This is a genomic window from Rhodococcus sp. NPDC057014 (assembly GCF_042673295.1).
GTDB lineage: Bacteria > Actinomycetota > Actinomycetes > Mycobacteriales > Mycobacteriaceae > Rhodococcus_F.
This window is the reverse complement of record NZ_JBHUSF010000012.1, coordinates 5260-59622: the sequence shown is the minus strand read 5'-3', so window position 1 is coordinate 59622 and position 54363 is coordinate 5260. Positions and strand designations below refer to the sequence as shown.

General features: G+C 68.8%; 60 protein-coding genes, 1 tRNA gene, 1 pseudogene and 2 riboswitches (1 of these 64 only partly in view). Of the genes and pseudogenes, 43 read left to right on the top strand and 19 right to left on the bottom strand.

Going from position 1 to position 54363, the window contains the following annotated elements:
• Both ACFTZB_RS04455 and ACFTZB_RS04450 read right to left on the bottom strand, forming a co-directional pair.
• Window positions 1-457 carry the 5' portion of an energy-coupling factor ABC transporter permease gene (locus tag ACFTZB_RS04455; RefSeq protein WP_378430293.1) on the bottom strand. The gene continues 239 nt to the left of window position 1, outside the view, so 457 of the gene's 696 nt are visible here — the first part of the coding sequence; its start codon is at window positions 455-457; its stop codon lies off the left edge, out of view.
• 127 nt (window positions 458-584) lie between these two features.
• Entirely contained in the window at window positions 585-1511 is a 927-nt protein-coding gene (locus ACFTZB_RS04450; RefSeq protein ID WP_378430276.1) for a DNA-3-methyladenine glycosylase family protein, read from the bottom strand.
• 72 nt (window positions 1512-1583) lie between these two features.
• On the opposite strand from ACFTZB_RS04450, the gene ACFTZB_RS04445 reads away from it, so the two are divergent.
• Window positions 1584-2114, top strand: coding sequence for a ribonuclease H (locus tag ACFTZB_RS04445; RefSeq protein ID WP_378430275.1), 531 nt, complete (start codon window positions 1584-1586; stop codon window positions 2112-2114).
• Between the two features lie 61 nt (window positions 2115-2175).
• Window positions 2176-3051 (top strand): amidohydrolase family protein, encoded by an 876-nt coding sequence (locus ACFTZB_RS04440; RefSeq protein WP_378430292.1) that lies wholly within the window; start codon window positions 2176-2178, stop codon window positions 3049-3051.
• A gap of 15 nt (window positions 3052-3066) precedes the next feature.
• Here the strand turns inward: ACFTZB_RS04440 and ACFTZB_RS04435 are convergent, their stop codons facing one another.
• Window positions 3067-3510, bottom strand: coding sequence for a VOC family protein (locus ACFTZB_RS04435; protein ID WP_378430274.1), 444 nt, complete (start codon window positions 3508-3510; stop codon window positions 3067-3069).
• A gap of 114 nt (window positions 3511-3624) precedes the next feature.
• Between ACFTZB_RS04435 and ACFTZB_RS04430 the strand changes: the two genes are divergently transcribed.
• Complete coding sequence (locus tag ACFTZB_RS04430; RefSeq protein ID WP_378430273.1) at window positions 3625-3867, top strand: hypothetical protein; 243 nt, start codon at window positions 3625-3627, stop codon at window positions 3865-3867.
• Window positions 3868-3952: 85 nt separating this feature from the next.
• Here ACFTZB_RS04430 and ACFTZB_RS04425 read toward each other — a convergent pair.
• Window positions 3953-4025 (bottom strand) — tRNA-Arg (locus tag ACFTZB_RS04425).
• A gap of 71 nt (window positions 4026-4096) precedes the next feature.
• Between ACFTZB_RS04425 and ACFTZB_RS04420 the strand changes: the two genes are divergently transcribed.
• Window positions 4097-4867 (top strand): dienelactone hydrolase family protein, encoded by a 771-nt coding sequence (locus ACFTZB_RS04420; RefSeq protein WP_378430272.1) that lies wholly within the window; start codon window positions 4097-4099, stop codon window positions 4865-4867.
• Here the strand turns inward: ACFTZB_RS04420 and ACFTZB_RS04415 are convergent, their stop codons facing one another.
• On the bottom strand, window positions 4868-5125 hold the full coding sequence (locus tag ACFTZB_RS04415; RefSeq protein ID WP_378430271.1) for a hypothetical protein: 258 nt from the start codon (window positions 5123-5125) through the stop codon (window positions 4868-4870).
• 176 nt (window positions 5126-5301) lie between these two features.
• Between ACFTZB_RS04415 and cycA the strand changes: the two genes are divergently transcribed.
• Both cycA and ACFTZB_RS04405 read left to right on the top strand, forming a co-directional pair.
• Window positions 5302-6774, top strand: a complete 1473-nt coding sequence (gene cycA, locus ACFTZB_RS04410) for a D-serine/D-alanine/glycine transporter (protein ID WP_378430270.1) — start codon at window positions 5302-5304, stop codon at window positions 6772-6774.
• Window positions 6775-6887: 113 nt separating this feature from the next.
• A complete protein-coding gene (locus tag ACFTZB_RS04405) occupies window positions 6888-7676 on the top strand; it encodes a M23 family metallopeptidase (protein ID WP_378430269.1) in 789 nt (262 codons plus the stop codon).
• 4 nt (window positions 7677-7680) lie between these two features.
• Here the strand turns inward: ACFTZB_RS04405 and ACFTZB_RS04400 are convergent, their stop codons facing one another.
• On the bottom strand, window positions 7681-7941 hold the full coding sequence (locus ACFTZB_RS04400; RefSeq protein ID WP_005251602.1) for a hypothetical protein: 261 nt from the start codon (window positions 7939-7941) through the stop codon (window positions 7681-7683).
• Between the two features lie 118 nt (window positions 7942-8059).
• Between ACFTZB_RS04400 and ACFTZB_RS04395 the strand changes: the two genes are divergently transcribed.
• The gene (locus ACFTZB_RS04395) at window positions 8060-9568 is read left to right on the top strand and encodes a glutamate--cysteine ligase (RefSeq protein WP_378430268.1); all 1509 of its coding nucleotides are present in this window, start codon (window positions 8060-8062) and stop codon (window positions 9566-9568) included.
• 18 nt (window positions 9569-9586) lie between these two features.
• Here ACFTZB_RS04395 and ACFTZB_RS04390 read toward each other — a convergent pair whose 3' ends face one another.
• Both ACFTZB_RS04390 and ACFTZB_RS04385 read right to left on the bottom strand, forming a co-directional pair.
• Complete coding sequence (locus tag ACFTZB_RS04390) at window positions 9587-10768, bottom strand: globin domain-containing protein (RefSeq protein WP_378430267.1); 1182 nt, start codon at window positions 10766-10768, stop codon at window positions 9587-9589.
• A gap of 1 nt (window position 10769) precedes the next feature.
• Window positions 10770-11243 carry an RrF2 family transcriptional regulator gene (locus ACFTZB_RS04385; RefSeq protein WP_378430266.1) on the bottom strand — a complete coding sequence of 158 codons (474 nt, stop codon included), beginning with the start codon at window positions 11241-11243 and terminating at the stop codon, window positions 10770-10772.
• Between the two features lie 251 nt (window positions 11244-11494).
• Here ACFTZB_RS04385 and ACFTZB_RS04380 point away from each other — a divergent pair, with 251 nt between their 5' ends.
• From ACFTZB_RS04380 to ACFTZB_RS04365, 4 genes are all read left to right on the top strand, one after another.
• Window positions 11495-12379 carry a universal stress protein gene (locus tag ACFTZB_RS04380; RefSeq protein ID WP_378430265.1) on the top strand — a complete coding sequence of 295 codons (885 nt, stop codon included), beginning with the start codon at window positions 11495-11497 and terminating at the stop codon, window positions 12377-12379.
• A 73-nt stretch (window positions 12380-12452) separates the two neighbouring features.
• Window positions 12453-13493 (top strand): LLM class F420-dependent oxidoreductase, encoded by a 1041-nt coding sequence (locus tag ACFTZB_RS04375; protein WP_378430264.1) that lies wholly within the window; start codon window positions 12453-12455, stop codon window positions 13491-13493.
• A 49-nt stretch (window positions 13494-13542) separates the two neighbouring features.
• Window positions 13543-14433, top strand: coding sequence for a universal stress protein (locus tag ACFTZB_RS04370; RefSeq protein ID WP_276139143.1), 891 nt, complete (start codon window positions 13543-13545; stop codon window positions 14431-14433).
• Window positions 14434-14464: 31 nt separating this feature from the next.
• The gene (locus tag ACFTZB_RS04365) at window positions 14465-15100 is read left to right on the top strand and encodes a response regulator (RefSeq protein WP_378430263.1); all 636 of its coding nucleotides are present in this window, start codon (window positions 14465-14467) and stop codon (window positions 15098-15100) included.
• Window positions 15101-15108: 8 nt separating this feature from the next.
• On the opposite strand, the gene ACFTZB_RS04360 is transcribed toward ACFTZB_RS04365, so the two are convergent.
• Window positions 15109-16755, bottom strand: coding sequence for a GAF domain-containing sensor histidine kinase (locus ACFTZB_RS04360; RefSeq protein ID WP_378430262.1), 1647 nt, complete (start codon window positions 16753-16755; stop codon window positions 15109-15111).
• Between the two features lie 117 nt (window positions 16756-16872).
• On the opposite strand from ACFTZB_RS04360, the gene ACFTZB_RS04355 reads away from it, so the two are divergent.
• The gene (locus tag ACFTZB_RS04355) at window positions 16873-17496 is read left to right on the top strand and encodes a Tat pathway signal protein (protein ID WP_378430261.1); all 624 of its coding nucleotides are present in this window, start codon (window positions 16873-16875) and stop codon (window positions 17494-17496) included.
• Window positions 17497-17508: 12 nt separating this feature from the next.
• Here the strand turns inward: ACFTZB_RS04355 and ACFTZB_RS04350 are convergent, their stop codons facing one another.
• From ACFTZB_RS04350 to ACFTZB_RS04330, 5 genes are all read right to left on the bottom strand, one after another.
• Window positions 17509-18237, bottom strand: a complete 729-nt coding sequence (locus ACFTZB_RS04350) for an SRPBCC domain-containing protein (RefSeq protein ID WP_378430260.1) — start codon at window positions 18235-18237, stop codon at window positions 17509-17511.
• A complete protein-coding gene (locus ACFTZB_RS04345) occupies window positions 18234-19304 on the bottom strand; it encodes a tellurite resistance/C4-dicarboxylate transporter family protein (protein WP_378430259.1) in 1071 nt (356 codons plus the stop codon). The genes ACFTZB_RS04350 and ACFTZB_RS04345 overlap by 4 nt, the downstream gene beginning before the upstream one ends.
• Entirely contained in the window at window positions 19301-19627 is a 327-nt protein-coding gene (locus ACFTZB_RS04340) for a cupin domain-containing protein (protein ID WP_087559051.1), read from the bottom strand. Before ACFTZB_RS04340 ends, ACFTZB_RS04345 begins: the two co-directional genes overlap by 4 nt.
• Window positions 19628-19702: 75 nt before the next feature.
• Entirely contained in the window at window positions 19703-20194 is a 492-nt protein-coding gene (locus ACFTZB_RS04335) for a dihydrofolate reductase (RefSeq protein WP_378430258.1), read from the bottom strand.
• Complete coding sequence (locus ACFTZB_RS04330) at window positions 20194-20952, bottom strand: thymidylate synthase (RefSeq protein ID WP_276139191.1); 759 nt, start codon at window positions 20950-20952, stop codon at window positions 20194-20196. The genes ACFTZB_RS04335 and ACFTZB_RS04330 overlap by 1 nt, the downstream gene beginning before the upstream one ends.
• Before the next feature lie 131 nt (window positions 20953-21083).
• Between ACFTZB_RS04330 and cobF the strand changes: the two genes are divergently transcribed.
• The 5 genes from cobF (at window position 21084) to ACFTZB_RS04305 (ending at window position 25336) form a co-directional block, all read left to right on the top strand.
• Complete coding sequence (cobF, locus tag ACFTZB_RS04325; protein ID WP_378430257.1) at window positions 21084-21824, top strand: precorrin-6A synthase (deacetylating); 741 nt, start codon at window positions 21084-21086, stop codon at window positions 21822-21824.
• 55 nt (window positions 21825-21879) lie between these two features.
• The gene (locus ACFTZB_RS04320) at window positions 21880-22746 is read left to right on the top strand and encodes an Fpg/Nei family DNA glycosylase (protein WP_378430256.1); all 867 of its coding nucleotides are present in this window, start codon (window positions 21880-21882) and stop codon (window positions 22744-22746) included.
• A gap of 38 nt (window positions 22747-22784) precedes the next feature.
• Complete coding sequence (gene purT, locus ACFTZB_RS04315) at window positions 22785-23996, top strand: formate-dependent phosphoribosylglycinamide formyltransferase (protein WP_378430255.1); 1212 nt, start codon at window positions 22785-22787, stop codon at window positions 23994-23996.
• Window positions 23993-24475 carry a DUF456 domain-containing protein gene (locus tag ACFTZB_RS04310; protein WP_378430254.1) on the top strand — a complete coding sequence of 161 codons (483 nt, stop codon included), beginning with the start codon at window positions 23993-23995 and terminating at the stop codon, window positions 24473-24475. Before purT ends, ACFTZB_RS04310 begins: the two co-directional genes overlap by 4 nt.
• A gap of 96 nt (window positions 24476-24571) precedes the next feature.
• Window positions 24572-25336 (top strand): hypothetical protein, encoded by a 765-nt coding sequence (locus ACFTZB_RS04305; RefSeq protein ID WP_378430253.1) that lies wholly within the window; start codon window positions 24572-24574, stop codon window positions 25334-25336.
• A gap of 15 nt (window positions 25337-25351) precedes the next feature.
• Here ACFTZB_RS04305 and ACFTZB_RS04300 read toward each other — a convergent pair whose 3' ends face one another.
• Together ACFTZB_RS04300 and ACFTZB_RS04295 are read right to left on the bottom strand one after the other, a co-directional pair.
• Window positions 25352-26107, bottom strand: coding sequence for an amidohydrolase family protein (locus ACFTZB_RS04300; RefSeq protein WP_378430252.1), 756 nt, complete (start codon window positions 26105-26107; stop codon window positions 25352-25354).
• Window positions 26108-26250: 143 nt separating this feature from the next.
• Window positions 26251-27642: an FAD-dependent oxidoreductase gene (locus tag ACFTZB_RS04295; protein WP_072947150.1), complete on the bottom strand. Its 1392-nt coding sequence runs from the start codon at window positions 27640-27642 to the stop codon at window positions 26251-26253.
• Between the two features lie 213 nt (window positions 27643-27855).
• Here ACFTZB_RS04295 and ACFTZB_RS04290 point away from each other — a divergent pair, with 213 nt between their 5' ends.
• The 3 genes from ACFTZB_RS04290 to ACFTZB_RS04280 are packed head-to-tail and all read left to right on the top strand — an operon-like array spanning window position 27856 to window position 29996.
• Entirely contained in the window at window positions 27856-28308 is a 453-nt protein-coding gene (locus ACFTZB_RS04290; protein ID WP_378430251.1) for a hypothetical protein, read from the top strand.
• A gap of 48 nt (window positions 28309-28356) precedes the next feature.
• Window positions 28357-28776, top strand: a complete 420-nt coding sequence (locus ACFTZB_RS04285; RefSeq protein WP_378430250.1) for a rhodanese-like domain-containing protein — start codon at window positions 28357-28359, stop codon at window positions 28774-28776.
• Complete coding sequence (locus ACFTZB_RS04280) at window positions 28773-29996, top strand: O-succinylhomoserine sulfhydrylase (protein ID WP_378430249.1); 1224 nt, start codon at window positions 28773-28775, stop codon at window positions 29994-29996. The genes ACFTZB_RS04285 and ACFTZB_RS04280 overlap by 4 nt, the downstream gene beginning before the upstream one ends.
• Before the next feature lie 19 nt (window positions 29997-30015).
• Here the strand turns inward: ACFTZB_RS04280 and ACFTZB_RS04275 are convergent, their stop codons facing one another.
• Window positions 30016-30336, bottom strand: a complete 321-nt coding sequence (locus ACFTZB_RS04275) for a type VII secretion target (protein ID WP_378430248.1) — start codon at window positions 30334-30336, stop codon at window positions 30016-30018.
• Between the two features lie 93 nt (window positions 30337-30429).
• Between ACFTZB_RS04275 and ACFTZB_RS04270 the strand changes: the two genes are divergently transcribed.
• Window positions 30430-32100, top strand: coding sequence for an alpha/beta hydrolase (locus tag ACFTZB_RS04270; protein WP_378430247.1), 1671 nt, complete (start codon window positions 30430-30432; stop codon window positions 32098-32100).
• On the top strand, window positions 32097-32630 hold the full coding sequence (locus ACFTZB_RS04265) for an LppA family lipoprotein (RefSeq protein WP_378430246.1): 534 nt from the start codon (window positions 32097-32099) through the stop codon (window positions 32628-32630). The genes ACFTZB_RS04270 and ACFTZB_RS04265 overlap by 4 nt, the downstream gene beginning before the upstream one ends.
• A 21-nt stretch (window positions 32631-32651) precedes the next feature.
• Here the strand turns inward: ACFTZB_RS04265 and ACFTZB_RS04260 are convergent, their stop codons facing one another.
• Both ACFTZB_RS04260 and ACFTZB_RS04255 read right to left on the bottom strand, forming a co-directional pair.
• Entirely contained in the window at window positions 32652-33443 is a 792-nt protein-coding gene (locus ACFTZB_RS04260) for an HAD-IIA family hydrolase (protein ID WP_378430291.1), read from the bottom strand.
• A gap of 76 nt (window positions 33444-33519) precedes the next feature.
• Window positions 33520-34287, bottom strand: coding sequence for a sulfite exporter TauE/SafE family protein (locus ACFTZB_RS04255; RefSeq protein WP_378430245.1), 768 nt, complete (start codon window positions 34285-34287; stop codon window positions 33520-33522).
• A gap of 212 nt (window positions 34288-34499) precedes the next feature.
• A riboswitch (SAM riboswitch) is annotated at window positions 34500-34596 on the top strand.
• A gap of 7 nt (window positions 34597-34603) precedes the next feature.
• Here ACFTZB_RS04255 and ACFTZB_RS04250 point away from each other — a divergent pair.
• From ACFTZB_RS04250 to ACFTZB_RS04150, 21 genes and pseudogenes are all read left to right on the top strand, one after another.
• On the top strand, window positions 34604-34678 hold the full coding sequence (locus tag ACFTZB_RS04250) for a putative leader peptide (RefSeq protein ID WP_369426197.1): 75 nt from the start codon (window positions 34604-34606) through the stop codon (window positions 34676-34678).
• A 146-nt stretch (window positions 34679-34824) separates the two neighbouring features.
• Window positions 34825-35817, top strand: a complete 993-nt coding sequence (locus ACFTZB_RS04245) for an amino acid ABC transporter permease (protein ID WP_378430244.1) — start codon at window positions 34825-34827, stop codon at window positions 35815-35817.
• Window positions 35814-36596, top strand: a complete 783-nt coding sequence (locus ACFTZB_RS04240) for an amino acid ABC transporter ATP-binding protein (protein ID WP_206013192.1) — start codon at window positions 35814-35816, stop codon at window positions 36594-36596. The genes ACFTZB_RS04245 and ACFTZB_RS04240 overlap by 4 nt, the downstream gene beginning before the upstream one ends.
• 36 nt (window positions 36597-36632) lie before the next feature.
• Window positions 36633-37604: an ABC transporter substrate-binding protein gene (locus tag ACFTZB_RS04235; RefSeq protein WP_378430243.1), complete on the top strand. Its 972-nt coding sequence runs from the start codon at window positions 36633-36635 to the stop codon at window positions 37602-37604.
• Between the two features lie 11 nt (window positions 37605-37615).
• Complete coding sequence (locus ACFTZB_RS04230; RefSeq protein ID WP_378430242.1) at window positions 37616-38152, top strand: GNAT family N-acetyltransferase; 537 nt, start codon at window positions 37616-37618, stop codon at window positions 38150-38152.
• A complete protein-coding gene (locus ACFTZB_RS04225) occupies window positions 38149-39210 on the top strand; it encodes an LLM class flavin-dependent oxidoreductase (protein ID WP_378430241.1) in 1062 nt (353 codons plus the stop codon). Before ACFTZB_RS04230 ends, ACFTZB_RS04225 begins: the two co-directional genes overlap by 4 nt.
• On the top strand, window positions 39207-40265 hold the full coding sequence (locus ACFTZB_RS04220; RefSeq protein WP_378430240.1) for an LLM class flavin-dependent oxidoreductase: 1059 nt from the start codon (window positions 39207-39209) through the stop codon (window positions 40263-40265). Before ACFTZB_RS04225 ends, ACFTZB_RS04220 begins: the two co-directional genes overlap by 4 nt.
• 15 nt (window positions 40266-40280) lie before the next feature.
• Window positions 40281-41675, top strand: a complete 1395-nt coding sequence (locus ACFTZB_RS04215) for an NtaA/DmoA family FMN-dependent monooxygenase (RefSeq protein ID WP_378430239.1) — start codon at window positions 40281-40283, stop codon at window positions 41673-41675.
• A 45-nt stretch (window positions 41676-41720) separates the two neighbouring features.
• A riboswitch (SAM riboswitch) is annotated at window positions 41721-41814 on the top strand.
• Window positions 41815-41818: 4 nt separating this feature from the next.
• Entirely contained in the window at window positions 41819-41902 is an 84-nt protein-coding gene (locus ACFTZB_RS04210; RefSeq protein ID WP_310794466.1) for a putative leader peptide, read from the top strand.
• Between the two features lie 155 nt (window positions 41903-42057).
• Window positions 42058-43689 carry an ABC transporter substrate-binding protein gene (locus ACFTZB_RS04205; RefSeq protein ID WP_378430290.1) on the top strand — a complete coding sequence of 544 codons (1632 nt, stop codon included), beginning with the start codon at window positions 42058-42060 and terminating at the stop codon, window positions 43687-43689.
• A 3-nt stretch (window positions 43690-43692) separates the two neighbouring features.
• The gene (locus tag ACFTZB_RS04200; protein ID WP_378430238.1) at window positions 43693-44685 is read left to right on the top strand and encodes an ABC transporter permease; all 993 of its coding nucleotides are present in this window, start codon (window positions 43693-43695) and stop codon (window positions 44683-44685) included.
• On the top strand, window positions 44678-45598 hold the full coding sequence (locus tag ACFTZB_RS04195; RefSeq protein WP_378430237.1) for an ABC transporter permease: 921 nt from the start codon (window positions 44678-44680) through the stop codon (window positions 45596-45598). The genes ACFTZB_RS04200 and ACFTZB_RS04195 overlap by 8 nt, the downstream gene beginning before the upstream one ends.
• Complete coding sequence (locus ACFTZB_RS04190; protein WP_378430236.1) at window positions 45595-47253, top strand: dipeptide ABC transporter ATP-binding protein; 1659 nt, start codon at window positions 45595-45597, stop codon at window positions 47251-47253. The genes ACFTZB_RS04195 and ACFTZB_RS04190 overlap by 4 nt, the downstream gene beginning before the upstream one ends.
• Entirely contained in the window at window positions 47246-48382 is a 1137-nt protein-coding gene (locus ACFTZB_RS04185) for an LLM class flavin-dependent oxidoreductase (RefSeq protein WP_378430235.1), read from the top strand. Before ACFTZB_RS04190 ends, ACFTZB_RS04185 begins: the two co-directional genes overlap by 8 nt.
• 4 nt (window positions 48383-48386) lie before the next feature.
• Window positions 48387-49751 carry an NtaA/DmoA family FMN-dependent monooxygenase gene (locus ACFTZB_RS04180; protein ID WP_378430234.1) on the top strand — a complete coding sequence of 455 codons (1365 nt, stop codon included), beginning with the start codon at window positions 48387-48389 and terminating at the stop codon, window positions 49749-49751.
• Window positions 49748-50545, top strand: a complete 798-nt coding sequence (locus ACFTZB_RS04175) for a DUF1684 domain-containing protein (RefSeq protein WP_378430233.1) — start codon at window positions 49748-49750, stop codon at window positions 50543-50545. Before ACFTZB_RS04180 ends, ACFTZB_RS04175 begins: the two co-directional genes overlap by 4 nt.
• Window positions 50546-50547: 2 nt before the next feature.
• A complete protein-coding gene (locus tag ACFTZB_RS04170; RefSeq protein WP_378430232.1) occupies window positions 50548-51462 on the top strand; it encodes an LLM class flavin-dependent oxidoreductase in 915 nt (304 codons plus the stop codon).
• Window positions 51459-52601 (top strand): LLM class flavin-dependent oxidoreductase, encoded by a 1143-nt coding sequence (locus ACFTZB_RS04165; protein WP_378430231.1) that lies wholly within the window; start codon window positions 51459-51461, stop codon window positions 52599-52601. Before ACFTZB_RS04170 ends, ACFTZB_RS04165 begins: the two co-directional genes overlap by 4 nt.
• Before the next feature lie 45 nt (window positions 52602-52646).
• Complete coding sequence (locus ACFTZB_RS04160; protein ID WP_378430230.1) at window positions 52647-52946, top strand: acyl carrier protein; 300 nt, start codon at window positions 52647-52649, stop codon at window positions 52944-52946.
• Window positions 52943-54040, top strand: a complete 1098-nt coding sequence (locus ACFTZB_RS04155) for an acyl-CoA dehydrogenase family protein (protein WP_378430229.1) — start codon at window positions 52943-52945, stop codon at window positions 54038-54040. The genes ACFTZB_RS04160 and ACFTZB_RS04155 overlap by 4 nt, the downstream gene beginning before the upstream one ends.
• Window positions 54037-54363: pseudogene (locus tag ACFTZB_RS04150) on the top strand (3-oxoacyl-ACP synthase); the annotation flags it as partial. The gene ACFTZB_RS04155 and the pseudogene ACFTZB_RS04150, both read left to right, overlap by 4 nt.

Sequence of the window (54363 nt, the reverse complement as noted above, 5' to 3'; positions counted from 1 at the left end):
ACAGGGCCGCGGCGAACGACAGTCCGCCGAGAACACGGAAGCGCAGTCGCTCCTGCCGCACGACGAGCGGACGCAACGCGACCGCGACGCCGTAGCCGACGACGACCCCGATGATCGCCATGTTGGTGATGTTCGCTCCCAGCGCTGTCAGCCCACCGTCGGCGAACAGCAGGGCCTGCACGATCAGCACGATCGAGACGCAGAGCATGCCGGTGTACGGGCCGACCAGGATCGCGGCGAGTGCGCCGCCGAGGAGGTGGCCGCTCACACCGGGAAGGATCGGGAAGTTGACCATCTGGACCGCGAAGATGAAGGCCGCCACGAGACCGGCCATCGGCGCGGTGCGTTCGTCGAGTTCCGAGCGCGCACGCCAGGCGGCGATCGACAGTCCCGCCACGGCGACGACGACGAACAGCAGGGACGTCGGTGCGTTGATCAGGCCGTCGCTCATGTGCATTGCCACGGATTCCACGGCGTCTCCTCCGGCCGGCAGCTGATCCTTCGAAGTCTAGTTGTTCGTATGAACACTTGAACAGGTGTTCACAGGTAACGGAATGCGGGTACGTGCCGTGCGTGAATGACGTTCAGTGCCAGCTGTGATCGACGACCGTCGTGCGGGGGCCGAACTTGGGTTTGACGGCCTGCCCGCTCACCTCCAGCAGTCGCACGGCGCGTTGGCGGTGCGGCTGCAGCGGGGCCAGATAGTCCACCATCCCGGCGTCGTCGAGGGGCTTCCCGAGCAGCGACCACCCGACCATCGCGGCCAGGTGATAGTCGCCGACCGACAGGGCATCGGGATCGCCGAGCGCGCGCTGCGACACCTCGGCGGCCGTCCAGACCCCGACACCCGGGACGGACATCAGCCTGCGGTTCGCCTCCTCGCGGGGGAGGTCGACGATCTTCTCCAGCCGGTCGGCGACCTGCGCGCAGCGCACGATCGTCCTCGACCGGTTGGGATCGACGTTGGCCCGGTGGAATTCCCACGACGGCACCCGCCGCCACACGTCCGCGGTCGGGGGCAGGCGCATGCCGTCCGGGGCCGGACCGGGGGCCGGCGCGCCGAACTTCCACACGAGACGCCGCCACGACGCGAACGCGGCGATGCCGTGCACCCGCTGCTCGAGGATCGCGGGCACGAGGGCCTCCAGCACCCGGTCCGTGCGGCCGAGCCGCAGGTGCGGGAAACGCCGGTGGGCCTCGACGAGGATCGGATGGTCGGGGGCGAAGTCCGCGCACTCGTCGTGCTCGCCGACGAGGCGGCCCAGCCCCGCAGCCAGTTCGGGAGCACCCGCTCCCCACGCCTGGCACCGCACCGAATGACGGTCGATCTGGGTCAGGCGATAGGTGACCGGGCCTGACTTCTGCACCGACGTCCGCCAGATCGCGCCGTCGGCCGTCCGGCGGTGGCAGGGGTCGCCCTTCCCGCGCTGCAGCGGCTGCAACGACATGGCGACGTCCAGGGGACGCCGCCCGGTCACGGTGGTCTCGACCACCTCGAGCGAAACCGTCATCGAATGCAGCGTATCCACTGTGAAGGCGACCGCTACCGGCGGCTGTCGGAGCGCGCACGTAAAGTCCCAGCCATGATCATCGTGAGTACCGACGGATCCTGCCTCCGCAACCCCGGTGGGGCGATCGGCTGGGCATGGGTCAATCACGAGGGTCCCAGCCAATCGGGTGGCGAACCCTCCGGGACCAACCAGATCGCCGAGCTGCGGGCGCTGCTCGAAGCGATCACCGCGCATCCCGGGGCCGATCCGCTGCTGATCGAATCCGACTCCCAGTACGCCATCAAGTGCGCGTCGGAATGGCTGCCCGGGTGGAAACGCAAGGGTTGGAAGACGGCGGGCGGCGCCCCCGTCAAGAACCTCGCGCTGGTGCAGTCCATCGACCGGGCCATCGCCGAACGCCCCGGGCCGGTCCGGTTCCGATGGGTTCGCGGCCACGTCGGCAACCACTACAACGAGATGGCCGACGTCCTCGCCGGCGAGGCGGCTCGTGCCGTCGCATCCGGTGCGGTCGCACCGGCACCGGTCGCGGCCCCTGCCCCTGCCGTTGCATCGGCGCCTGTCGCGCCGGCACCCGAGGCCGAGGACGCGTTCACACTGTTCTGAGTCGGCCCCCGTTCCGATCCGCCGGGGTTCGTGGTCCGGCACTGCGTCGAGGAGAAGAGTGTTGTCCGAGGATCTGCGGGTGCAGGAGTTCTGGCGTGCGCTGGGGCTGCCCGGCATCATCGACGTCCACACCCACTTCATGCCCACGAACGTGATGGAGAAGGTGTGGGGCTACTTCGACGCCGTCGGTCCCCTCACCGGCCGTGAGTGGCCCATCCACTACCGGCACGAAGAGGACGTCCGCGTCGAGCACCTCCGCGGGTTCGGTGTCCGCCGGTTCACGTCGATGATCTACCCACACAAGCCGGACATGGCCGCGTGGCTCAACCAGTGGTCGGCCGAATTCGCCGCGCAGACCCCCGACTGCCTGCGGACGTCCACGTTCTACCCGGAGGAGTCCGCGGCCACGTACGTCGCGGAGGCGATCGAGGCGGGGGCGCGCGTGTTCAAGTCCCACATCCAGGTGGGCGACTACTCGCCGAACGATCCCCTCCTCGACCCCGTGTGGGGCGTGCTGCAGGAGGCGGGTGTGCCCGTGGTCACCCACTGCGGGTCGGGGCCGGCGCCCGGCACCCACACGGGCCCGGGCCCGATCGCCGAACTGCTGTCGCGGTACCCGCGGCTGCACCTGATCATCGCCCACATGGGGCTGCCGGAGTACCGGGAATTCCTGGACCTGGCCGATCAGTACTCCAACGTGTATCTCGACACCACGATGACGTTCACGGACTACACCGAAGCGGCCACCCCGTTTCCGCGCGACCAGGTCCACCGGCTGTCGGAACTGCAGGAACGAATCCTGTTCGGCAGCGACTTCCCCAACATCCCGTATCCCTACCTCGACGCGCTCGAGGGCCTCACCCGATTCGACCTCGGCGAGCCGTGGCTGCGGGCGGTGTGCCACGACAACGCGGCGCGGCTCTTCGCGATCGACTGACGGTCCGGGGCACCGTCATTCGCCGTCTGACCAGTCGCCGCTGCTCTCGCCCGGGCGTAGGGTGCCGAATGTCCACTCGAATCCTTCGAGGTCGAGGACCCGGCAGCGGTAGTTGCCCCATTCGGTGTTCGCGGGTGCCCAGACCGAGGTGGCGCCGGCCTCGAGGGCGGTGGCATAGACCGCATCGACTTCGCCAGGGGTGCCGACGCTGAGATAGGTGCCGTGCCCGACGGTCTCACCCCGGAGCGCCGGCCGGTCGTAGTCGCCGTCGTCGCTGAAGACCATGATGGCGGCATCGCCTCGTCGCAATTCCGAATGCATGATCCCGCCGTTGTCGTCCGGGAACTCGAGGGTGGTCTCGAAGCCGAACGCGCGCTCGAGCCAGCGCAGAGCGCCCGGGGCGTCACGGTAGGCGAAGTAGGAGTGCAGGGCGGCCGGGCGGTTCTCTGTAGTGGTCATGGGGGCGACGATATGGATAATCGAGGTCAGCCACGGTCCGCGATAGCCGACTCCCTGGAATGTCGGTCTGCGCGTCTACGCTGCGATTCCCATGCGACGAAGGCGGCCCGATGGATGACTATTTGTGTAGCGCTCGGCCACGCGTACGGCGGGAACTGGGTGCTGGTGTCCATTCCCTTCTCTCTCGGCTCGCTGGGCCCTGGATTCGTGTACTGCACGTACCTGAAGGAGTTCAGAACCGAATCCCGGGCCTTCAGTGCACTCGAGGCCCCGGCAGTCCTGGAGCAGATGCGGTACGAGATGGAGGAGGCAGAGAAGGCGAAGCGGAAGGCCCGGTGGTGGCGGCGCCTGCGCTGACCGGGCTGCCGTGCGCTGGAAAGGGTTCCGCCTGCCGCGGAGTACCGGCCGCGGCCTGACCCGCGTGACCACGAGGTGGAGAAAGTGCCCTCGGCAGGATTCGAACCTGCGACCTACCCTTTAGGAGAGGGTTGCTCTATCCCCTGAGCTACGAAGGCGCGGTGCACGCGCGGGGCGCACACCGAGGTGAGTGTAGCGGGAATGGTGGTGCGCTCGCGATGGGGAGGGCATGGTTGTCGCAGATGTTCTGGAAGTGACGACGGAACGGGAGACGCACATGTCCGAGATCGACTTGACCGACCTCGCTGCGCGGCACGACGGTTCGCTGAATTTGCACGGCTATCTGGCGAGGCCGTCGGGTGAGGGTCCGTGGCCGGGTGTGGTGATGGTGCACGAGGCGTTCGGCTTGGACGACGTGATGCGGCGTCAGGCGGACAGGCTGGCGTCGGCGGGGTTTCTGACTCTGGCGCCGGATCTGTTCAGCGCGGGCGGTGCGCGACGTTGCCTGGTGTCGACGATGCGGGCGATGCTGTCGGGGAAGGGCCGGGCGTACGGGGACATCGAGGCGGCGCGTCAGTGGCTGTCCGGGTCTGCGGACTGCACGGGGAAGATCGGGGTCATCGGGTTCTGCATGGGCGGCGGGTTCGCGCTGATGACGCTGCGTACGGGGTTCGACGCGGCGGCCCCGAACTACGGGGTCCTGCCGCGTGACCTGGACGTGGCGGTGGCGGGGGCGTGTCCGGTGGTCGCCAGTTACGGCGGGAAGGACTTCGCCCTTCCGAACGCGGCAGCCAAGTTGGAGTCGGCACTGACCCGGGCCGGTGTGGTCCACGACGTGAAGGAGTATCCGACGGCCGGTCATACGTTCCTGAACGACGCACTGGCCGGACCGAAGGTGATGCGTCCCCTGATGAAGGTCACGGGGATGGTGCCCGACCCGGAAGCCGCCGCCGACGCGTGGACGAGGATCGACGGTTTCTTCGGGGAGCACCTGGGTTGATCAGTAAGTGTACTGGCGGGCGCTGGAGGTGGCGCGCCGGTAGTCGAGTCCGCACGCCCGGACGACCTGGCCGAGACTGAGGTACCCCTCGATGCTCGTGGCCTTCGCGAATTTGCCGTCGGCCCGTACCGAGACCGTGACGCTGGACGCGACCGAATCGACCCGAGCGAGTTCGTACTCGTCGACGCCGCCGGCGGCCTGAGCCACACAGGTGACAGCGCCCTGGGCGTACGCGATCTCGATCAGGTCCTCGATCATGTGCGGGCTCCTCGCCTCGAAGTAACGGACTGAGGTTAGCCTTAGCTACTCGTCTGCTGTCAAGTCGTTCGATGCGGAATGCCGTCCTCGACCGTGGTCCGCGGGCGGTCCCGGCGTAACGTGACCCACGCTTTCGGACGGTGACAGCAAGGACTGAGAAGGGTTGCAGGTGTTCCATGGCTGACCGCACTTCCTCGACGGACTCGATCGGATCGGGCGGCGACCCGGGGACGGGAGCGGGCGGCGAACCGCATCTCTCCCGGCAGCTCGCCAATCGGCACATCCAGCTGATCGCGATCGGCGGAGCAATCGGCACGGGCCTGTTCATGGGGTCCGGGAAGACGATCTCGCTGGCCGGACCGTCGGTGATCTTCGTCTACATGATCATCGGCTTCATGCTGTTCTTCGTGATGCGGGCGATGGGGGAGCTGCTGCTCTCCAACCTGCACTACAAGTCGTTCTCCGACTTCACGGCCGACCTGCTCGGCCCCTGGGCCGGGTTCTTCACGGGGTGGACGTACTGGTTCTGCTGGATCGTCACCGGGATCGCCGACATCATCGCGATCTCCGGTTACGTCCGGTACTGGTGGCCCGACCTCCAGCTGTGGATCCCGGCGCTGATCGCCATCGCGGCGCTGCTGCTGCTGAATCTGCCGACTGTGCGGGCGTTCGGCGAGACCGAGTTCTGGTTCGCGCTGATCAAGATCATCGCCATCCTCAGCCTCATCGTCGTCGGACTGGTGATGGTGTTCACGCACTTCACGTCGCCGGGCGGCTCGGAGGCCGGTTTCGACAACCTGTGGAACGACGGCGGCATGTTCCCGACCGGCGCGATGGGCTTCGTGGCCGGATTCCAGATCGCGGTCTTCGCGTTCGTCGGTATCGAACTCGTCGGCACCACGGCGGCCGAGGCGAAGGATCCGGAGAAGAACCTGCCGAAGGCGATCAACTCCATCCCGATCCGCATCCTGCTGTTCTATGTGGTGTCGCTGATCGTGATCATCTCGGTCACGCCATGGCGTGAGGTCGTCCCCGGGGAGAGCCCCTTCACGGCGATGTTCACGCTCGCAGGTCTGGGGATCGCGGCGGGGGTCATCCAGTTCGTGGTGCTGACGTCCGCGGCGTCCTCGGCCAACTCGGGGATCTATTCGACGTCCAGGATGGTCTACGGCCTGGCGCAGGAGGGTGACGCACCGGCCAGGCTCGGCAGGCTCAGCTCCCGCAAGGTCCCGGCCAACGCGTTGATGTTCTCCTGCGCCTTCCTGCTGTCGGCGATCGCGCTGCTGTTCTCCGGCGACTCGGTCATCGAGGCGTTCACGACTGTGACGACAATCTCATCGGTGCTGTTCATCTTCGTGTGGACGATGATCCTGGCCAGCTACCTCGTGTACCGGAAGCGCCGCCCCGAACTGCACGAGGCCTCGAAGTTCAAGATGCCCGGCGGGGTGGTGATGTGCTGGGTAGTGCTGGCGTTCTTCGTCTTTCTCATCTGGGCTCTGACCCAGGAGGACGACACCCTCGAGGCGCTACTCGTCACCCCGGTATGGTTCATCGTGCTCGGGATCGCGTGGGCGGTGATTCGCCGGCGTGCCCCGCACCGCGCTCGGTACGCCGCCTTCAAGGCGGAGCTGGAGGACCGCCGAACATAAACGTTCGGTAACGGTGGCGCGGACCTATACCGTTTTGTTACATTCTTCGCCAGACAGAGGAGCCCACCCCGGATGGGGAGAGCTGCAATCCGACGACTGACGAGGTATCAACTGTGGGTTCCCACCACCGGGCGAACGGGTCTTCCATTCGCTTCGAGATCGATCCGGACGCGACGCGCGGTCGCCATCGCAACCAGCAGGCCGGAGCGGGTGTGGGCATCAAGGCCGCGACTGTCGCGGCCGCCACCGGAGCCATCGTCGTCGGTGCAGCCCAGCTGGGTGCCGGAAACGCCGCCGCCGCCCCCGTCGACTCGCACGAGACCAACGGTGCGCAGACCCTGCCGGGCCTGCCGTTCGAGATCCCGGCCGGTGTCCTTCCCGCCGGCTTCGAATTGCCCGCAGACCTCGGCACCGCCGCCCAGAACCTCGGCGGGCCGGACCTCGGCGCCCAGGCTCAGCAGTGGCTGTCCTCCGTCAACCCGGTCAAGCCCCACACGGTTCAGCCGGTGTCGGGCAAGCTGACCTCAGACTTCGGTTCCCGCTGGGGAGCCCACCACGGCGGCATCGACATCGCGGCGCCCATCGGCACGTCGGTGCTCGCGGCGGCCGACGGTCAGGTCATCGACGCCGGCGCGGCGTCCGGCTTCGGACTGTGGGTGCGTCTGCTGCACGACGACGGCACCGTCACCGTCTACGGACACGTCAACGACTACACCGTGAGCGTGGGGCAGCGCGTCACCGCAGGGCAGGAAATCGCCCACGTCGGCAACCGCGGCCAGTCCACCGGACCGCACCTGCACTTCGAGGTGCACGACGCGAGCGGAAACAAGGTCGATCCCGGTCGCTGGCTTCAGGAGCGCGGCGTGTCCGTCACCTGGGGCAACGCGGGCGCCAACGCGTAAGGGCCTACTCCGGCTCGAGATCGTCGTCGTTGCGGAACACGAGTGGTCCGCTGTCGAGGGCGATCGCCCAGCGGCGTGACACGGCCCAGTCCCGGCCGTACGAATCGTTGCTGATGTCCTGGACGCCGGCGAAATCGTCGACGATGACGCCGGCCTCCAGGGGCCACTTCTTCTCGGCCAGTTCGTGATCGGCCGAGTGCCGCGTTTTCACGCGCGTGCCCACGGAGAACTCTGGTTTCTTCTTGGAGTCGGTATCAGGCGTCATCTCCGGTCCTTCCGCTCACCAGCGTCTGGTTCGAGGTTAGCCCGCCATCCCGCATTCGCGCGGGCTGAACGGATATGCTCCCCCGTGAGCGCAGTTCGACGCGCAGTTGGGGAGTGGTATGGGTCGCGAAGTGACGTCTCGGACATTCACCCGAGAAGACCGGCGCCTGTTCCGGCAGAAGGTGCTCATGTGCGTCGACGCGCTCGAGAGGATGCTGCGGGAGGGAGCGTTCGCCGACGACGTCGACCCGCCGCGGCCCATGCTCGGCATGGAGATCGAGTTCAATCTCGTCCACTCGGACATGACGCCCGCGATGTCCAATCTCGCGGTCCTCGAGTCGATCGACGACGACGCCGTGTTCCAGACCGAGCTCGGCCAGTTCAACGTCGAGATGAACGTCCGCCCCGGGCCGCTGAACGGTGAGGGGACGTTCGAGCTCGAACGGACCCTGCGGGCGTCGCTGCACGTCGCCGACGCCCGGATCCACGGGCACGACGCCCAGCTGGTGATGGTCGGCATGCTGCCGACGCTGGAACTCGAGCATCTCGGCCGCGAGTGGATCACGGCGAACCCCCGCTACGAGCAGCTCAACGACCAGATCTTCGCCGCGCGCGGAGAGGACATCGAACTCGACCTCGAGGGCGTGGCGCTCGAGGGGCGGGCCGCCGAACAGCTGAAGGTGGACGCGAATTCGGTGCTCCCGGAGGCCGCGTGCACGTCGCTGCAGTTGCACCTGCGCGTCGCTCCCGACGAATTCGCCGCCCACTGGAACGCCGCGCAGTGCCTGGCAGGGGCCCAGGTGGCGCTCGCGGCGAACGCACCGTTCATGGCAGGCACGGCGTTGTGGCACGAATCCCGTATCCCGATTTTCGCGCAGGCCACCGACACGCGTCCGCTGGAGTTGAAGAATCAGGGTGTGCGGCCCCGCGTGTGGTTCGGCGAGCGGTGGATCACGTCGGTCTTCGACCTGTTCGAGGAGAACTCCCGGTACTTCCCGGCGCTGCTGCCGGAGGTGTCCGACGTCGACCCGTCGGCCGAACTCGACGCGGGCCGGGTGCCGGACCTCAACGAACTGCAGATGCACAACGGCACCATCTACCGGTGGAACCGCCCGGTGTACGACAGCGACGACGGCAAACCGCACCTGCGGATCGAGAACCGGGTGCTGCCCGCAGGCCCGACCGTGCTCGACACGATGGCGAACGCCGCGTTCTACTACGGTGCGCTGCGCGGGCTCGCCGAATCGGATCGGCCGGTGTGGTCGCGGATGTCGTTCAACGCCGCCGAGGAGAACCTGCACGCCGGCGCGAAATACGGCATGGATGCCGAATTGTACTGGCCCGGTGTCGGGTTCGCGGGCGCCGACGAACTCGTCCTGCGGCGGCTGCTGCCGATCGCCGACGAGGGGCTCGCGGCGTTCGGGTTGTCGGCGAAGGCCCGCGACCGGTACCTCAGCGTCATCGAGGGCCGATGCGTCACCCGGCAGACGGGGGCGTCGTGGCAGCGCGCGCAGGTGGTCCGGCACGAGAACGCCGGCCTGAGCCGCCGGGAAGCCCTGGCCGCCATGTTGCGTCAGTACGTGGACAACATGCGCGAGGGCAGCCCCGTCCACACCTGGCCGGTGTGAACGGCGCCGCGTCCGCAGTCACACGGTGGCCGACCAGCTGTCGGGGCCGAACACCTCGTAGTGGATGTTCTCGGCGGGCACGTCCTTGGCGAGTAGTGCCTCGCGTATTCCCAGCATGAAGGGCAGTGGTCCGCACAGGTAGGCGCGGGTGCCGGGCGCGATCGTGACCTCGCCGAGGTCGGCCAGTCCCTCCCGCAGGCCACCCTCGGGACGCCGGGCGCCCAGGTCTTCGTACCAGCGGTGCATCACCGCGAACGGCAGACGTTCCACCAGTTCGGTCAGCTCCGCGCGGTGCGCGTGACTGCTGGCGGACCGGTCGGCGTGGAGCACCGAGATCGGGCGGCTGTCGTCGGTGTCGGCGAGGTGGCTGAGCATCCCGATCATCGGCGTGCACCCGATGCCTGCGGACACCAGCAGCAGCGGTGCGTCGTCGTCCTGCAGGACGAGATCGCCGAACGGGGTCGACACCGTCAGGACATCGTCCTCGAAGACGTTGTGGTACAGGAAGTTCGACACCTCGCCGGCGCGCTTCACCGAGATCCTCCAGTCGCCGCGCGACGGGGCCGACGACAGGCTGTACTGACGGATCTGGCGCGCGCCGTCCGGCAGGCGAACCGCGACGGAGAGGTACTGCCCCGGAGCGAACGACGGGAGCGGTGAGCCGTCGACGGAGGTGAGGACGAACGACACCGTGTCCGCGGACTCGTGCCTGCGCTCGCGGACCCGCACGTCGCGCCACACGTTCCCGACGGCCACCCCCGCCGAGGCGTACAGGCCGGCCTCCATCGCGATCAGGGTCTCCGCCATCAGCCAGTACACCTCGTCCCAGGCGGCCGCGACCTCGGGAGTGACGGCGTCGCCGAGGACCTCGACGATGGCTGCGAACAGGTGCGTGTGCACGATCGCGTACTGCGAGGGTTCGATCCCCAGCGAGGCGTGCTTGTTGGCGATCCGCGACAGGATGAGGTCGACGCGCGCCTGATCGGGTTCGAGTTGGAGGGCGGCGAACGCGGCGATGGCCCCGGCCAGCGCCTTCTGCTGTTCGCCCTGCTTCTGGTTCCCGCGGTTGAACAGGTCGCGTTCGAGTTCGGGGTGAGCGTCGAACATCTTGCGGTAGAACAGCGTCGTGATGTCCGAGATCGCGGCGCCGACCACGGGCAGGGTGGCGCGGATGACGTCCGTCGAGGTGGGCGAGAGCATGTCATTCTCCGATCGTTCGAGAAAACTGGGAAGTGGAGGTGGCCACCCGGGGGAGGGCGAGCAGCACGGTTCCGGTGGGGGTTCGGGTGAGGTCTTCGACGGTGAGGCCGTCCAGCGAATCGAAGAACGCGTTCTGCGCGCGCCGGAGCGCCGACCGCAGCAGGCATCCCGATCGCAGCGGGCACGGCTGGGCGCCGTCGCAGTCGACGACCTCCGCGTCGCCTTCGAGTCGGCGGGCGAGCCAGCCGACGGACGCGGTGCGGCCGAGTTCGGTGATGGCGAGGCCGCCGGCGCGTCCGCGGCGTGCGTCGACGATGCCGAGTTCGCCGAGCCGGGTGATCACCTTGGCGGCGTGGGTGTACGACACCGACAGTTCCTCGGCGATCGCCCGGCTGCCCGGTCGTTCGCCGTCGCCGGCCACGGCCAGTCGCATGACCACCCGCAGTCCGAGGTCGGTGAACTGTGTGAGTTGCATGACCCGAACGTACTTTAATTCGCATCTCGGATACCAAATTTGTGACCGAGATCGCTCGGGGGATTCGATGGGTCGAAAGGGTCAGTGGCGCAGTTCTATTCGAAGCGAAGCACACCACTCCACTTCTCATCATCGCCCAATCCGGCCGCTGCGGCTACGGCCGGACAGCCCGAATCGGTGGGGACTTAAGTCCCACGTCGAAAGGTGAACGGCGGCAGACGCGAAGAGGAGGCCGGGGATAGTGTGAAGCCATGAGCACACGGGACCGCAACAGCGTCGTCGTCGGCGTCGACGGATCGGACAGCTCGAAGTCCGCTGTCCGGGTGGCTGCCGAACTCGCCACCGAACGTGGACTGAACCTGAAGATCATCCACGCACTCGACTTCGCTCCGTACGGGTTCGGCGGCCCGTACATGGATTCGGGCGGCGTGTACGAGTGGGTGGAGTCGAGCGGCAAGGCGATTCTCGCCGAGGCGCAGGAGCGGGCGTTCGCGGTCAATCCCATCATCGACGTCTGCACCGAACTGTCGATCGGCAGCAGCGCTCAGTGGCTCGTCGACCTGTCCGAGAACGCCCGGATCGTGGTGGTCGGCGCGTCCGGGGCCGGGGCCGCGGCCACCGCGCTGCTCGGGAACACGGCCATCAACGTCACCAGCCACGCGCACTGCCCGGTCGTCGTGGTCCGCGGCGACGCTCACGCGGGCGGTCCCGTCGTGGTCGGCGTCGACGGCAGCGCCACCAGTGAGCGGGCGATCTCGGTGGCCTTTCAGGAGGCGTCGCTGCGGAATGCTCCGCTGGTGGCCGTCCACGTGTGGAGCGACCTCGGATCGAAGGCGTTCGAGGATCCGCGGGCCGCGGCCCTCGTGCCCCAGGGCCTCGAGGAGGACGAACACGCCGTCCTCGCCGAGAGCCTCGCCGGCTGGCAGGAGAAGTACCCCGACGTGCGGGTCACCCGCGAGGTGTACATCGACAATCCGCGGGCACGGTTGCTCGACTGGTCGAAGAAGGCGCAACTGCTGGTCGTCGGCAGCCGGGGGCGCGGAGGGTTCAAAGGGATGCTGCTCGGTTCGACCAGCAACAGCCTGGTCGGTGGGGCACAGTGCCCGGTAGTCGTCGTGAGGCCTGCACGCCCCTGAGGCGATTGCGCGCAGTAGTGTTCTGGATCGAAGCAGGAACAGGTTGCAGGTAACGCCAGGATTGGGGAACGACGTGCGCATAGGAATGGGCTTGAACTACAGCGGCGGATTCGCCGAGACAGTCGACGAGGTCGCCGACCTGGAGAAAGCCGGGCTCGACATCGCATTCGTGCCCGAGGCCTACTCGTTCGACGCGGTGAGCCAGATCGGTTACCTCGCCGCCAAGACCACCACCCTGGAACTCGCGTCGGGCATCTTCCAGATCTACACCCGCACGCCGAGCCTGACGGCGATGACGGCCGCCGGCCTCGACTTCGTGTCGGACGGACGCTTCGTGATGGGGCTCGGCGCCTCCGGTCCGCAGGTGATCGAGGGTTTCCACGGCGTCAAATACGACGCCCCGCTCGGCCGCACCCGCGAGGTCGTCGACATCTGCCGCAAGGTGTGGCGCCGCGAGAAGGTCGAATTCCAGGGCAAGTACTACCAGATTCCGCTGCCCGCCGAGAAGGGCACCGGGCTGGGCAAGCCGCTGAAGATCATCAACCACCCTGTGCGTGATCGCATCCCGATCGTCATCGCCTCGCTCGGACCGAAGAACGTGGAGTTGACCGCCGAGATCGCCGAAGGCTGGGAACCCATCTTCTACCACCCGGAGAAGGCCGCGAGCGTGTGGGGCGAGCCGCTGGCCAAGGGCAAGGCGAAGCGCGACCCGAGCCTCGGCGACCTGCAGGTCTTCGCGTCGCCCGCCCTCGCCATCGGCGACGACGTCGACCACATGCTCGACTGGGTCCGCCCCGGTCTCGCCCTGTACATCGGCGGCATGGGCGCGAAGGGCAAGAACTTCTACAACGACCTCGCGGTCCGGTACGGCTACGAGAAGGAAGCCGAGACCATCCAGGACCTCTACCTGTCGGGCAAGAAGGACGAGGCCGCCGCCGCGGTGCCGGACGACCTGGTGCGGGCCGTGTCGCTGATCGGTCCGGAGAGCTACGTCGCGGAGCGGGTGGCCGCGTTCGCCGAGTCCGGGGTCACCACGCTCACCGTCACCCCGCTCGCCGCGGATCGTGCGGGACGCGTCGCGTTGGTCGAGAAGCTCCGCAAGATCTGCGGGTAGCACCGCACACCTCAGCAGTGCCCAGCCGGAAGAATCAGGAAAGGTGACCATGACCGGAATCAAGCCGATCGTCGTGGGTGTGGACGGATCCGAGTCGGCGTCCGCCGCAGTGGCGTGGGCCGCGCGGGCCGCCGCCGCACTGTCGCTCCCGCTGCACATCGTGACAGTGGTCCACATCCCTGCCTTCTATTACACCGAGCCGTATCTGGCCGAGAGCTTCAAGGAAGAACTCGAGGACACGGCGAAGGCCCGGCTGGGCAGTGCGCGGGTGCACGCCAAGCAGACGGTGGACGAGCCGCTCGACATCACCACCGAACAGTTCGAGGCCAAGGTGAGCCAGACCCTCATCGAACTGTCCGCGAACGCGCACATGGTGGTGCTCGGCTCGCGCGGGCACGGCGAGTTCACCGGCCTGCTGATCGGTTCCACGACGTCCGCGGTCGCCGCGCACGGCCACTGCCCGCTGGTGGTCGTGCGGGGGCGCACCCTGGACGGGCAGCCGCCGACCGAGGGGCCGATCGTGGTCGGCGTCGACGGGTCCGAAAGCAGCAGGGCCGCGTTGGAAGTGGCGTTCGAGCAGGCCGCCGCCCGGGGTGCGAGCCTGGTCGCGGTCAACGTGTGGAGCGATGTGAGTGTGCAGCCGTCGCTCGGCGCCAGCCCGGACGACCCGCTGTGGAGCAGCATTCAGACGGGCGAGGAAGTGGTGCTGTCGGAGCGCCTCGCCGGGTACCAGGAGCGGTATCCGGACGTGACGGTCGAACGCGTCGTCGCGCGCGACCGCCCCGTGCGGGTGCTCAGCGAATTCGCCGAGAAGGCGCAGCTGATAGTCGTGGGCAGCCGTGGCCGGGGCGGTTTCAAAGGAATGCTGCTGGGCTCCACCAGCAACGCCTTGCTCCACACCGCGGACTGCCCGGTGATGATCGTGCGGCCGGAGAGCTAGCGTGTTCTGTCAGTAGCTGGGAGGTGCGCACATGACCACGCGGGTGTTCCTGGTCGACGATCACGAGATCGTGCGACGAGGCCTGGTCGATCTCCTCGGCAGCGTTCCCGACCTCGAGGTGGTCGGGGAGGCTGCGTCGGTCGGGGAGGCGATGGCGCGGGTCCCCGGCAGCGGCGCCGACGTCGCCGTGCTCGACGTCCGGTTGCCGGACGGCAACGGCGTCGAGCTGTGCCGGGACCTGCGCGCCGCACTGCCCGAACTGCGGTGCCTGATGCTGACGTCGTATTCCGACGACGAGGCGCTGTTCGACGCCATCATGGCCGGGGCGTCCGGATTCGTCCTCAAGCAGATCCTCGGCACCGACCTGGTGGCGGCCGTGCGGACGGTGGGGGAGGGTGGTTCGCTGCTCGACAGCAGGGCGACGTCGGCGCTGATGAGCCGGATCAGGTCCGCCCGGCGGGACGACCCGCTGGCGCAACTGTCCGAGCAGGAACGCGCCGTGTTCGACTTGATCGGTGAGGGGCTCACCAACCGGGAGATCGCCGAGCGGCTCTTCCTCGCCGAGAAGACGATCAAGAACTACGTGTCGAGACTGTTGTCGAAACTGGGGATGCAGCGGCGGACGCAGGCTGCGGTGCTCGCCACCGAGTTACGCAAGCATCGCTGAAAGTTCGATCACGTCAACGGCACCCGCCAGGTGACGACGGTTCCCCCGCCCGCGGAGTCGACCGTGCAGACGCCGCCGCAGTGCTCGGCGCGCCGATCGAGGTTGTCCAATCCGCTGCGCCGGGCGCCGTCCGCGATCCCGATGCCGTCGTCCGCGACGGTGACGACGAGGTCGTTCCCGGCGGCCACCGAGATGTCGATGGTGGTGGCCCGCGCGTGCCGCAGCGCATTGCTCAGCGCTTCGCGCAACACCGCCTCCGCGTGGGGGTGGATGCGGCTGGGCACGAGAGTGTCGATGGCACCGGTGAACTGGACGTTCGGCGCGACCGGCGATTGGGAGGTGAGGTCGCCGATCACGTCGAGCAGGCGGCGCCGCAGACTGGTCGCCGACGCGATGCCGGTGGCCTGCAGATCGAAGATGGTGGTGCGGATCTCGCGCACCGTCCGGTCGAGTTGCTCGACCGCGGTGCCCACGATGGACCGCACGCCGTCCGGAACGTCTCCGACCGCGTGCGTGCTCTGCAGGCTCATGCCGGTGGCGAACAAGCGCTGAATCACGTTGTCGTGCAGGTCGCGCGCGATCCGGTCGCGGTCGGCGAGCACCGACAGCAGGCGTTGCTTGCTCTGCTGGTCGGCGAACTCGACCGCGACGGCCGCGAGGTCGGCCACCGATTCGAGTCGGGCCACCTCGTCCGGGTCCCACGGAGTGGTGCCCCGCGCCGTGACCACCAGGACCCCGCCGACCCCCGACGCCGTCGACAGCGGCAGCACCGCGGCCCGGCCCGCCTCGGTGGAGAACGGTGCGAGTCCGTCGATGCCCGTCAGCAGCGCGGGGGTGCGGGAGCGCAGCACTTCGGCGAACGGTTCGGCCTGGACGGTGCTCCGGAAGTTGCTGCGCAGCGGCCGCACCGCGCTGTCCGCCCCGACCACGGCGCCCTCACCGAGCGTCACGACGATGAAGACCTCGTCACCGCTGGACAGTTCGCGTACCTCGGCGGCGAGTGTGTGCAGCGTTTCGTCGAGTGATCCGCCGACCATCAGCCGGGAGGTGATCGCCGCGACGGCCGTCAACCACCGCTCCCGCGTGCGCGATTCCTCGAACAGCCGGGAATTCTCCACCGCCACGCCGGCCGACGTGGCAAGGGCACGCAGAATGACCTCGTCCTCGTCGGTGAACTCCGGTCCGCTGAGTTTCTCGGTCAGATAGATGCTTCCGAAGACTTTGCCCCGCATCATGATCGGCATTCCCAGGAAGCTCTTCATCGGTGGATGATTGGGCGGGAAGCCGAGCGACCCCGGATGATCGGCAAGGTTGGCGAGGCGCACCGGACGGGGGTCGTGGACCAGCAGTCCTAGCAGCCCGCGGCCCTCGGGCAGGTGTCCCATGCGTGCACGCTCGTCCGGCGTGATGCCCTCGTAGACGAACTCCGAGAGCCCACCGTCGGGGGAGTGGACACCGAGCGCCCCGTAGCGGGCGCCGAGCAGGGACGTGGCCGAAGTGACGATGCGCTGCAGGGTGGAATCCAGCTCGAGCCCCGACCCGACCACGAGGACCGCCTCGAACAGGCGCTGAAGACTCCGGCGCGTGGGGATCACGTCGGCGAGCCCCTCCCGGAACTCGCTGATCCTCGCCTCGTGCCCACCGTCCGCTCCCATGTCAGCAGCATAGGTCCGGGGGAGGCGTAACACCGCCAACCACGGCGTCGATAAGAGCTCGAGTGTTTACTCATCCGAACTAATGCTTACCCATTGACGTGACGAGGGAGAAGAAGAATGAATCGACGGCACTTCGCACGACGGGTCGCAGCAGGTCTGACCGCTGCAGTGGCAGCGACGATGATGTTCACCGGTGTCGTGTCGGCGCAGCCCGCAGATTCCGCTGCCGTCGTCGACCCGGCGACTGCGATCGCGAAGCTGCGCACCGTGGCCGCCGGAAACCCCGCGGCCGAGGCCGCCATCGAGCGGCTTGCCGCGTCGCCGACCGACACCGCGGCGACGAACGTCGCCCTGCCGGGCCAGATCTTCCAGGTCCCGGCGTACTCCGACACCGGGCAGGGCGGTCCCGTTCTCGGACAGCTGTACGGAGCGGGTGTGGCGACCAACATGAGCAACCAGTTCCGCTTCGGCTTCTTCGGCGGACCGGGCGTCATCGCGGGCGACCAGACCGGCGCCGAACTCGACGTCGTGTACTACAGCTTCGCCACCGGTGCCAGCGGCATCGTGAAGCTGGACCAGAACAACGTCGCGGTGCCCACGGTCGTGTCCACCGCCCCGGTCGCCGGACTCGGCAGCGGACTGGTCGTCGCGGCCGTGTACGGCTCGCTGAACCACCAGGTGGGGCCGAACGTCGTCAAGAGCACGATCTGGTGGCCCACCCTGGGCACCGTGCTCGCCTGACCGGTCGAGAACTCAGGTGGCAGGTCCGGCCCCCGGCCGGTCCTGCCACCACTCCGTCCACCGCTGCTCGAGCTCGGCCCACTCCTCGTCCTCCAGGCCGTAGGCCGCGAGCAGGATCTGCGCACCGCCGTTCGGACGCGCCGCGTTGACGGGCTGCTCCCCGAACTGCAACAGTCCGGGGCCGAGATCGTCGACGCTCACCGCGGTCTGGTGCGCGCCGACGAAACACACCACCCCGTGCAGCAGGTCGCCCGTGTCGGCGACCGCGGTGAAGTGATCGCCCACCGTCATGTCCGCGAGCTTGTCGAGGCCGAGCAGGTGCCGCGCCGAATCTCCGTCCGCGACCGGGCCTTCGAGGAACAGTGTGCGACGCTCGTCGAGTCCGTGCCGTTCGATACCGAACTTGAGGAACTGCAGGAACGTGGTCCAGCCCTCGGTGACGTCGTCGTACCAGTCGTCGGCGGCGGGATCGGCGCCCCGGGGCGGCCGGGTGATCCGCACCAGCGTGGTGCCGTCGTGCTCGTGGAGGCTGAACCGGTCGGCCCCGCCGAGGGCGAGGGTGAAGGCCTCGGCGTCCTCCGTCACGTCGTCGCCGAAGTAGATTTGCCTGATCTCGTCGTCCAGGCCCTCGTAGTCCCAGCCGTGCCAGCGACGAAGCAACTCCGGGTCGCGCAGCGCAGGCCATACGACCGACGGCGCCGCAGCCACCGATACCTCGATCACGGGCGGGGTTTCCGTCATGGGCTCTCCTGCGTCTCCACTGTTGCCGGTCCGACCTGCACCACCGACCGCCACAGATGCACCACCATGACGACGAACGCCACGCACCACACGGTGAATGCACACCACAGTTCGGCACTACCGACCATACCGACGAGCGGAATGTGGTCCGCTCGGCCCAGGTAGATGCCCGCGACCGCGTACATGCCGAGGGGGAAGACGATGCTCCACACGGTGGCGTCGTAGCGCAGCGGCACCTTGTTGGCGATGTGACGCCACCATCCGGCGGCCACCAGGACCGGGATGAGCCAGGTCGCGAACGCCCAGAACACCACCGCGAATCCGCCGATGAGCCCGCGCGTGGCGTTCACCATCGGCGCGTCCTCCATCTCGACGATGCGGGCGCCCGCGAGAACTGTGATCGCGCACGCACCCATCGCCACCCAGTACGGCGCCGTGAGGTCGCGCGGCCGCAGCGGATACAGCAACATCCGCGCGGCGACGAAGATCCCCGCCGCGCCGTACAGGCACACTCCGACCGACCAGCAGAAGACGGCGACCACGGCCAGGAACCGGCGGGCGCCGTCGTAGACCGGTTCCAGGGTCGCGGCGGCCACGGCCACCGACTGCGCGGCGACCACCCAGATGAACCAGGTTCCGTTGGCACGTGCCACCACCGGACGTTCGGACGTGCCGAGGACGGCGGTCCACGGGACGACGTAGCCGAGCACCACCCACGTCAGCCCGGCGACGGTGAGCAGCACCGCGGTGGCAGCGTGGTGGCCGTCCATCGCCAGGCGCACGCCGAAGACATCGGTCCCGGCGATGAACGTGAAGAAACCGAATCCGCGGCTCGCGTCCGTCAGGTCGTCGACGACCTGACGCCGATACGCCGCGATCCGCCAGATCGTGAGGATCACCAGCGTCACGTAGGCCGCGGCGCAGACGATGAGCAGCAGAACCGACAGCACGTCGTATCCGCCCAGTTTCATGCCCACCGAGATGATCCCGCTGGCCATGACGATCGCGAAGTAGCCCGGATTCAGGGTCCGAACGGAATCCTCGAGACGATCGCGCACGACCGTCACATGGCGACGGTGAGCAGGAACGCGACGTCCTCGATGGCCTCGACGCTGTGCCGGTCCGTCGGGAGCACCAGCAGGTCGCCGGTGGAACCCTTCCACGAGTCCTCACCGGCCACGAGGTTCAGTTTGCCGCTGAGAATGAACAGGGTGGCCTCGCCCGGACTCTCGTGTTCGGCCATCTTCTGACCCGCGGCCAGGGCGATGACGGTCTGCCGGAGGCTGCGCCGATGCCCGCCGTACACGGTCTGCGAACTGCGGCCGCTGGACGTCCCGCCTGCCAACTTCAGTTGCTGACGGGCAAGGGCGGTCAGTGACTTCTTGTCCATGAGGTGAGTATGAACCACTGCGCGCACCGTCACCCGTCGAATGGGGTAACGGTGCGGTGGCAAACAGGTGGCCGGTCAGCGCCGGGTGTAGGTGATCCAGCGGTACCGGGTGCCGTCCTTCGCCGACGTGAGCCACTCACCACTGTCCTGTGCGTGCCAGGAGTCGTCGATGGGGGGTGCCCAGGCGTCGCCGTCGATCGTCACGTCGATCTCGGAGACCAGCAGCTGCGTGGCGAACGGCATTGCCGCCGTGTAGATCTGGCCGCCGCCGATGACGCAGACGTCCTCGTCGGTGAGCGCGAGCGCCGAGGCGATGCCGTCGGCGGACTCCGCCCCCTCCGCCGCCCAGCCGGGCTGACGGCTGATCACGATGTTGCGGCGACCCGGCAGCGGCCGGAATCGCGGGGGCAGCGAGTCCCACGTCCGGCGGCCCATGATCACGGGGTGGCCCTGCGTCACCTTCTTGAAATACGCCATGTCCTCGGGGACGTGCCAGGGGATCGTGTTGTCGCGGCCGATGACGCCGCCGGCGCCCTGGGCCCAGACCAGCTTGACCTCGCGGGCCACTAGACGGCCACCGGCGCCTTGATGGCCGGATGGTGCCGGTAGTCGACGATCTCCACGTCCTCGAACGTGTAGTCGAAGATCGAATCCCGCCGGTTCAGTTTCAGCGTCGGGTACGGCAACGGCTCCCGGCTCAACTGCTCGGTGACCTGGTCGACGTGGTTGTCGTAGATGTGGCAGTCGCCGCCCGTCCAGATGAAATCGCCCGGTTCGAGCCCCGCCTGCTGCGCCACCATGTGGGTGAGGAGCGCGTAACTCGCGATGTTGAACGGCACGCCCAGGAACAGGTCGGCGCTGCGCTGGTACAGCTGGCACGACAGCTTGCCGTCCGCGACGTAGAACTGGAAGAACGCGTGGCACGGCGCCAGCGCCATCTGCGGGATGTCGCCGACGTTCCACGCCGACACGATGATGCGACGCGAATCCGGGTTCGACTTCAGCGTCTCGATGGTCTGGCTGATCTGGTCGATGTGCTCGCCCGACGGGGTCGGCCAGCTGCGCCACTGCACGCCGTAGACCGGTCCCAGTTCGCCGTCCGCGTCGGCCCACTCGTCCCAGATCGTGACGCCGTTGTCCTGGAGCCACTTCACGTTGGAGTCGCCGCGCAGGAACCACAACAGTTCGTAGACGATCGACTTGAGGTGCACCTTCTTCGTGGTGATCAGCGGAAACCCGTCCGCGAGGTTCCAGCGCATCTGATGCCCGAAGACGCTCTTCGTGCCGGTCCCGGTGCGGTCGGCCTTCGGGGTGCCCGTGTCCATGACGAGTCGGAGCAGGTCTTCGTACGGGGTCGGCACAGATGTCACGGTACGAGCATAGGCGGCTCCGCCACCCGTGCGCCTTTCCGGTAGCTGGAGCAACCGGAAAGGCACACGAGCGATAGCCTGCCGCCATGCGTGAACTCTTCGTGATCGGCATCGGCGCCGGCGACCCCGACCAGGTGACGGTCCAGGCGATCAAGGCGATGAACAAGGCGGACGTGTTCTTCGTCATCGGCAAGGGCGACGAGAAGCAGGACCTCGTCGATCTCCGCGCCGGCATCCTCGAGGAGCACGTCGCCGGCCCGTACCGCGTCGTGGACATCGTCGACCCGCCCCGCGACCGCACCCCGTCCGACTACGAGGGTGTCGTCGACGACTGGCACGAGCGCCGGGCGGCGCTGTTCGAGGCCGAGTTCGCGTCGGAGCCGGGGGTCGGGGCGATCCTCGTGTGGGGCGACCCGTCGCTCTACGACAGCACGTTGCGGATCGTCGAGCGGGTGCTCGCCCGCGGCAACGTGTCGTTCGACTACTCGGTGATCCCCGGTGTCACCAGCGTGCAGTCGCTGGCGGCCCAGCATCGGATCGTGCTCAACCGGATCGGCGAACCCGTCCACATCACCACCGGGCGCCGCCTCGCCGAGGGGCTGCCGGACGGCGTCGACAACGCGGTGGTGATGCTCGACGCCCACTGCACGTTCACGCAGGTCCCCGGCGACGACGTCCGGATCTGGTGGGGCGCCTACCTGGGCACCCCCGACGAGGTGCTGATCTCCGGTCGCCTGCGGGAGGTCGAGGGCGAGATCCAGCGGGTGCGCGCCGAACTGCGCGAACGCAAGGGCTGGATCATGGACACCTACCTCCTCCGCAGGTGAGCGCGAAAGTGTGGAGGAGCACACTTTCTCGCTCACATGCCGTTAGCCTGGGACCATGCCCGAGCTGCCCGAGGTGGAGGCGTTAGCCGAGTTCCTGCGTGAACACGCCGTGGGGGCGGTGGTGGGCCGGGTCGACGTGGCGGCCCTGAGCGTGCTGAAGACGTTCGACCCCCCGATCACCGCCCTGCAGGGCCGCGACGTCACGGGTGCCGCCCGGTTCGGCAAGCACCTCGCGCTCGACTGCTCCGGGTTGTGGCTCGTCACCCACCTCTCGCGTGGGGGCTGGCTGCGCTGGACGGACAACCCGTCGGTTGCGCCGCCGAAACCGGGCAAGGGCCCGCTGGCGCTGCGGGTGCATTTCTTCACCCCGGAGGGGGCGACGCCGGCGTTCGACCTGACCGAGGCTGGCACGAAGAAGCGGCTCGCGGTGTGGCTGGTGCACGACCCGCAGGAGGTGGAGGGGATCGCCCGGCTCGGGCCCGACGCCCTCGCCGTCACCGAACCCGAATTCGCGGCGCTGCTGTCCACCACGTCGGCGCGGATCAAGAACGCGCTCGTCGACCAGTCGCTGCTCGCCGGCGTCGGCAACGCCTACTCCGACGAAATCCTGCACACCGCAAAGATTTCCCCGTTCGCGACGTCACGCACCCTGCCGGAAGACCAGGTGCACGTGCTGTACGACGCGATGCGTTCCGTGCTCACCGACGCCGTCGACCGGTCGCGCGGTCAGGACGCGGCGCGGCTGAAGGGGGAGAAGAGATCCGGGATGCGCGTCCACGCCCGGACCGGCCTGCCGTGCCCCGTCTGCGGCGACACCGTCCGTGAAGTGTCGTTCGCGGAGAAGTCTTTTCAGTACTGCGCGACGTGTCAGACCGGAGGCAAGGTGCTCGCCGACCGCCGGATGTCGCGGCTGCTGAAGTAGGCGCTGGTGTGAAACCGTGCCCGCATATAGTTGTGACCATGCGTGAACAGGCACCCGGACGGTTCGGTACCCCTCTGACGGCAGGCGCGACCCGCGTCATGCTCCTCGGGTCGGGTGAGCTGGGCAAGGAGGTGATCATCGCCCTCCAGCGACTGGGGGTCGAGGTGATCGCCGTCGACCGCTACGACAACGCGCCGGGCCACCAGGTGGCGCACCGCGCGCACACGATCGACATGAGCGACCCGGAGGCGCTGTTGCGGCTCGTCGACACCGAGAAGCCGCATTTCGTGGTACCCGAGATCGAGGCCATCGCCACCGATGCGCTCGCCGCCGTCGAGGAGCGCGGCGCCGCCGTCGTGGTTCCCACCGCTCGGGCGACGCAGCTGACGATGAACCGCGAGGGGATCCGGCGGCTCGCGGCGGAGGAACTGGGACTGCCCACGTCGCCGTACGAGTTCGCGGAATCGCTCGAGGAGGTCCGGGCGGCCACCGGGCGCATCGGCTTTCCCTGTGTGATCAAGCCGGTGATGTCTTCATCCGGGAAGGGGCAGTCGACGGTGCGCGCCGCCGACGACGTCGAGAAGGCCTGGGACTACGCGCTCGCGGGCGGCCGCGTCAATTACGGCCGCGTCATCGTGGAGGGGTTCGTCGACTTCGACTACGAAATCACCCAACTCACCGTCCGGGCGATCGGCGCCGACGGCGAAGTGGGCACCTTCTTCTGCGAGCCGATCGGGCATCTGCAGGATTCGGGGGACTACGTGGAGTCGTGGCAGCCGCAGCCGATGAGCTACACGGCGCTCGCCCGGTCGCGTGAGGTGGCGGAGAAGGTGACGTCGGCGCTGGGCGGTCGCGGGATCTTCGGGGTGGAACTGTTCGTGAAGGGCGACGACGTGTACTTCTCGGAGGTCAGCCCCCGCCCGCACGACACGGGACTGGTCACCCTTCGGACGCAACGACTCTCGGAGTTCGAACTGCATGCCCGTGCGATCCTCGGGTTGCCCGTCGACACCACGCTCACGACACCCGGTGCGTCCGCGGTGATCTACGGAAAACTGGATGCCGCCGGGATCGGGTTCGAGGGTGTCGCCGACGCGATGGCCGTCCCCGAGACGGACCTGCGGCTGTTCGGCAAGCCGGAGAGCTTCGCGCGGAGGCGGATGGGCGTCGCCGTGTCCACGGGGCCGGACGTCGAGACCGCGCGCAGCCGCGCGCGGGAGGCGGCGTCCCGCGTCGTGCCCGTCGCGTGAGTCCGGTCGCGGAAGCCTTCGTCGGCCTGGCCGTCGTGGTCGGGCTCGTCGGGATCGTCATTCCTATTCTGCCCGGCACGATCCTCATCTTCGCGGCAATCCTGGTGTGGGCCATCATGACCGGTGGTGCGACGGCGTGGACGGTGTTCGCGGTCGCCACGCTGTTCCTCGTGATCAGCGGCGTCGTCAAATACACCTGGCCGGGCAGGCGGATGCGCAACGCGGGCGTGCCCAACGTGTCGCTGATCGTCGGCGGACTGGCCGGAATCGTGGGATTCTTCGTCGTTCCCGTGGTGGGGTTGTTCCTCGGTTTCATCGCGGGAACGTATGTGGCGGAGCTGTACCGGCTGCGTGCCCACAACCGGGCGTGGGCGTCGACGTGGCACGCGTGCAAGGCCGTCGGACTGTCGATGCTGATCGAACTGCTCGGCGCCCTGATCGCGTCGGGGGTGTGGCTGGCCGCCGTGGTCGCGACGTAGGTCGCCGAAATCGTCGCCGGGGGTATCCAGGAGCGACCTCCACCTGCGATGATGAAATGCGGATGTTGATCTTCCCGGCTAGCGGAGGAATGCGCCGTGAACAAGAAGACGACCTGGATCCTGGCCCCGCTCGCTGCGGCGGCCCTCGCACTGAGTGGCTGCGGCAACGACTCGTCCGACTCGTCCGCGCCGAGCGCCACCAGCGCCGCGGAGGCCACGAGCAGCGGCGAAGCGGCGCCCGCGTCGAACATGATGGAGAAGATCCCGTCACCCTTCGTGATGACCCCGCAGATGGACCCGACGTACGTCGGTTCGGTCGACGGGACCGACGCATACGTCGCGCTGGCCAGGTCGGGCAACGACATGGTCGCCTTCCTGTGCGACGGCGACGAGATGTGGACGTGGATGACCGGCACGATGGACGGCAACACGGCGTCGATGTCGTCGCCGGACGGAGCGACGCTCACGGCGTCGATGAGCGACGGCACCGTGACGGGGCAGGTCAGCGCGCCGGGCATGGCCGACAAGGCGTTCACCGCCAAACCGGTCGGCGCGGAGGACGGGCTGTTCCGGGCAACCACCAACCACGACGGCACCGACTACACCCTCGGCTGGATCATGACCCCCGACGGCGTCCGGGGGCTGGAACGGCAGGCCAACGGCTCGACCACTGGTGGCATCGCCGTCGACCGGAACGGCGACGACATGGACGATCGGCAGCGGGAGCGGCGGCAGGAACGTCGCGAACAGCTGGACTGCGACGAGATGAACACCTACAACACGTGGCTGGTGGCGCAGCCGCAAACGCCGCCGGTGGCCGAGATGGTGTCGATGAACAGCGTGCAGATGGAAGGCTGCTGACGAGTGGCGTGCGTGCTAGCAGCGTCCGTCCGGAGTGTCGCAGCGGTACCATGCACGCGCGTTGCCGCCCATGACCTTGTCGAAGTCGTCGCCGACCGCGTCCGCCACGATGTCGATGTCGCTGTCCTGGAACACTCTTCGCGATCGGCTGCCCGGTAGGTCGGTGCCGAACATCAGCGCCTCGGGGTTGACGGCGTGGATCTTGCGCAGCACGTCGCCGACGTCCTCGATGGTGGTTCGCCCGAACCCGGTGGCCTTCACCCGAACTCCCCGGTCGACGAGATCGAGGAGATACGGCAGGCCCCGCGTCGACATCCCCAGGTGGTCGATGCACACGGCGGGCAGCTTCGCGAACACCGGCTCGAGCGACAGCAGCAGGGTGGCGTCGACGTAGAACTCCGCGTGCCAGCCGGCCAGCTCGTACGCCCGCAGGGCCTGCTTGGTGAGGAGCTTCACGTCGGTCGCGCTGCGCCGAAGATTGAACCGGACGGCTCGGACCCCGGCGCGGTCGAGTTCGAGGATGCTCTCATCCGGGGTGTCGAGTTCCATCTGGGTGACGCCCACCCAGCTGGGGCCGAGCTCCTCGAGCGCGGCTTTCAGGTAATTCTGGTCGGTGCCCTGGTACGAGGCCGTGACGACGGCGCCGCCGTCCACGCCGAAGCCTGCCGTGCGTGCCCGGTAGTCGGCGATGGTGAACGGCTCCGGAAGGTAGCCGTGGTTCTCGACCACCGGGAACCGGGGATCGATGATGTGAACGTGGGCGTCAAACACGACTCATATCCTGCCTTGTGCGGGGGACTGCCCGGAACATCGCGCCGCAACCGGGGCGACCTCGCCACCGTCCGGACACACCTGCTCCGAGACGACGGAAGGGAACCTCCCTCGGGAGGTTCCCTTCGCACCGAGTCTGAAGATCAGGCCTTGTCGGGCTCGCTGGCCTTGAGCATGTCCTCACGCTCGACGACCTTGATCCGCTCGCGGCCCTCGGGCTCGCCCAGACTGCGCTCGTGCGCGTCGAGGCGGTACCAGCCCTGCCAGGTGGTGTAGGGGACCTGCTTGCCCTCGAGGAACTCGATGATCGCGTCCTCGCCCGGGTTCGCGGGCTCGGGGAAGCCGGTCCGGTCCTCGAGCAGGTTCGCGACGGTCTCGTTGGCATCGCCCTTGGTGTGGCCGATCAGGCCGACCGGGCCGCGCTTGATCCAGCCGGTGACGTAGGTGGCCGGCATGAACCGGGCGTTGCCCTCGGCGGTGTCGTCGGCGATGACGCGTCCGGCCTCGTTCGGGACCGTGCCCGCCTGCTCGTCGAACGGCAGCTTCGCGATGTTCTGCGACAGGTAACCCACGGCGCGGTACACGGCCTGGACGTCCCAGTCGTTGAACTTGCCGGTGCCCTTGACGTTGCCGGTGCCGTCCAGCTGGGTGCGCTCGGTGCGCAGACCGACGACCTTGCCGTCCTCGCCGAGCACCTCGGTGGGCGATTCGAAGAAGTGCAGGAACAGCTTGTGCGGGCGGTTGCCCACGTCGCGGATGGCCCAGTCCTGCAGGGTGTTGGCGACCATGTCGACCTGCTTGGAGTTGCGGCGCGCCTGCTCGGAACCCTCGTCGTAGTCGATGTCCTCGGGGTCGACGATGACCTCGATCGTCGGCGAGTGATCGAGTTCACGCAGCTCGAGGGGGGTGAACTTGGCCTGCGCCGGTCCGCGGCGGCCGAACACGTGGACCTCGACGGCCTTGTTGGCCTTGAGCCCCTCGTAGACGTTGGCGGGGATCTCCGTCGGCAGCAGTTCGTCGCCGGTCTTGGCGAGGACGCGCGCGATGTCGAGGGCGACGTTGCCGACACCGAGGACGGCGACCTTCTCGGCCTCGAGGGGCCAGGTGCGCGGGACGTCGGGGTGGCCGTCGTACCAGGAGACGAAGTCGGCGGCGCCGTAGCTGCCGTCGAGTTCGATGCCCGGGATGTTGAGGGCGCGGTCGGCGTTGGCGCCGGTGGAGAAGATCACCGCGTCGTAGAAGCTGTGCAGGTCTTCGAGGGTGATGTCGCTGCCGTAGTCGATGTTGCCCAGCAGGCGGACCGACGGCTTGTCGAGCACCTTGTGCAGGGCGGTGATGATGCCCTTGATGCGCGGGTGGTCGGGGGCGACGCCGTACCGGATCAGACCGAAGGGCGCAGGCATCCGCTCGAAGAGGTCGATGCTGATCCCGCCGTCAGACGCGGCATCGGATTTCATGAGTGCGTCGGCTGCGTAGATACCGGCTGGACCGGCACCCACGATCGCAACGCGCAACGGACGTGTCTGATCAGTCATCTGGAGCGAACTACCTTCTGAAGGGCGGACAACGAAACCTCAGCTTAAATTAAGCCCAGCCTGATCGGGTGGCCGAGGTGCAGCAGACAGGGCAAAGCCCATTCTCGGGACTCACGCCTGTAGAGAGTAGTCGCCTCCGCGTTGGGGGGTCACAAACACGATTTGTAGGGGCAGCTCGATACACTCGTGGCCAGCCGAGATCGAAGGGAAGTCATGTCCGGTTCGAGCGAATCGCCTCAGCGCGACGCGGGAGGCGCGGAAGATCCGGTGGATCCCCGGCGCACCACGGCGGTGCCGTTCATCGCCGCAGTCACCGTCATCGTCGTCATCCTCGTCGCCATCGTGGTGTCCAGCATGCTCTCGCCCGCCGACGAGAACGTCACGGAGGCGGACCGCATCAACCGTTCGGTCGCCGACTTCATCCAGGCCCACAACCACGACGACGCCGATCTGCAGAAGACGCTGGTCTGCCCGACGTGGTCCGACGACCGGTCCGTGCTCCGGGGCAGGGAAGGCGACGTCACGCTGCAGGGCGTCGAATCGTCCGAGGTCAACGGCGACCGTGCCCGGGCGGAAGTCCGGGTCAGCGCCGACGACGGCAAGGGCGAGACGACGGACACCTGGCAACTGACGCGGAACGGCGACACATGGGTCGTCTGCAACTGACCGTTGCCCGGAAGGGCGCACAGAACAGGGTTGTGAAAAGCTGACATGGTGAGTTACGCAGGCGACATAACGCCGGAGCATGCCTGGGAGCTGCTCCGCGACAATCCCGACGCTGTGCTGGTGGACGTGCGGACGGACGCCGAGTGGAAATACGTCGGGGTCCCCGACACGACCTCCCTCGGGCGGAAGACCGTGCTGATCGAATGGGTCAGCTACCCGACGGGCAGTCGTAACGACAACTTCGTGGACCAGCTGAAGGAGGCCGGGATCGCGGGCGGCGACGACGCCCCGGTGATCTTCCTGTGTCGCTCCGGCCAGCGGTCCATCGGTGCGGCGGAAGCCGCGACAGCGGCGGGCATCGGCCCGTCGTACAACGTGCTCGACGGTTTCGAAGGCGGCCTGGACGCCGACGGTCATCGTGGGGCGGTCGGCTGGCGGGCGCTGGGCCTGCCGTGGAGGCAGTGGTGAGTGCAATTCCTCGAGGCGGCGCGTTTGACAAGGCGCTGCCGGACGACATCGGCCAGGGCACGATCAGCGTGCGCGGAGGAACCCTCCGTTCCGGCTTCGAAGAGACGTCCGAAGCGATCTTCCTGAACTCCGGTTTCGTGTTCGAGAGCGCCGGAGCGGCCGAGGCGTCGTTCACCGGCGACATCGACCACTTCGTGTACTCCCGGTACGGCAACCCCACCGTGAAGATGTTCGAGGAGCGGCTGCGCCTGATCGAGGGCGCGGAGGCCTGCTTCGGCACGGCCAGCGGAATGTCCGCGGTGTTCACCGCACTCGGTGCGCTCCTGAAGGCAGGCGACCGCCTCGTCGCGGCGCGCAGCCTGTTCGGCTCCTGCTTCGTGGTGTGCAACGAGATCCTGCCCCGCTGGGGTGTGGAGACGGTGTTCGTCGACGGTGAAGACCTCGACCAGTGGGAGAAGGCTCTGTCCGAGCCGACCACCGCGGTGTTCTTCGAGACACCGTCGAACCCGATGCAGACACTCGTGGACGTCCCCCGGGTGGCGGAACTAGCACACGCCGCCGGCGCCAAGGTCGTGCTCGACAACGTGTTCGCGACCCCGCTGCTGCAGCACAGCCTGGAACTGGGTGCCGACATCGTCGTCTACTCCGGCACCAAGCACATCGACGGCCAGGGCCGCGTGCTCGGCGGCGCGATCCTCGGTCCGAAGGACTACATCGAGGGCCCCGTCCAGAACCTCATGCGCCACACCGGGCCGGCGCTGAGCCCGTTCAACGCGTGGACGCTCCTCAAGGGGCTCGAGACGATGCCGATCCGGGTGCGGCACTCCGTCGGCTCGGCACTGGAGATCGCCCGGTTCCTCGAAGGCCACGCCGCCGTCGACTGGGTCAAGTACCCGTATCTCGAATCGCACCCCCAGTACGACCTCGCCAAGCGGCAGATGAGCGGCGGCGGCACCGTCGTCACCTTCGCGCTGAACGCGTCCGAGAGCGAAGCGAAGAAGCGGGCCTTCGAACTCCTCGACGCCCTGCGACTGGTCAACATCTCCAACAACCTCGGCGACTCCAAGTCGCTCATCACCCACCCGGCCACCACCACCCACCGGGCGATGGGGCCGGAAGGTCGTGCGGCAGTGGGCATCACCGACGGCGTCGTCCGGCTGTCCGTCGGACTCGAAGACACCGCCGACCTCCTGGCCGACCTGGAGCAGGCACTGGGATAGGCGCACGAGCCCGGAGGGCCTAGAGGTCGAGGCTCGAGGCCTGCGCGACCGCGTGGAGGCGCTCGGCAGTGACGGCGTCCTGGGCGTCGTACCGCCGGGCGCACTCGACGAGTGTCGCCGACATCCCGGCCAGCGTGCGCTGCAACGACTCCCGCCTGCCGTCGAGGTAGGACGTGAACCGGTCGAACCCGGCGCCGGCCGCTTCCGGCCACGCCGCCCCCGAGTCGGCGACGGCAGCGTCGATGGGGTTCAGCCGTGAGAGTGCATCGTCGAACAGGGCGTCGAGCTGGCCGGCCGCTGCGCGCAGGGTACCGGTGTCGACGTGGGTGGAACCGCTCATGTTCGATCCTTCGTGTCGGTCGAGACGAGATCGGGCTCCCGCGGACGCGATAGATCCGCTAGGGTACGGGCATTATGCATCCTGGGGGGGATCGTGAATCTGAGGGACATAGCCCGGTGGGACGTCCGCGCGCTGCAGGCCGTGCAACGGTCGCTGTCCGAGCGGGCGGCGACCATCGCATTCGTGCAGGACGGTCTCGCCGCCATCGGCCGGTTGCCCGTGTGGCAGGACGAGGCCGCGGACGCCGCACGTCGGCGGTTCCGGATCGTCGCGGATGAACTGAGTGGGGAGGCGGCGTCGGTCGCCGTCGTCGAGGCGCTGACCCGCGAGTTGTTCGACGCGGTCACGCACCTGCAGACCGAACTCGACGGCGTCCGTGACGCGGCGGCCGCCCACGGCATGGCGCTGTCGGACGACGGGGACGTCGCGGACGCACCGGGACCGCCGGTCGACGTGCCGAACGCGGTGGGGCGCGAGGAACTGCGTGCCGAACTGGGTGCCGCGGCCCGGGCGCTGATCCTGCAGGCGGAGGATCTCGTCGCCGACGCCGCTGCCGTCCTGATGCGGGCCGCGGAGGGCAGTGTCGAACCCGGTGAAGTGGGTCGCGGCCTGTCCGCCCCCGCGCCGCCACCAGACGGCTCTCCGCTCGCCAACCGCGAGTACTGGGATGACCTGCCCGCAGCCCAGCGGCGCGAGGTGATCGAGCGGCATCCCGAGTGGGTGGGCGACCGCGACGGCATTCCGTCCGCCGTGCGGCACGAGGCGAACGTGAGCCGATTCGCCGGCGAGCGGTCCCGGTGGGAGTCGGAACGGGATCGCCTGCGGGACACGTTGGATCACAACGTGTTCGGTAGTGCTTTCACCGACGACGATGCGCGGCTGTGGTACGCCGAGCAGAAGCTGCGGGACCTCGACGACGTCGAGGCGCTCGTCCGCGACCACCCGGACGGCAGGCTGATGCTGCTCGATCTGCAGTCGGGTGAACGGACGATGGCCGCCTTCGCGCTCGGCGACCCCGACACCGCCGACCACATCTCCGTCACCACACCGGGCATCGACACCACCGTCGGCTCCCTCCCCGGAATGACCGACGAGGCAACGGCGCTGAAGGCGGAAATCGAACGGCAGCTGGACCTTTCCGGCCGCACCGGCGACACGGTGTCGACGATCGCGTGGCTCGGGTATCAGCCGCCGACCACCACCGGTCCGGGCAATTACGACGTACCGTTCATCGACCAGAATCTCGGGCGCGGCTGGCTCCTCGACGCCTGGCAGTCCGACCGCGCGACCGCGGGAGCCCCGAAGCTCGCCTCGTTCTACGAAGGCCTCGACGTCGCCTCGCAGACGCCCGACCCGCACATCACCGCCCTCGGACATTCGTACGGTTCGTACACCCAGGGCCTGGCCCTGCAGGAAGCGGGACCGCGGCAGCCGGTCGACGACGCCGTGTTCTACGGGTCACCAGGCTTCGCCGCGAACGACGAATCCGACCTCGGGCTGGCACCCGGCCACGGGTTCGTGATGCGCGCGCACGACGATCCGATCACCGTGGCGGACGGGTTCGGCCGGCTCGGACCCGATCCCGTGCAGACCGACCTCGAGCAACTGTCGGTGCGTGCGGCGACGACCTCCGACGGCATCCGGCGGGAAGACGCCAACGGGCACAGCGAGTATCCACGGCCGAGCGACAACGGCGAACTGCGGGCGTCCGGCTACAACATGGCCGTGATCGCGGCGGGCCTGCCGGAACTGGCGCTCCGGTGACGATCCGGTGGGCGACGAAGACGGTCGCCGCGATCGGCGCGGCGATCCTGACGAGCGGATGTGGTGGCGTGACGGACAACCCGTACAACTTCGGCGACGACGAGATCGCGGCGGCGGCCGAGAGTCTGACCGGCAGGCCGACGCTCGCCGTCACCGAGAGACACGTCACCGATGCGCTGGTGCGGATCGGCGAAGCCGTCGGCGCGATCGCTCCGGACGTCCGGTGGCGGTGGCATCGTGAACGCAGCCAGGGCGGCGGATGTCCCGGACCGTACGCCTACACGGAGGGGAAGTCCGTCACCACGCGAGCGCTACTGTCCGACAACCCGATCCGTGACGACGACTGGCCGGTGGTGCTGGCGGCGGCCCGCGCGGTCGCCGCCGACGCCGGGATGGATCGGCTCGACGTCCACGTCGACGAGCCCGGACGCCACGATGTGACGCTCGCCGGCGAGGACGGGAACCGGATCACGTTCGGCACGTACAAGGCTGCCTCGCTCCGGGGTGTCACCGGCTGCCGCCACCCGTGAGTACTTGTCAACGTCGGGCGGTTAACAAGTACTCACGGGTGGCGGAGCCGCATCGCCGAACGGATCCGACGTGCGGCCGACCAGGTCGGCGACCGATTTGAGAACCGCGGTGGGGCGGTAGGGGAACAGCTCCACCGAATCCCGCGTCGAGATTCCGGTGAGGACGAGGATGGTCTGCAGCCCGGCTTCGAGCCCGCAGACGATGTCGGTGTCCATGCGGTCACCGATCATCAGCGTGTTCGCGGAGTGCGCGCCGATGGCCCGCAGCGCCGAGCGCATCATCAGGGCGTTCGGCTTGCCCACGTAGTACGGGTCGCGGCCGGTGGCGCGGCTGATCAGTGCCGCAACGGATCCTGTGGCCGGAAGGGAGCCCTCGCGCGACGGTCCGGTGGGGTCGGGGTTGGTGGCGATGAAGCGAGCGCCCCTCTCCACCAGGCGAATTGCGGTGGTGATGGCCTCGAAGGAATAGGTGCGGGTCTCACCGAGGACCACGTAGTCGGGATCGTTCTCGGTGAGGACGTACCCGATGTCGTGCAGCGCGGTGGTGAGCCCGGATTCGCCGACGACGTAGGCGCTGCCGCCGGGGCGCTGGTTCGCCAGGAACGTCGCGGTGGCCAGGGCGGACGTCCAGATCGATTCCTCGGGAATGTCCAGGCCGGTGCGGAGCAGCCGGGCGCGGAGATCGCGCGGCGTCCTGATGGAATTGTTGGTCAGGACGATGAACGGGGTGCCGGACTCCCGGAGTTCGGCCAGGAACAGGTCGGCGCCGGGGACCAGATGCTCTTCGTGGACGAGTACGCCGTCCATGTCCATGAGATAGGTCCAGCCCGGGTGCTCTACTTCGTTGCTCACCGACTCAGTATGGAGGAGCGGGAGGGTGCATGCGTGACTATGCGAGCAGCCGGAACAGGCCGATGAGACCGACGACGACGATGGTTCCCCGCAGCGCGGTGGGGGACAGGCGGCGGCCGTAGCGGGCGCCGAGGACGCCGCCGAGCAGCGAGCCCACCGCGATGAGGCCGGCGGCCGCCCAGCTGATCCGGTCGAAGGCCACGAGCGTGTACGCGGTCGCGGCGACGACGTTGACGATGAGCGACAGCAGATTCTTCGCGCCGTTCATCCGTTGCAGGCTCTCCGGCAGGATCGCGCCCATCACGCCCATCAGCAGAATGCCCTGCGCAGCGGTGAAGTATCCGCCGTACACCCCGACGGCGAACGTGCCGACGGTCAGCAGGGTGAGTCGCGTAGTGCTCAGGCCCGCCTCGTGGCTGCCGCGTTGCTTCGCCCAGGCCTGGATCTTCGGCTGCAGCACCACCAAAATCAGGGCGAGGATCAGCAGCACCGGGACGATGAGTTCGAACACCGTTTCGGGCAGGTGCAGCAGGAGCCACGAGCCGAGAATCGCACCGCACAGGGAGGCCGGGATCTGCCACCGCAGCCGCGGTCCCTGCCCGGCGAGCTCCCGCCGGTATCCCCACGTGCCGGACACGCCACCGGCGACGAGGCCGATCGCGTTCGACATCGTGGCGGTCACGGGAGGGAACCCGAAAGCCACCAGGGTGGGGAAGGTGATGAGCGTGCCGCTGCCGACGATGGCGTTGATCGCGCCCGCGCCGACGCCGGCGACGAGGATCGCGATGACTTCGAGTGGTGTCACCGAGGCGACGTTACAAGGGCCTCCGACGGCCCGGCAGCCGGGTCACGCGGCGGTGGCGATACGCGACCGCGCATCCCATCCAACCGCATCCCCGACCGGTTGTCAGCACTTCTGCGCACGGTGATTCTTGCGTCCGCGCGACGCCATTTCCCCTGTGTTGCAGGGAAATACCCCGTGTTGACGACGTCCGGGAATGCAGCTAGTGTTCGCTTCAACCATCCAGAGCGACCGAGAGACCTGGCTCGTTGACGTCGCAGCAACCCTTCCGAATTTTTCGGGTGCGGGTGCTACCGCCGGGATCGATGGAAGGCAGCACATGAACTACCCCGCGCGCCCTGCGTGGCGCAGACGGCACATCGACCTGTGCCGCACCACCTCCTGCCACTGTTGACGAGGTCTCACCGCACGCTCACCGGGTAAAACGCCAGGTGAGCGCCTGACGCGCGCCCGCATCCCGCGGAAGACGCGCCCTCCTCCCCGTCCCGTCTCCAGGTGAAAGGCCGCCTCAGTGATGTCTGTACCCAGTGGTGAGCGAGCGTGAGCGCCCCCGTCCGGGCGCGTTCGGCCGCGCCCCTCGATTCCGAACCGTCCGGCAATGGTGACCGGCCCGCGGACGCCGCGCTGGAGGTCGCACGGCGGTGGCACCCGTGGCGGTGGGTGATCAGCGCCGCCGTGCTGGTGCTGCTCGCCCAGTTCGTCCACGGCCTCGCCACCAACCCGGGGTGGGACTGGGCGACGTTCGCCAAGTACTTCACCGCCGGTTCCGTGCTGCAGGCCCTGTGGATGACGGTGAAGCTGACCCTCTGGGGGACGGTCCTCGGATTCGCGCTCGGTGTGGTGCTGGCGGTCGGCCGCCTGTCGCACAACCCGGTGCTGCAGGTGATCGCCTGGGTCTACATCTGGGCGTTCCGGTCGATCCCGCTGATCGTGCAACTCCTGTTCTGGTTCAACATCACGTACCTGTATCAGACTCTGTCGCTGGGCATTCCGTTCGGACCGGGCTTCTTCACGTTCGAGGTCAACGGCGTCATCAGCGGCTTCACCGCCGCCGTCATCGGTCTGGCACTGCACCAGGCCGCGTACTCCGCCGAGATCATCCGCTCCGGCATCATCTCGGTGGACCACGGGCAGATCGAGGCGGCCCAGTCGCTGGGCATTCCGCGTCGTCGCCAGTTCTTCAAGATCGTTCTGCCGCAGGCGATGCGCGGCATCCTGCCGAACGCCGCGAACGAGGTCATCAGCCTGTTCAAGGGCACGTCGATCGTGTCGACGATGGCGATCGCGGAACTGTTCTACCAGGTTCAGGTGATCTTCGGCCGCAACGGTCGCGTCGTACCCCTGCTGATGGTCGCGACGATCTGGTACATCATCCTGACCACGCTGTTGTCGATCGGCCAGTACTACGTCGAGCGGCACTACGCCCGCGGATCGGCCCGGGCGCTGCCCCCGACTCCGTGGCAGAAGGTCACCCGGAAATTCGCCGAGATCCGCGACGCCGGCGTCTCCGTACCGAGAGGGGCCACGAAATGACGACCGACACCCAGCAGGCGGAGTTCGCGGTCGAGGTCCGCGGAGTGCACAAGTCCTTCGGCGCACTCGAAGTCCTCCAGGGGGTGGACCTGCTGGTCCGCAAGGGCGAGGTGACGGTGATCCTGGGCCCGTCGGGTTCCGGCAAGTCCACGCTGCTCCGCACGCTCAACCACCTGGAGAAGGTCGACCGGGGCACCATCCGGATCGACGGCGACCTCATCGGCTACCGGCGCAAGGGCAACAAACTCCACGAACTGCGGGAACGCGACATTCTGAAGCAGCGGTCCCGAATCGGATTCGTGTTCCAGAACTTCAACCTGTTCCCGCACCTCACGGTGCTGGAGAACGTGGTCGAGGCACCGGTGTCGGCGCAGGGCCGCGACCGTGCCGAGGTCGAGGCCGAGGCGATCGCCCTCCTGGAACGGGTCGGCGTCGGCGACAAGGCTCACGAGTACCCGCGGCAACTGTCCGGCGGTCAGCAGCAGCGGGTCGCGATCGCCCGAGCCCTCGCGTTGCGCCCGGCCGTGATCCTGTTCGACGAGCCCACGTCGGCGCTCGACCCCGAACTGGTCGGTGAGGTTCTCGCCGTCATCAAACAACTGGCACGCGACGGCGCCACCCTCGTCATCGTCACCCACGAGGTGGGTTTCGCGCGGGAGGTCGCCGACACGGCGGTGTTCATGGACGCCGGCGTCGTCGTGGAGCAGGGCCCGCCCGCGCAGGTCATCGACGACCCACAGCACGACCGCACCAAAGCTTTCCTCTCCCGAGTTCTCTGACCTCCGCACCCCGGTGTGGATCCCCGAAAGGCACACATGTCCACCGCACGGTTCCGTAAGAAGATTCTGGTCTCGGCCCTCACCACCGTCGCGCTGCTCGCCGCCGCGTGCGGGGGCGGCGACGTCGAGGACGAGGGATCGGGGCCCACCTCGGCCGCCGGCTACAACCTCACCGCCGATCAGAATCGCATCACCACCGACGAGGTCGAGTCGATCGCCGCGAAGGTCCCCCAGCAGATCCGCGACCGCGGGACGCTCGTCGTGACGGGCAGCGCCGGATCGGCCCCGCCGCTGCGTTTCTACGCTGACGACGACAAGACGCTCATCGGCTCGGAGACCGACTTCGCGTACCTGATCGGCGACGTTCTCGGTCTGAAGGTCGACCTTCAGGCGGCGGACTGGGCGCAGAACTTCGTCCGGATCGATTCGGGGGAGGCCGACGCGTTCATCTCCAACGTCACCGTCACCGAGGAGCGGAAGGAGAAGTACGACTTCTCCACGTACCGCCTCGACACGGTCGCGTTCGAGACGAAGAAGGACAGCGGCATCCAGATCAAAGGACCCGAGGACGTCGCGGGCTTGAAGATCGCGGTCTCCTCAGGCACCAATCAGGAAGCGCTGCTGGTGAAGTGGAGCGAGCAGAACGTCGCGGCCGGCCTCGAGCCCACCGACATCACGTACTACCAGAACACCACCGACTACTATCTGCCGCTCGCGTCGGGGCGGATCGACGCCTACTTCGGGCCCAACCCGTCCTCGTCGTTCCACGTGGCACAGGCCGGGGAGACCGAGATCGCCGGGACGTTCTCGGGGGCGGGCGACGCACTCCAGGGTGAGATCGCCGTGCTCACCAAGAAGGACAACGGGCTGATCACCGCGGTCAACGAAGCCATCAACCACGTCATCGAAAACGGCACGTACGCACAGGTTCTCGACCGCTGGAACATCGCGAACGAGGCCGTGAACACGTCGGTCGTCAACCCGCCCGGACTCCCGAAGACCAGCTGACAGGACGAACAGTGAGCGAGAGGACCGACCCTGTGCAGACCGTGTTCGTCGATCAGACCGATCCACTGGCCGCGCCGCTGCTCGAAGAACTGGCCACCGAATACAGCACGCGGTACGGGCGGTCCCGCGACCAGATGTACGAGGACCTCAGCACGTATCCGGCGGAAGAGTTCGCCGCACCGGGGGGTGCGCTGCTCGTCGTGGTCGAGGACGGGGCGTCGGTGGCGGGCGGGGCCTTCCGCCGCTACGACGACACGACCGCGGAACTGAAGCGGATCTGGACCTCGTCCTCGCACCGCAGGCGCGGACTCGGACGCATCGTGCTGCGGGAACTCGAGGCCGAGATCGTCCGGGCCGGCTACTCGCGCATCTTCCTCACCACCGGGCCGCGGCAGCCCGAGGCGGTGGCCCTGTACCTGGCCGCGGGGTACACGGCGCTGTTCGACCGCTCCCTCCCACCGCAGGAAATCGGGGTCCACGGATTCGAGAAGCTCCTGCCCACCGCCTTGCCTTCCGACTGCGCCGCAAAGGAGTACGAGTCCGTATGAAGTTTCTGCTGATGAGCCTGATCACTCACCACCCGGATCCGGTGACCGGGGAGAAGATCGGCACCGCGGCCAGGCTGCGGGAGGTCGTCGAATCGGCCGTCCTCGCCGAGCAACTGGGGTATGACGGTTTCGCGGTGGGCGAGCGCCACGAACATCCCTTCCTGTCCTCCTCGCCGCCCGTGGTGCTCAGCGCCATCGCGGCGCGGACCACCACCCTGCAGTTGTGGACCGCGGTGACCACACTGAGCCTGCTCGACCCGGTCCGTGCGTTCGAGGACTACTCGACGCTCGACAACCTGTCGGGGGGCCGGCTGCAACTCGTCATCGGCAAGGGAAACGGCACCGCGCAGGCACAGCTGTTCCACGTCACACCGGACGACCAGTGGGACCGCAACCGCGAAGGGTACGAGCTGTTCCGGAAGTTGTGGGAGAGTGAGGACGTCACCTGGGAGGGTACGTTCCGTCCGTCGCTCGAGCACGCCGTCGCACTGCCCCGCCCGTTGCAGCGGCGGATCCGGATCTGGCACGGCAGCGCGACGAGCAAGGAATCGGTGGATCTCGCCGCCCGCTACGGAGATCCGATCTTCTCCGCGAACGTGACGTATCCCATCGACTCCTACGCCGAACTGGTCCGGCACTACCGCGAACGGTGGACCCACTACGGTCACGATCCCGCCGACGCCCTCGTCGGCGCCGGGACCGCCGGGTTCTACGTCACACCGAACTCGCAGGACGCGCTCGACGTGTGGCGGCCGATTCACGCCGCCCGGCTCGACTTCGCCTGCAAGGCAGGACTTCCCGTGGTATTCGAGACCCTCGAAGGCTTCGTCGAACGCAGCTCCGCGCTGATCGGCAGCCCGCAGCAGGTGATCGACAAGGTGCAGCGCTACCACGAGCAGTTCGGCCACGAGGTGATCCACCTGAGCGCCGACCGCGTCGGCAGCGACAAACAGCACCGCGAGAGCCTCGAGCTGTTCCAGGCCGAGGTGGCACCCGCGCTGCGCGAGACCATTCCGAGCCGCCCCCTCGCGGCCGACACGGAGGAGGGACGGGCATGAGCCTGCATCTGGGCATCGAACTCGACGGCGAGGGAACGCATCCCGAGTCCTGGCGGCGCGCCGAGCACACTCCCGACCGGTTGCTGACCGGGCGAACGGTGGCGGATCGGGTCGCCGCGGCGGAGAACGCCGGTTTCACGTTCGCCTCCTTCGACGATTCGCTGCTGCCGCCCGGCGCCGACGGGGGACCCGTCGGCCGGATCGACGCCGTGAATCGCGCCGCGTTCGTGGCCGCGACCACCAGCACGATCGGGCTCGTCCCGGTGGTCGGCAGCACCTACGCCGAACCGTTTCACACGTCCTCCCAACTCGCGACACTCGACTATGCGTCGCGGGGACGCGGCGGCTGGATCGCCGCACGCGACACCGACCCGCGGGTCGCGGGCGCACTGGGCCGGACCGAGATCACCGCACCCGCCGACCTCGCGCGGGAGGAGCGGGACGCGATCGCCGTGATCCGGGACCTGTGGGATTCCTGGGAGGACGACGCGGTGATCCGCGACTACGCCACCGGCCGTTTCGTCGACCGCGACCGACTGCACTACCTCGACTTCCGGGGCGAGACGTACTCGGTGAAGGGTCCGGCGATCGTGCCGCGGCCACCGCAGGGGCAACTGGTGGTGTTCGGACTCGACGGGCAGGCCGATCCGTCCCAGGTCGACGTGGTGCTGGTGTCCGGGACGACGCCCGGTGACATCGCCGACGCCGCCGCGCGGGCGAAGGACAGCGGGGCGGCGCTGGTGTTCGCCGAACTCGACGTGGCGCTCGGCGCAGCCACTCCCGCCCCGTCGAGCGAGCGGCTGTCGTTCGCCGGCGAGGCCATCGGACTGGTGGAACTGCTGCGCGCACTGGATCCGCACGTCGACGGTGTGCGTCTGCATCCCGCCGTGGTCGACGAGGACCTCCCGGTGCTGGCGCGGTACGTGATCCCGGCACTCCTGCGCGCCGGTGTCGCCCACCGTCCCGTACCCGGTTCGACCCTGCGCAGCACGCTCGGACTCGACCGCCCCGCCAACCGATTCCGGGCCGACCGCCTCGCAGAATCCTCTCGCTGAAAGGTTGTGGAGATCATGACCGACAACTCGTACGCCAGGCCCGATGCCCAGGTGCATTTCGGGGTCTTCTTCCAGGGCGTCAACCACACGACGATCTGGTCGGATCCGACGAGCGGATCGCAGATCGACTTCGAAACGTTCCGTCGGGTGGCACAGACCGCCGAGCGGGGCCTGTTCGACGCCTTCTTCCTGGGTGAGGGTCTGCGCCTGCGGGAACAGGAAGGCAAGATCCTCGATCTCGACATCGTGGGCAGGCCGGACGCGATCACCCAGCTGTCGGCGCTGGCCGGCATCACCCGGCGCATCGGGCTGGTGGCCACCCAGAACACCACCTACAACGAACCGGCCGACCTCGCCCGGCGACTGTCCGGGCTGGACCTGCTGTCCGGCGGACGCGCCGGCTGGAACGCCGTCACCACGGACAACGCGTGGACCGGGGAGAACTTCCGGCGCGGCGGCTTCCTCGATCACGCCGACCGGTACGAACGGGCCGGGCAGTTCCTGGGCGTCGCCCGGGCGATCTGGGACGCGTGGGCCGACGGCGCCGTCGCGACGAGCACCGAGGCGCCGTCCTGGGCCACCGCGGGCAGTGTGGAGGACGTGTCGCGGCGCACGTCGCAGTTCGACGTCACGATCACCCCCACCCTGCCGCGCAGCGCCCAGGGCCATCCCGTCATCTTCCAGGCCGGCGACTCACCGGCAGGCAGGGACTTCGCGGCCACGCACGCCGACGTCATCTTCTCCCGGCACGGAACCCATTTCGACGAGGCGCTCGCTTTCGCCGACGACATCCGGGCGAGACTGCGCCGCGCGGGGCGCCCCGAGGACGACGTCAAGATTTTGCCGGGCACCCAGATCGTGCTCGCGGAGAACGCGTCCGAGGTGGAGGACAAGGTCCGCTGGGTCCGCGAAGGCCAGTACACCGGGCAGACGGCGCTGTCGCTGGTCGGGCAGGTGTGGGGCCGCGATCTTTCCGATCGCGACCCGGACGGTCCACTGCCCGACTTCGATCCGGTGCCCGCACCGATCTCCGTCACCCGCGGGGCCGCCCGCGACGGCAAGGACCCGCTCGCCATCGCCCGCGAGTGGCGGGCCCTGGCGGAGGCGCAGAACCTGTCGCTGCGGCAGGTCGCGATCGCGACGACTCAGCGGTCCGGTTTCGCGGGTACCCCCGGGCAGGTCGCCGACGAACTCACCCGGTGGGTGCGCAGTGGCGCGACCGACGGATTCAATGTTTCGCCGTATCTGGTGCCCACCGGACTCGACGAGATCGTCGACCTGCTCGTGCCCGAACTGCAGGAGCGCGGCTCGTACCGAACGCAATACGAAGGCGCGACGCTGCGTGAGCATCTCGGTCTCCGCCCGCCGCTGTCGCGACGGGAACTCCCGCCCCGGCAGGCAGTCGGGTAGCGGGGCCGTGTGGCGCGGCGACCGGCGATCTCTTACACTCGGTAACGACCATCCAGAGCGACCGAGAGACCTGGCTCGTTGACGTCGCAGCAACCCCCCGCCCCGCGGGTGCGGGTGCTACCGCCGGGATCGATGGAGGAACCATGTTGACCGAAGGCTTCGTGAGCGCCTGGGGGCGTCTGCACGTCGATCTCTGCCGGTTGTCCACCTCCATCTGTCACAGCTGATCTGACACCCCGGCACCTGCCCGGGGTTCCTGCTCTACACACCGCATCCGCGTGGGATCCGGTGTCCCTCACCTTTCTGTGCGCGTGAGCGCTGCCCACTCGACGGTCGGCGCGCACGGCACATCTTCGAGATCACGGAGTTCTCGGTGCCATCAGTGCCTTTGTCCTCGTCCCACCGCGGCCGCATCGCGGCAGGTATCGGCGCCGCCGCCGTGCTGGCCACGGCGCTCACCGCCTGCGGTGGCGGCTCCAGCAGTTCCTCCGCGGACGCGGGCCCGCCGCAGCCCGGCGGCACCCTCCGCTACGGCCTGTCCCAGGCACCCACGTGCGCCGACCCCGCGCAGTCGGGCACCAACCAGACGATCTACGTGGCCCGGCAGGTGGTGGACTCGCTCACCGACCAGGACCCGGAGACGGGCGAACTGAAGCCGTGGCTGGCCGAGAGCTGGGACACCGACGCCGACGCGTCCTCCTTCACGTTCCACCTGAAGGAGGGGGTGACGTTCAGTGACGGAACGCCTTTCACCGCGGAGTCGGTGAAGAAGAACCTCGACGCCATCGTGAACACGCTCACCGGTGCCAAGGCCGCACTGGGTGCCAGCTACCTCACCGGGTACACGGGCACCACCGTGATCGACCCGCAGACCGCGCAGGTCGACTTCGCCGCACCCAACGCGCAGTTCCTCCAGGCGTCGTCCACCCCGCAGCTCGGCATCCTGTCCGACAGTTCCGTCGCGAAGTCCGCCGAGGAGCGGTGCACCGGCAACATCTCGGGCACCGGGCCGTTCACGTACGCCGACTACCAGCAGGACAAGTCGGTCACCCTCGCCAAGCGCGCCGGATACAACTGGGGTTCCGACGTGTTCGGCCACGACGGCGAGGCCTACCTCGACACCATCGAGTTCACCGTCGTCCCCGAATCCGGTGTCCGCACGGGCAGCCTGTCCTCGGGACAGCTGGACGCGATCAGCGACGCGCTGCCGCAGGACGCCCCGCAGATCGAAGGTGCGGGCGGGCAGGTGCTCACCACCTCGAATCCCGGAACCCCGTTCGGCTTCCAGCCCAACGTGACCCGCGGACCGCTCGTCGACCCCGTCGTGCGCAGCGCGCTGGTGCCGGCGATCAACCGGCAGGAACTGGTCGACACCGTGCTCGGCCCCAACTTCAAGCCGGCCACCAGCACCCTGGCCAGCCGCACCCCGGGCTACGTGGCACTGCCCGACGTGACGTACGACCCGGAGAAGGCGAAGTCGATCCTGGATCAGGCGGGCTGGGTGCCCGGCGCCGACGGCATCCGCGAGAAGGGTGGTCAGAAGCTCGCCTTCCCCGTGCTGTTCAGCTCCGTATTCGCCGGCAACCAGGCCATCCTCGAACTGGTGCAGCAGCAGCTCAGAGCGGTGGGAGTGGACCTGCAGCTCGACCTCGTGTCGACCCCGGAAGCCACCGCTCGCCAGAATTCCAAGGACTTCGACGCCACCTACTACAACAGCACCCGCGCCGACGGCGACATCCTGCGCACACAGTTCGGGCTCGAAGGCCGCAATCTGAACAGCCGCGGCCCGATTCCCGCGCTCGACGACGTGCTGACGAAGCAGCTCGCCACCACCGATCCCGCCGCGCGGAGCGCGCTCGTCGCCGACGCCCAGCAGCAGGTCCTCGACAACGGCCTGTGGATCCCGACGGTGGAGTTGTCGCAGGCGATCGGCGCGGGCCCGAACGTGCAGGACCTGAAGTTCGAGGCCTCGGCCCGGCTCCAGTTCTTCGACACCTGGATCAGCGGACGCTGAAACATGATTCGCTACCTCGGACTCCGCGTGCTGCAGGCGATCGCCGTCCTGTGGGCGACGTTCACCGTGTCGTTCGCCGTGCTGTTCCTCCTGCCGTCCGACCCGGTGAGCATCGCCGTCGACTCGGCGTCCACCGGCACGACGGTCGACGCGGCCGCCGTCGCGGAACTGCAGGCGCGGTACGGACTCGACCAGCCGGTGTGGGTGCAGTACTGGAACTCGCTGAGCCACGCCGTCCGCGGTGACTTCGGGTCCTCGATCGCCACCGGGCAGTCGGTGACCGAGGCCATCGGCAACGCGGTGCCCAGCACTCTCGTGCTGGCGTCCGCGGCGCTGGTCCTCGCCGTCGTGTTCGGGGCGGGGGTCGCGTTCCTCGCCACCTACACGCGGGTCCATTGGGTGCGGAACCTGCTGTTCTCCCTGCCCCCGCTCGGTGTCGCGGTGCCGACGTTCTGGGTGGGCCTGATTCTGCTGCAACTGTTCTCGTTCCGGCTGAAGGCCTTCCCCGCGTTCGGCGACCAGGGGATCGCGACGCTGGTGCTGCCGGCGGTGACGCTCGCGCTCCCCACCGGTGCGGTGATCGCCCAGGTGCTCGCGGCGAGTCTGCAGACCACGTGGCGGCAGCCGTTCATCGAGGCCGCGCGGGCGAAGGGAGCGTCGCGCCGGCAGATCCAGACCCGGCACGCGCTGCGCCTGTCGAGCATTCCCGCGTTCACCATCGCCGGTGTGCTCGTCGGCAATCTGCTGGCGGGATCGGTCGTCGTCGAGACGGTGTTCTCCCGCGCCGGGGTGGGGCGCCTCACTCAGACTTCCGTGATGGCGCAGGACATTCCGGTGGTCCAGGGGATCGTGGTGCTGAGCTCGCTCGTCTACGTGCTCGTCAATCTCGCCGTCGATCTGCTCTACCCGCTGATCGACCCCAGGATCGTCGAGGGCAGGCGGAGTTCCGAGCGCAGCGACACCGTCGCGAATGTGGAGGAGAAGGTTCATGTCTGACATCCTCACCAGAGAACTGATCGAGGAGGCCGAGGGTTTCGGCCCTCCGCCGGTCGACGCGCTTCCCGCGATCGCGCCCCGTCCGCGCGGCCGCGGACACCGCGTGGTGGCGTGGTGGCGTCGCAACCTCGTGCTCGTCGCCTCGGCGGCGGTGCTCCTCGTCGCGGTCGGATTCGCGGTGGCGCCGTCGGTGTTCGCGAGCGGTGACCCGTTGGTCGGGGTGCCCGCCCAGAAGCTACAGGCGCCCAGTGCCGCACACTGGTTCGGCACCGACAACATCGGCCGCGACGTCTACACCCGGGTGGTGCACGGAGCCGGATTGTCACTGACCGCGACACTGCTGGCCGTGGGCATCGCACTGGTATCCGGCTCGCTGATCGGACTGCTGTCCGGCGCCCTCGGCGGCACACTGGACGCCGTCCTGATGCGGGTCGTCGACGTCCTCCTCTCGATTCCCGCGCTGCTGCTCTCGCTGGCACTGGTGACCGCACTGGGATTCGGCACGGTCAACGTCGCGATCGCGGTGGGCGTGTCGCTGATCGCGAACTTCGCCCGCGTGATGCGGTCGGAGGTGCTGCGGGTGCGGCGGTCGCTGTACGTCGAGGCCGCGTTCGCGTCGGGTGTCCGCTGGCACACGGTGCTGCGCCGCCACGTGCTGCGGAATTCGTACGCACCCGTCGTCGCCCTGGCGGCGGTCGAATTCGGCATGGCGGTCCTCGCGGTGTCGTCGCTGAGCTTCCTCGGATTCGGCGCGGTGCCGCCCACCCCGGAATGGGGCTCACTGATCTCCGAGGGACGGAACTACCTCGCCACCGCGTGGTGGATGACAACCCTGCCCGGACTGGTGATCGTGGCCGTCGTGCTGTCGGCGCACCGGCTCGGGCATGCACTGGAACAGAGGGAAGTGCGATGAGCGCGAAAGACACTCCGCTGCTGCAGGTTTCCGGACTGCGGGTGGCGTACGGGAGCGCGGGCGATCCCGTCGTGGCCGTGCAGGGCGTCGACCTCACGGTCGCGCGCGGCGAGGTGGTGGCCGTGGTCGGCGAGTCCGGCTCCGGAAAATCCACCACGGCGCACGCCATTCTCGGACTGCTCAGCGGATCGGGGCGGGTCGTCGCAGGCACCGTCACGTTCGACGGTGAGCGTCTCGACACCAAGTCGGAACGCGCCCTCGAACGGGTCCGCGGCGCCCGGATCGGCCTGGTTCCGCAGGACCCGACGACGTCGCTCAACCCCGTCCTGCGGGTCGGCGCCCAGGTGGCGGAGGTGCTCCGGATCCACGGTCTCGCCGACCGGCGGACGGCAGGCATCGAGGCGGTACGCATCCTCGCCGAGGCCGGGATCGACGAGCCCGAGGTGCGGGCGCGGCAGTACCCGCAGGACCTGTCCGGCGGGCAACGGCAGCGCGTCCTGATCGGGATCGCGCTGGCGTGCAGCCCCGAACTCGTGATCGCGGACGAACCGACCAGCGCCCTCGACGTCACCGTGCAGCGCCGGATCCTCGATCTTCTCGACGCGCGGATCGCCGAATCCGGCACCGCGGTCCTGCTGATCACGCACGATCTGGGTGTCGCGGCCGACCGGGCCGACCGGATCGTGGTGATGAGCCAGGGCGAGGTGGTGGAAGCCGGCCCCACCCGTCAGATCCTCGAGAACCCACAGCACGAGTACACCCGCACCCTGCTGGCCGCGGCGCCGAGCCTGTCGGTGGGACAGGAACGAGCCCGCGGCGAGGAGGCGGGCGGCGCCGGCCCCGACGTCCTGCTGCGCGTGTCCGGGGTGTCCAGGACGTTCCGGATCGACCGGCGCACGTCCATCGACGCCGTCCGGGACGTGTCGTTCGAGGTCCCCCGCGGGCGCACACTGTCGCTGGTGGGGGAGTCCGGGTCGGGCAAGTCCACGGTGGCCCGGATCGCGATCCGGCTGGAGTCGCCCACCGCGGGCCGCGTCGAGTTCGACGGCCGGGACATCACCACCCTGCGCGGCGGCGCGCTGCGGGCCCTGCGCCGGCGGGTGCAGATCGTGTACCAGAACCCGTACGCCTCCCTCGATCCGAAGCTGGCGATCTCGGACATCGTCGCGGAACCGCTCGGTGCGTTCGGTGTCGGAACCAAAGCGGAGCGGGCCGCGCGGGTGGCCGAACTGCTCGAACAGGTCGCATTGCCGCGCACCTACCTCGAACGCCGGCCGGCCGAGCTGTCCGGCGGGCAACGCCAGCGGGTCGCCATCGCCCGCGCGCTCGCTCTGCGCCCCGAACTCGTCGTGCTGGACGAACCGGTGTCGGCCCTGGACGTCTCGGTGCAGGCGCAGATCCTCGGCCTGCTCGAGAGCCTGCAGCGCGACCTCGGGCTCAGCTACCTCTTCATCTCGCACGACCTCGCCGTGGTCCGGCAGATCAGCGACACGGTCGCGGTGATGCGTGCCGGCCGCATCGTCGAATCGGGCACCGCGGCCGACATATTCGACAACCCGCGCCACGACTACACCCGGCAGCTGCTCGACGCCATCCCGGGTCGGTCCGTCGGGCGCCCACGTTCCGCACAGCTGGAGGAATCGATTCATGCCTGAGCCACACCGCCGCATCGTCGCCGTCGATCTGTACGGCACCGGGATCCATCCGCAGTCCTGGCGCCGCCAGGACTCGCGCGCCGAGGACCTCTTCACCGCCGACTACTGGACCGGCCTGATCGGGCAGGCCGACTCCGCCGGAGTCGACCTCGCGTTCGTCGGCGATTCCTTCGCGATCGCCACGACCGGACATGCCGATCAGCGTGGGCAACTGGACGCCGTGGCGATCACCGCCCGTGCCGTCGCGTCCACCGAGCGCATCGGCCTGGTCCCCACGGTGACCGTCACGCACACCGAACCGTTTCACGTGTCCAAGGCGATCGCCAGCCTCGACCACGCGTCGGGCGGCCGCGCCGGGTGGCAGGTGGACGTGTCCTCCGGCCAGGTCCAGGCGGATCTGTTCGGGCGCAAGGACGCGCAGGACGCCGAGAGTCTGTGGGCGGAGGCGGCCGACGCGATCGAGGTCGTCGGCCTGCTGTGGGACAGCTGGGAGGACGACGCCGAGATCCGTGACGTGGCCACCGGGCGCTTCATCGACCGGGACAAGCTGCACTACATCGATTTCGAGGGAGACCACTTCACCGTCAAGGGTCCCTCGATCACACCGCGGTCGCCGCAGGGGCAGTCGCTGATCGTGATCGGTGCGCGGGACGAGCACTCCACCCGAATCGCCGCCGCACGCGCCGACGTGATCCGCATCGCCGCGCCCACCGTCGACGCGGCGCGCGACCTCGCGGTCCGGGTGCGGCGTGCTGCGGCCGAGGCGGGGCGCGACCCCGCGACGCTGCGGATCCTGCTCGACGTCGAGGTGGTGATCGCCGAGACCGCCGACGCGGCCGAACGTGACCTCGCGCAACTCGAGAACTGGTCCGGCGCCCGGTACGAGCCGGCGTCGGTTCTCTACCGCGGCGACGCGCCGGGTCTGGCCCGGCTGATCACGGACGTGACGGCCACCGGGGACGTCGACGGCGTCACGCTCCGCCCGCTGGCGCTGCAGTCCGGCCTGGACGCCATCGCCGGGCACGTCCTGCCCCTGCTGCGCTCGCAAGACCCGGCCCCGGGCGGCGGACTGCTCCGGGAACGACTCGGCTTCACCCGTCCCGCCAACCGCTTCGCCGGACAGGACTGACATCATGAGCAACCAGCGCAAGCAGATTCACCTCGCCGCACACTTTCCCGGCGTCAACAACACCACCGTGTGGAGCGACCCCGAATCGAAGAGCCAGATCGACTTCGACTCGTTCGTGCACCTCGCGGAGACCGCCGAACGCGGCCTGTTCGACTTCTTCTTCCTCGCCGAGGGACTGCGCCTGCGCGAGCACCGGGGCCGGATCCACGATCTCGACGTGGTGGGCCGCCCCGACACGTTGACGGTGCTCGGCGCGCTCGCCGGAGCGACCACCCATCTGGGCCTGGCCGGGACGATCAACACCACGTTCAACGAACCATACGAGCTGGCACGGCAATTCGCCTCGCTCGACCACCTGTCCGGTGGCCGGGCCGCCTGGAACATGGTGACGTCCTCGGACGCGTTCACAGGGGAGAACTTCCGGCGCGGAGGATATCTCGACAAGGCCGACCGCTACGTCTGCGCCGGCGAAGTGATCCAGGGCGCCCGAAAGTTCTGGGACAGCTGGGATCGGGACGCACTGCAGATCGACCGCGCCCGGGGAGTGTTCGCCCCGGACCAGTCGATCCGCGAGGTCACACACTCCGGCGCACAGTTCGACATCCGGGGACGCTTCACCGTTCCCCGGAGCCCGCAGGGGCACCCGGTGCTGCTGCAGGCCGGCGATTCCGACGAGGGCCGCGAATTCGGCGCCGCCCAGGCCGACGCGATCTTCACCATCCACGGATCACTCGAGGACGGCCGGAAGTTCTACTCGGACGTCAAGGGCAGACTCGCGAAGTACGGGCGCGGCCACGACGACCTCAAGGTGCTGCCCGCCGCGACGTTCGTACTGGGCGACTCCGCGGCGGACGCGGCCGAACGCGCCGACCACATCCGGCATCAGCAGGTGGGACCGCAGACCGCGATCGCGTTCCTCGAACAGGTCTGGGGGCGTGCTCTTTCCGGGTACGACCCGGACGGACCGCTACCGGACGTCGAACCGGCGGAAGACTCGACCATCACCCGCGGCCGGGTCCGCCACGCGAAGGACCCACGCGAGATCGCGGGCCAGTGGCGGGCGAAGGCGGAAGCCGAGAAACTCAGCATCCGGGAACTCATCATCGCCGTCACCACCCGCCAGCAGTTCGTCGGAACCCCCACCCAGGTGGCCGAGGAGATCGACCGCTACGTGCAGGCCGACGCGTGCGACGGCTTCATCCTGGTACCGCACCTCACTCCGGCCGGGCTGGACGAGTTCGTCGAGAAGGTGGTCCCGGAGTTGCAGAACCGCGGCAGTTTCCGCTCCGAGTACTCGGGGACGACCCTGCGCAGCCATCTCGGACTGCGCCATCCGCATCATCAGACAGAAGGAGTTCGGGCATCATGACCGCAGTCACCGAAGACGCGACATTCGAGCAGGGGTGGCAGGACTGGCATTCGGCGCGCGAGGACTACTTCCGCGAACCGCTGGGCTGGCTGAGCCTCACGGCACTGCACTGGCTCGTCGAGACCGACACTACGTTCCCCGACCTGCCCGGAAAATGGCGGGCCGACGCGGACGGTCTGATCGTCACGGCCCCGGCCGACGCCGGTCTCGAGATCGACGGCGAGACGGTCGACGGCACGGCGGCCCTCGCACCGCAGGAGGGCGCCCCCGGCCTGATCGTGCGCCACGGCAATCGGACCATCGAGGTGATCCGCAGGACGGGCGACGTCGCCCTGCGGATCCACGACCCCGAGGCCGCCACCCTCGCCGCGTTCACCGGCATCCCGGCGTTCCTGCCGGCGCGACAGTGGGCGGTGCCCGCAACGTTCACCCCGTTCCCGCAGTCCCGCGTCGTGACGACGGGTGCCGTCGTCGAGGGGCTCGAGCACCACCACACGGCGCTGGGGTCGCTCGCCTTCGAGTATGACGGCGCCGCACACGAACTCGTCGCGTTCGCAGGCAAGGACGGTGGGCTGCAGGTGCTGTTCACCGATGCCACCAGCGGGGTCAGCACGTACCCCGCGGCACGGTCGCTCGCCGTCGACGCCCCCGCCGCGGACGGCCGGGTGATCCTCGACTTCAACCGGGCGTCCAACCTGCCGTGCGCGTTCACCGACTACGCCACCTGCCCGGTCGCGCCCGCCGAGAACCGGCTGACGCTCGCGGTCGAGGCCGGCGAGAAGAACCCGCGGTAGGCATGACCGACAAGCAGGTCGTGCTCGGGGCGGCGGCGCCCGCGGGCCGGACGGATTTCGCCGTCCTCGCGGACGCCGCCCGCACCGCGGAGCGGGGACGATTCGACTTCTTCCTCGCCGACGGCGTCACTGCGGCGAACGCGCTGGCCGGATTCACCGACGCGGTGGGGCTCGCGGCGACGCTGGACACGACCTCCGCCGAACCGTTCGACGTGGCCCGAAGGTTGGCCTCGCTCGATCACCTGTCCGGCGGCCGGGCGGCGTGGAACACCGCGGCCCCTGCCGGCGGGCGGGCCGCCGAGTTCGTCGGCACCGCCCGCACCCTGTGGGATTCCTGGGCCGACGGCGTCGTGACCGTCGACCGCGGCGCGGGACGATTCGTGTCGGATCCCACCGCAGGCGCGTTCTATCACCGGGGCAGGCACTTCGACATCGGCGGACGCTTCACTGTCCCCCGCAGCCCGCAGGCGCAACCGGTGGTAATCGTGTCCGGTGACAGCCCGGAGACCCGGGATCTCGCCGCCCGGCACGGCGACGTGATCATCGCTCCGCTGGGCACGTTCGAATCCGCCCGCGCCGCCTACACCGACGTCGCGCGCCGGACGGTCGACGCAGGCAGGCCCGCCGGTGCGGTGAAGGTCCTGTTCACCGCGGCGTTCGCGGGCACCGCCGCGTCCGTCGCGGACCGGATCGTCCGGTGGGTCCGCGAGGACGCCGCGGACGGGTTCGTCCTGCCCTCCCTTCCCACCCCGGACGGACTCGACCCGTTCGTCGACACGGTGGTGCCGCTGCTCCAGGACCGTGGCGTTCTGCGCACCGACTACACCACCGCCACGCTGCGGCAGCACCTCGGACTCGGTGCCCCGCCCAGCCATCGTGCCGTCAATCCCCGCTCCCTCCAGAAAGTGCCGTCATGACCACTCCGTTGTCCGTTCTCGATCTGTCGCCCGTCAGCGAGGGCGCCACCGCCCGCACGGCGCTGCGGAACACCGTCGACCTCGCCCGGCACGCCGAGGCGTGGGGATACAAGCGGTACTGGGTGGCCGAGCACCACTTCGTCGGTGTCGCCAGTTCCTCGCCGGCCGTGCTCGTCGGGATCCTGGCCGCGGCGACCAGCACGCTCCGGGTCGGTGCCGCCGCCGTGCAGCTGGGGCACACCACTGCGGCCGCCGTCGTCGAGTCGTTCGGCACCGTCGACGCGCTGTACCCGGGTCGCCTGGACCTCGGTCTCGGACGGTCGGGTCAGCGGCGGGCCGAGGCGCTGAAAGCGGTTGCCGAACGCAACAACCAGCCGGCCCCGCCCCGCCGGGAGACGGAGGTCCGCGACGGCGTGGTGATCCCCGCGCCGTTCGACCCGTCCGGGCTCCTGCTGTCCCCGCGGCTCGCGGCGGCGCAGTCGGTCCTGCAGCAGCCCGGCGCGCTGTCGCCCGCATTCGACCAGCAGGTCGACGACATCCTGGCACTGCTCGGCGGCACGTACCGCACCCCGGACGGGATCGAGTTGCACGCGAGTCCCGGTGAGGGCGCGGACGTCGAGGTGTGGGTGTTCGGCAGCAGCGCGGGGCCGAGCGCCGAACTGGCAGGCCGGCTGGGGCTGCCGTTCGGCGCGAACTATCACGTGAGCCCGTCGACGACCCTCGACGCGGTCGAGGCCTACCGCGCCGCGTTCCGCCCGTCGCCGACTCTGCCGAAGCCGTACGTCGTCGTCTCCGCCGACACGGTCGTGGCGGAGGACGATGCGACCGCGCAGGAACTGGCGTCGACGTTCGGGCACTGGACGCACAGCATCCGCAGTGGGCACGGCGCGATCCCGTACCCCGACCCCGCGCACACCTCCCCGCTCGGCGAGACGGAACGTGCGCTCGTCGAGGACCGGCTGATCACCCAGTTCGTGGGGGCGCCGGCCACCGTCGCGAACAAACTCGACAGTCTGCGAAGGCTCACCGACGCCGACGAACTGGTGATCACCAGCGTCACCCACGATCACGCCGACCGGTTGCGCTCCTACGAACTGCTCGCGGCCGAGTGGGGACTGCCGGGGTTGCTCGCCGCCTGAGACCCGCGATGATTGAACGCTGGTCCAATTGGGAATCCCAGGCCCATGGACACAGCAAATGCACCTGTGCCCGAGTCCCATGACGAGCTGGTCGAGCGGCTACGGCAGTACCTGAGCTCGATCACGTCGACGGAACTCGGTCCCGACGACGACTACTTCACCCTGGGACTGGTGAGTTCGTTGCGGGCACTGGAGATCGTCACGTACATCGAAGGCTCCCACGACGTCGTGGTCGAGGTGGAGGATCTCGACCTCGACAACTTCCGCACCGCTGCCCGGGTGGCGGGGTTCATACGGAGGAAGCGGGGCGAGCAGCTTCGTGCGACGGACGGGGCGTCGCCGTGATCGGACTCGACACACTCGTCGCCTCCGCCGAGACCGACGCCGGCAACTGGGACGAGACCGGGCTGCCGGTCGAGGTCATCGAGGCCGCCGCGAAGGCGGGTGTCCTCGGGCTGGACCGGACGACGGAGTGCCGGGGGCTGGGCCTGAACGCCGTCGAACTCGGCTCGGTCGCAGAAAGACTGGGGGCGGTCTGCACGTCGTTGCGGTCGCTGCTGACCGTGCAGGGAATGGTGAACGCCGCCGTCGATCGGTGGGGCACCGCCGAACAGCGGGCGAGGTGGCTGCCCGCCCTGACGACCGGTGAACTTCTCGCCGGGTTCGCCGCCACCGAAACCGGGGCGGGCAGCGACCTCTCCTCTGTGACTACCAGTTTCGAGGAGCACGGCACGGACCACCGCATTACCGGACGGAAACTGTGGGTCACGTTCGGCGAGGTGGCGGACGTCCTGCTCGTCCTCGGCCGGTCACCGGCCGGGCTGACCACCGCGCTGGTCGAGACGGACGCGCCGGGGGTGACCGTCGAACCGGTCCACGGTCAGCTGGGCATGCGTGGCGCCCGGATCGCGCACATCGCGCTGGACGGCGTCGCCGTCCCGGCCGACCACCTGATCGCCCCGCCGGGATTCGGACTGTCCCACGTCGTCGGAACGGCCCTGGACCACGGCCGGTACACCGTCGCGTGGGGGTGCGCAGGGATGGCGCGCGGGTGCCTCGCCGACGCCGTCGCGCACGCCTCCACCCGGGTGCAGGGCAGTGCCGTGTTGTCCGAACACGACTCGGTCCGCGCCATCCTCGGGCGCAGCTGGGTCGACGCGGCCGGCGCCCGCGCGCTGTGCGAACGGGCCGCCGAACAACGCGATGCGCGTGAGCCGAGCGGGCTGTTCACGACGATCGCCGCGAAGTACGCCGCCGCCCGCGTCGCCGCATCGGTGAGCGGGCAGGCGGTCCAGGTGCTCGGGGCCGCCGGATGCGCCCCCGGCAGCAGGGTGGGGCGCTTCTTCCGTGACGCGAAGATCATGCAGATCATCGAGGGCTCGACGGAGGTCGCCGAACTCCAGATCGGTGACTATGTGCTCGGGGGAGGTGTGCGATGACGGCAGACCCGCCGGTCACGATCGAGTCCGTCGCGCTGTGGTTCCCCGACGACGAGGTGACCGTGGCGGGATTGCCGGAACTCGACGAACTCCCGATCGCGCAGCGCGAGCACGCGCTGGGACTGGGCATCGACACGGTGCGGATCGGAATCGGTCTCGCCGAGGTGGATCTGGCCCGGGCCGCGGCGGAGGAGGCGCTCCGCACGTCCGGCCTCGACGCCACCCAACTCGACGCGCTGCTGCTCGTGCAGGGCCGGGTTCCGCAGTATCTGCTCGCGTCCGAGGCGACGCGGCTGCAGCACCGCCTCGGCGCGACCCAGGCG

What these genes read in the sequence shown, in the direction of transcription:
- ACFTZB_RS04225 (WP_378430241.1), top strand. Translation starts at nt 38,149, where the DNA reads ATGAAGTTTCTGCTGATGAGCCTGATCACTCACCACCCGGATCCGGTG.
- ACFTZB_RS04350 (WP_378430260.1), bottom strand. Translation starts at nt 18,237, where the DNA reads ATGACGGAAACCCCGCCCGTGATCGAGGTATCGGTGGCTGCGGCGCCG.
- ACFTZB_RS04360 (WP_378430262.1), bottom strand. Translation starts at nt 16,755, where the DNA reads ATGGGAGCGGACGGTGGGCACGAGGCGAGGATCAGCGAGTTCCGGGAG.
- ACFTZB_RS04180 (WP_378430234.1), top strand. Translation starts at nt 48,387, where the DNA reads ATGAGCAACCAGCGCAAGCAGATTCACCTCGCCGCACACTTTCCCGGC.
- ACFTZB_RS04200 (WP_378430238.1), top strand. Translation starts at nt 43,693, where the DNA reads ATGATTCGCTACCTCGGACTCCGCGTGCTGCAGGCGATCGCCGTCCTG.
- ACFTZB_RS04295 (WP_072947150.1), bottom strand. Translation starts at nt 27,642, where the DNA reads ATGACTGATCAGACACGTCCGTTGCGCGTTGCGATCGTGGGTGCCGGT.
- ACFTZB_RS04340 (WP_087559051.1), bottom strand. Translation starts at nt 19,627, where the DNA reads ATGGACAAGAAGTCACTGACCGCCCTTGCCCGTCAGCAACTGAAGTTG.
- ACFTZB_RS04395 (WP_378430268.1), top strand. Translation starts at nt 8,060, where the DNA reads ATGGGTCGCGAAGTGACGTCTCGGACATTCACCCGAGAAGACCGGCGC.
- ACFTZB_RS04370 (WP_276139143.1), top strand. Translation starts at nt 13,543, where the DNA reads ATGACCGGAATCAAGCCGATCGTCGTGGGTGTGGACGGATCCGAGTCG.
- ACFTZB_RS04435 (WP_378430274.1), bottom strand. Translation starts at nt 3,510, where the DNA reads ATGACCACTACAGAGAACCGCCCGGCCGCCCTGCACTCCTACTTCGCC.
- ACFTZB_RS04275 (WP_378430248.1), bottom strand. Translation starts at nt 30,336, where the DNA reads ATGAGCGGTTCCACCCACGTCGACACCGGTACCCTGCGCGCAGCGGCC.
- ACFTZB_RS04240 (WP_206013192.1), top strand. Translation starts at nt 35,814, where the DNA reads ATGACGACCGACACCCAGCAGGCGGAGTTCGCGGTCGAGGTCCGCGGA.
- ACFTZB_RS04175 (WP_378430233.1), top strand. Translation starts at nt 49,748, where the DNA reads ATGACCGCAGTCACCGAAGACGCGACATTCGAGCAGGGGTGGCAGGAC.
- ACFTZB_RS04195 (WP_378430237.1), top strand. Translation starts at nt 44,678, where the DNA reads ATGTCTGACATCCTCACCAGAGAACTGATCGAGGAGGCCGAGGGTTTC.
- ACFTZB_RS04400 (WP_005251602.1), bottom strand. Translation starts at nt 7,941, where the DNA reads ATGACGCCTGATACCGACTCCAAGAAGAAACCAGAGTTCTCCGTGGGC.
- ACFTZB_RS04365 (WP_378430263.1), top strand. Translation starts at nt 14,465, where the DNA reads ATGACCACGCGGGTGTTCCTGGTCGACGATCACGAGATCGTGCGACGA.
- ACFTZB_RS04215 (WP_378430239.1), top strand. Translation starts at nt 40,281, where the DNA reads ATGACCGACAACTCGTACGCCAGGCCCGATGCCCAGGTGCATTTCGGG.
- ACFTZB_RS04290 (WP_378430251.1), top strand. Translation starts at nt 27,856, where the DNA reads ATGTCCGGTTCGAGCGAATCGCCTCAGCGCGACGCGGGAGGCGCGGAA.
- ACFTZB_RS04380 (WP_378430265.1), top strand. Translation starts at nt 11,495, where the DNA reads ATGAGCACACGGGACCGCAACAGCGTCGTCGTCGGCGTCGACGGATCG.
- ACFTZB_RS04420 (WP_378430272.1), top strand. Translation starts at nt 4,097, where the DNA reads ATGGTTGTCGCAGATGTTCTGGAAGTGACGACGGAACGGGAGACGCAC.
- purT (WP_378430255.1), top strand. Translation starts at nt 22,785, where the DNA reads ATGCGTGAACAGGCACCCGGACGGTTCGGTACCCCTCTGACGGCAGGC.
- ACFTZB_RS04170 (WP_378430232.1), top strand. Translation starts at nt 50,548, where the DNA reads ATGACCGACAAGCAGGTCGTGCTCGGGGCGGCGGCGCCCGCGGGCCGG.
- ACFTZB_RS04430 (WP_378430273.1), top strand. Translation starts at nt 3,625, where the DNA reads ATGACTATTTGTGTAGCGCTCGGCCACGCGTACGGCGGGAACTGGGTG.
- ACFTZB_RS04355 (WP_378430261.1), top strand. Translation starts at nt 16,873, where the DNA reads ATGAATCGACGGCACTTCGCACGACGGGTCGCAGCAGGTCTGACCGCT.
- ACFTZB_RS04385 (WP_378430266.1), bottom strand. Translation starts at nt 11,243, where the DNA reads ATGCAACTCACACAGTTCACCGACCTCGGACTGCGGGTGGTCATGCGA.
- cobF (WP_378430257.1), top strand. Translation starts at nt 21,084, where the DNA reads ATGCGTGAACTCTTCGTGATCGGCATCGGCGCCGGCGACCCCGACCAG.
- ACFTZB_RS04415 (WP_378430271.1), bottom strand. Translation starts at nt 5,125, where the DNA reads ATGATCGAGGACCTGATCGAGATCGCGTACGCCCAGGGCGCTGTCACC.
- ACFTZB_RS04260 (WP_378430291.1), bottom strand. Translation starts at nt 33,443, where the DNA reads ATGGACATGGACGGCGTACTCGTCCACGAAGAGCATCTGGTCCCCGGC.
- ACFTZB_RS04320 (WP_378430256.1), top strand. Translation starts at nt 21,880, where the DNA reads ATGCCCGAGCTGCCCGAGGTGGAGGCGTTAGCCGAGTTCCTGCGTGAA.
- ACFTZB_RS04160 (WP_378430230.1), top strand. Translation starts at nt 52,647, where the DNA reads ATGGACACAGCAAATGCACCTGTGCCCGAGTCCCATGACGAGCTGGTC.
- ACFTZB_RS04210 (WP_310794466.1), top strand. Translation starts at nt 41,819, where the DNA reads ATGTTGACCGAAGGCTTCGTGAGCGCCTGGGGGCGTCTGCACGTCGAT.
- ACFTZB_RS04235 (WP_378430243.1), top strand. Translation starts at nt 36,633, where the DNA reads ATGTCCACCGCACGGTTCCGTAAGAAGATTCTGGTCTCGGCCCTCACC.
- ACFTZB_RS04185 (WP_378430235.1), top strand. Translation starts at nt 47,246, where the DNA reads ATGCCTGAGCCACACCGCCGCATCGTCGCCGTCGATCTGTACGGCACC.
- cycA (WP_378430270.1), top strand. Translation starts at nt 5,302, where the DNA reads ATGGCTGACCGCACTTCCTCGACGGACTCGATCGGATCGGGCGGCGAC.
- ACFTZB_RS04450 (WP_378430276.1), bottom strand. Translation starts at nt 1,511, where the DNA reads ATGACGGTTTCGCTCGAGGTGGTCGAGACCACCGTGACCGGGCGGCGT.
- ACFTZB_RS04165 (WP_378430231.1), top strand. Translation starts at nt 51,459, where the DNA reads ATGACCACTCCGTTGTCCGTTCTCGATCTGTCGCCCGTCAGCGAGGGC.
- ACFTZB_RS04330 (WP_276139191.1), bottom strand. Translation starts at nt 20,952, where the DNA reads ATGGACACGGGCACCCCGAAGGCCGACCGCACCGGGACCGGCACGAAG.
- ACFTZB_RS04220 (WP_378430240.1), top strand. Translation starts at nt 39,207, where the DNA reads ATGAGCCTGCATCTGGGCATCGAACTCGACGGCGAGGGAACGCATCCC.
- ACFTZB_RS04190 (WP_378430236.1), top strand. Translation starts at nt 45,595, where the DNA reads ATGAGCGCGAAAGACACTCCGCTGCTGCAGGTTTCCGGACTGCGGGTG.
- ACFTZB_RS04445 (WP_378430275.1), top strand. Translation starts at nt 1,584, where the DNA reads ATGATCATCGTGAGTACCGACGGATCCTGCCTCCGCAACCCCGGTGGG.
- ACFTZB_RS04390 (WP_378430267.1), bottom strand. Translation starts at nt 10,768, where the DNA reads ATGCTCTCGCCCACCTCGACGGACGTCATCCGCGCCACCCTGCCCGTG.